This is a genomic window from Bacillus sp. WC2503, assembly GCF_052682895.1.
Window position 1 is genome coordinate 4,313,187 of sequence record NZ_JBQYMD010000001.1, and the last position, 57,671, is coordinate 4,370,857.

51 protein-coding genes and 1 riboswitch (2 of these 52 cut by a window edge) are annotated in these 57,671 nt (G+C 36.9%); of the genes, 21 read left to right on the top strand and 30 right to left on the bottom strand.

From position 1 onward, the window contains the following. The 11 genes from ftsE to ACUN26_RS22425 form a co-directional block, all read right to left on the bottom strand. Nucleotides 1-121: the start of a cell division ATP-binding protein FtsE gene (gene ftsE / locus ACUN26_RS22375; protein WP_000594334.1), read on the bottom strand. Its footprint begins 566 nt before the window's first position; only the first 121 of its 687 coding nucleotides appear in the window; the start codon lies at nucleotides 119-121; its stop codon lies beyond the left edge, outside the window. A 321-nt stretch (nucleotides 122-442) separates the two neighbouring features. Beyond that, nucleotides 443-766: a cytochrome c551 gene (cccB, locus tag ACUN26_RS22380; protein ID WP_000727967.1), complete on the bottom strand. Its 324-nt coding sequence runs from the start codon at nucleotides 764-766 to the stop codon at nucleotides 443-445. Between the two features lie 564 nt (nucleotides 767-1,330). Next, nucleotides 1,331-2,429 (bottom strand): peptide chain release factor 2 gene (gene prfB, locus ACUN26_RS22385; protein WP_096001583.1). Its coding sequence is split into 2 segments (ribosomal slippage): nucleotides 1,331-2,356 and nucleotides 2,358-2,429, totalling 1,098 coding nucleotides; the frame shifts between segments, so codons are not numbered across the junction. A 134-nt stretch (nucleotides 2,430-2,563) separates the two neighbouring features. Then, the gene (secA, locus tag ACUN26_RS22390; protein ID WP_000579396.1) at nucleotides 2,564-5,071 is read right to left on the bottom strand and encodes a preprotein translocase subunit SecA; all 2,508 of its coding nucleotides are present in this window, start codon (nucleotides 5,069-5,071) and stop codon (nucleotides 2,564-2,566) included. Between the two features lie 274 nt (nucleotides 5,072-5,345). After that, nucleotides 5,346-5,888: a ribosome hibernation-promoting factor, HPF/YfiA family gene (gene hpf / locus ACUN26_RS22395; protein WP_000671188.1), complete on the bottom strand. Its 543-nt coding sequence runs from the start codon at nucleotides 5,886-5,888 to the stop codon at nucleotides 5,346-5,348. Nucleotides 5,889-6,206: 318 nt separating this feature from the next. Beyond that, nucleotides 6,207-6,404, bottom strand: coding sequence for a cold shock protein CspC (gene cspC / locus ACUN26_RS22400; RefSeq protein ID WP_002039935.1), 198 nt, complete (start codon nucleotides 6,402-6,404; stop codon nucleotides 6,207-6,209). A gap of 126 nt (nucleotides 6,405-6,530) precedes the next feature. Then, nucleotides 6,531-7,235, bottom strand: coding sequence for a ComF family protein (locus ACUN26_RS22405; RefSeq protein ID WP_002093044.1), 705 nt, complete (start codon nucleotides 7,233-7,235; stop codon nucleotides 6,531-6,533). Next, the gene (gene comFA / locus ACUN26_RS22410) at nucleotides 7,235-8,584 is read right to left on the bottom strand and encodes an ATP-dependent helicase ComFA (protein ID WP_000948465.1); all 1,350 of its coding nucleotides are present in this window, start codon (nucleotides 8,582-8,584) and stop codon (nucleotides 7,235-7,237) included. Before comFA ends, ACUN26_RS22405 begins: the two co-directional genes overlap by 1 nt. 126 nt (nucleotides 8,585-8,710) lie before the next feature. Beyond that, nucleotides 8,711-10,108, bottom strand: coding sequence for a C40 family peptidase (locus ACUN26_RS22415; RefSeq protein WP_002093042.1), 1,398 nt, complete (start codon nucleotides 10,106-10,108; stop codon nucleotides 8,711-8,713). 159 nt (nucleotides 10,109-10,267) lie between these two features. Further along, the gene (locus tag ACUN26_RS22420; protein WP_000400852.1) at nucleotides 10,268-10,582 is read right to left on the bottom strand and encodes a winged helix-turn-helix transcriptional regulator; all 315 of its coding nucleotides are present in this window, start codon (nucleotides 10,580-10,582) and stop codon (nucleotides 10,268-10,270) included. A gap of 171 nt (nucleotides 10,583-10,753) precedes the next feature. Further along, nucleotides 10,754-11,596 (bottom strand): DegV family protein, encoded by an 843-nt coding sequence (locus tag ACUN26_RS22425; protein WP_000844774.1) that lies wholly within the window; start codon nucleotides 11,594-11,596, stop codon nucleotides 10,754-10,756. 238 nt (nucleotides 11,597-11,834) lie between these two features. Here ACUN26_RS22425 and ACUN26_RS22430 point away from each other — a divergent pair, with 238 nt between their 5' ends. Beyond that, nucleotides 11,835-12,470: a YigZ family protein gene (locus tag ACUN26_RS22430; RefSeq protein WP_000926676.1), complete on the top strand. Its 636-nt coding sequence runs from the start codon at nucleotides 11,835-11,837 to the stop codon at nucleotides 12,468-12,470. A gap of 73 nt (nucleotides 12,471-12,543) precedes the next feature. Then, complete coding sequence (locus tag ACUN26_RS22435) at nucleotides 12,544-13,674, top strand: LCP family protein (protein WP_000392747.1); 1,131 nt, start codon at nucleotides 12,544-12,546, stop codon at nucleotides 13,672-13,674. A 40-nt stretch (nucleotides 13,675-13,714) separates the two neighbouring features. On the opposite strand, the gene wecB is transcribed toward ACUN26_RS22435, so the two are convergent. Next, entirely contained in the window at nucleotides 13,715-14,830 is a 1,116-nt protein-coding gene (gene wecB / locus ACUN26_RS22440) for a non-hydrolyzing UDP-N-acetylglucosamine 2-epimerase (protein ID WP_000140137.1), read from the bottom strand. 74 nt (nucleotides 14,831-14,904) lie between these two features. Further along, nucleotides 14,905-16,275 (bottom strand): UDP-glucose dehydrogenase family protein, encoded by a 1,371-nt coding sequence (locus tag ACUN26_RS22445; protein ID WP_000287625.1) that lies wholly within the window; start codon nucleotides 16,273-16,275, stop codon nucleotides 14,905-14,907. Between the two features lie 435 nt (nucleotides 16,276-16,710). Here ACUN26_RS22445 and ACUN26_RS22450 point away from each other — a divergent pair, with 435 nt between their 5' ends. From ACUN26_RS22450 to ACUN26_RS22460, 3 genes are all read left to right on the top strand, one after another. After that, a complete protein-coding gene (locus ACUN26_RS22450; RefSeq protein ID WP_000378305.1) occupies nucleotides 16,711-17,784 on the top strand; it encodes a glycosyltransferase family 4 protein in 1,074 nt (357 codons plus the stop codon). A gap of 207 nt (nucleotides 17,785-17,991) precedes the next feature. Continuing rightward, nucleotides 17,992-18,729: a polysaccharide deacetylase family protein gene (locus tag ACUN26_RS22455; protein ID WP_000597144.1), complete on the top strand. Its 738-nt coding sequence runs from the start codon at nucleotides 17,992-17,994 to the stop codon at nucleotides 18,727-18,729. Nucleotides 18,730-18,833: 104 nt separating this feature from the next. Continuing rightward, nucleotides 18,834-21,509, top strand: coding sequence for a PRD domain-containing protein (locus ACUN26_RS22460; RefSeq protein WP_000820944.1), 2,676 nt, complete (start codon nucleotides 18,834-18,836; stop codon nucleotides 21,507-21,509). Between the two features lie 170 nt (nucleotides 21,510-21,679). Here ACUN26_RS22460 and exsM read toward each other — a convergent pair whose 3' ends face one another. Continuing rightward, nucleotides 21,680-22,093, bottom strand: coding sequence for an exosporium regulatory protein ExsM (gene exsM, locus ACUN26_RS22465; protein WP_000207040.1), 414 nt, complete (start codon nucleotides 22,091-22,093; stop codon nucleotides 21,680-21,682). Between the two features lie 189 nt (nucleotides 22,094-22,282). Here exsM and ACUN26_RS22470 point away from each other — a divergent pair, with 189 nt between their 5' ends. Next, on the top strand, nucleotides 22,283-23,464 hold the full coding sequence (locus ACUN26_RS22470; RefSeq protein WP_000794692.1) for a chromate transporter: 1,182 nt from the start codon (nucleotides 22,283-22,285) through the stop codon (nucleotides 23,462-23,464). 38 nt (nucleotides 23,465-23,502) lie between these two features. Here the strand turns inward: ACUN26_RS22470 and chbG are convergent, their stop codons facing one another. The 5 genes from chbG to ACUN26_RS22495 all read right to left on the bottom strand — a co-directional run bounded on the left by chbG (nucleotide 23,503) and on the right by ACUN26_RS22495 (nucleotide 27,719). After that, a complete protein-coding gene (chbG, locus tag ACUN26_RS22475) occupies nucleotides 23,503-24,207 on the bottom strand; it encodes a chitin disaccharide deacetylase (protein ID WP_000593458.1) in 705 nt (234 codons plus the stop codon). A gap of 50 nt (nucleotides 24,208-24,257) precedes the next feature. Continuing rightward, nucleotides 24,258-25,583, bottom strand: coding sequence for a 6-phospho-beta-glucosidase (gene celF, locus ACUN26_RS22480; protein ID WP_000145755.1), 1,326 nt, complete (start codon nucleotides 25,581-25,583; stop codon nucleotides 24,258-24,260). A gap of 3 nt (nucleotides 25,584-25,586) precedes the next feature. Beyond that, nucleotides 25,587-25,910: a PTS lactose/cellobiose transporter subunit IIA gene (locus ACUN26_RS22485; RefSeq protein WP_000989050.1), complete on the bottom strand. Its 324-nt coding sequence runs from the start codon at nucleotides 25,908-25,910 to the stop codon at nucleotides 25,587-25,589. Nucleotides 25,911-26,092: 182 nt separating this feature from the next. Then, on the bottom strand, nucleotides 26,093-27,400 hold the full coding sequence (gene celB, locus ACUN26_RS22490; RefSeq protein ID WP_001168852.1) for a PTS cellobiose transporter subunit IIC: 1,308 nt from the start codon (nucleotides 27,398-27,400) through the stop codon (nucleotides 26,093-26,095). 16 nt (nucleotides 27,401-27,416) lie between these two features. After that, nucleotides 27,417-27,719, bottom strand: a complete 303-nt coding sequence (locus ACUN26_RS22495; RefSeq protein WP_001023563.1) for a PTS sugar transporter subunit IIB — start codon at nucleotides 27,717-27,719, stop codon at nucleotides 27,417-27,419. Nucleotides 27,720-28,118: 399 nt separating this feature from the next. Here ACUN26_RS22495 and ACUN26_RS22500 point away from each other — a divergent pair, with 399 nt between their 5' ends. Together ACUN26_RS22500 and speD are read left to right on the top strand one after the other, a co-directional pair. Then, nucleotides 28,119-29,750 (top strand): polyamine aminopropyltransferase, encoded by a 1,632-nt coding sequence (locus ACUN26_RS22500; RefSeq protein WP_445540887.1) that lies wholly within the window; start codon nucleotides 28,119-28,121, stop codon nucleotides 29,748-29,750. A gap of 27 nt (nucleotides 29,751-29,777) precedes the next feature. Then, complete coding sequence (speD, locus tag ACUN26_RS22505; RefSeq protein WP_000456812.1) at nucleotides 29,778-30,149, top strand: adenosylmethionine decarboxylase; 372 nt, start codon at nucleotides 29,778-29,780, stop codon at nucleotides 30,147-30,149. Between the two features lie 109 nt (nucleotides 30,150-30,258). Here the strand turns inward: speD and ACUN26_RS22510 are convergent, their stop codons facing one another. Genes ACUN26_RS22510 through ACUN26_RS22520 form a run of 3 tightly spaced genes read right to left on the bottom strand, consistent with a single transcriptional unit; the run spans nucleotide 30,259 to nucleotide 32,204 of the window. Next, on the bottom strand, nucleotides 30,259-30,576 hold the full coding sequence (locus ACUN26_RS22510) for a PTS lactose/cellobiose transporter subunit IIA (protein ID WP_000379629.1): 318 nt from the start codon (nucleotides 30,574-30,576) through the stop codon (nucleotides 30,259-30,261). A gap of 9 nt (nucleotides 30,577-30,585) precedes the next feature. Continuing rightward, complete coding sequence (gene celB / locus ACUN26_RS22515) at nucleotides 30,586-31,887, bottom strand: PTS cellobiose transporter subunit IIC (protein WP_000617765.1); 1,302 nt, start codon at nucleotides 31,885-31,887, stop codon at nucleotides 30,586-30,588. Between the two features lie 14 nt (nucleotides 31,888-31,901). Continuing rightward, nucleotides 31,902-32,204, bottom strand: coding sequence for a PTS sugar transporter subunit IIB (locus tag ACUN26_RS22520; RefSeq protein ID WP_001023559.1), 303 nt, complete (start codon nucleotides 32,202-32,204; stop codon nucleotides 31,902-31,904). 223 nt (nucleotides 32,205-32,427) lie between these two features. Between ACUN26_RS22520 and ACUN26_RS22525 the strand changes: the two genes are divergently transcribed. The 3 genes from ACUN26_RS22525 to ACUN26_RS22535 all read left to right on the top strand — a co-directional run bounded on the left by ACUN26_RS22525 (nucleotide 32,428) and on the right by ACUN26_RS22535 (nucleotide 35,513). Next, on the top strand, nucleotides 32,428-33,645 hold the full coding sequence (locus tag ACUN26_RS22525) for a dicarboxylate/amino acid:cation symporter (RefSeq protein WP_000649369.1): 1,218 nt from the start codon (nucleotides 32,428-32,430) through the stop codon (nucleotides 33,643-33,645). Nucleotides 33,646-33,932: 287 nt separating this feature from the next. Further along, nucleotides 33,933-35,090: an acyltransferase gene (locus ACUN26_RS22530; protein ID WP_000194346.1), complete on the top strand. Its 1,158-nt coding sequence runs from the start codon at nucleotides 33,933-33,935 to the stop codon at nucleotides 35,088-35,090. A gap of 42 nt (nucleotides 35,091-35,132) precedes the next feature. Further along, on the top strand, nucleotides 35,133-35,513 hold the full coding sequence (locus ACUN26_RS22535; RefSeq protein WP_000609842.1) for a VOC family protein: 381 nt from the start codon (nucleotides 35,133-35,135) through the stop codon (nucleotides 35,511-35,513). A 40-nt stretch (nucleotides 35,514-35,553) separates the two neighbouring features. On the opposite strand, the gene ACUN26_RS22540 is transcribed toward ACUN26_RS22535, so the two are convergent. Next, nucleotides 35,554-37,554 (bottom strand): YhgE/Pip domain-containing protein, encoded by a 2,001-nt coding sequence (locus ACUN26_RS22540; RefSeq protein WP_000676370.1) that lies wholly within the window; start codon nucleotides 37,552-37,554, stop codon nucleotides 35,554-35,556. Between the two features lie 135 nt (nucleotides 37,555-37,689). On the opposite strand from ACUN26_RS22540, the gene ACUN26_RS22545 reads away from it, so the two are divergent. Further along, nucleotides 37,690-38,574, top strand: coding sequence for a LysR family transcriptional regulator (locus ACUN26_RS22545; RefSeq protein ID WP_000421931.1), 885 nt, complete (start codon nucleotides 37,690-37,692; stop codon nucleotides 38,572-38,574). Between the two features lie 109 nt (nucleotides 38,575-38,683). Here ACUN26_RS22545 and ACUN26_RS22550 read toward each other — a convergent pair whose 3' ends face one another. Next, the gene (locus ACUN26_RS22550; protein ID WP_001231685.1) at nucleotides 38,684-39,769 is read right to left on the bottom strand and encodes a hypothetical protein; all 1,086 of its coding nucleotides are present in this window, start codon (nucleotides 39,767-39,769) and stop codon (nucleotides 38,684-38,686) included. 90 nt (nucleotides 39,770-39,859) lie between these two features. Beyond that, nucleotides 39,860-40,030: an adhesin gene (locus tag ACUN26_RS22555; RefSeq protein WP_131710459.1), complete on the bottom strand. Its 171-nt coding sequence runs from the start codon at nucleotides 40,028-40,030 to the stop codon at nucleotides 39,860-39,862. A 232-nt stretch (nucleotides 40,031-40,262) separates the two neighbouring features. Between ACUN26_RS22555 and cydA the strand changes: the two genes are divergently transcribed. Further along, nucleotides 40,263-41,618 carry a cytochrome ubiquinol oxidase subunit I gene (cydA, locus tag ACUN26_RS22560; protein ID WP_000381963.1) on the top strand — a complete coding sequence of 452 codons (1,356 nt, stop codon included), beginning with the start codon at nucleotides 40,263-40,265 and terminating at the stop codon, nucleotides 41,616-41,618. Continuing rightward, nucleotides 41,611-42,636, top strand: coding sequence for a cytochrome d ubiquinol oxidase subunit II (locus ACUN26_RS22565; RefSeq protein ID WP_000544171.1), 1,026 nt, complete (start codon nucleotides 41,611-41,613; stop codon nucleotides 42,634-42,636). The genes cydA and ACUN26_RS22565 overlap by 8 nt, the downstream gene beginning before the upstream one ends. A 48-nt stretch (nucleotides 42,637-42,684) precedes the next feature. On the opposite strand, the gene ACUN26_RS22570 is transcribed toward ACUN26_RS22565, so the two are convergent. Further along, nucleotides 42,685-42,825 carry a hypothetical protein gene (locus ACUN26_RS22570; RefSeq protein WP_001214071.1) on the bottom strand — a complete coding sequence of 47 codons (141 nt, stop codon included), beginning with the start codon at nucleotides 42,823-42,825 and terminating at the stop codon, nucleotides 42,685-42,687. A 185-nt stretch (nucleotides 42,826-43,010) separates the two neighbouring features. Between ACUN26_RS22570 and ACUN26_RS22575 the strand changes: the two genes are divergently transcribed. Continuing rightward, nucleotides 43,011-44,369: an arsenic transporter gene (locus tag ACUN26_RS22575; RefSeq protein ID WP_000021138.1), complete on the top strand. Its 1,359-nt coding sequence runs from the start codon at nucleotides 43,011-43,013 to the stop codon at nucleotides 44,367-44,369. A 103-nt stretch (nucleotides 44,370-44,472) separates the two neighbouring features. On the opposite strand, the gene thiC is transcribed toward ACUN26_RS22575, so the two are convergent. Then, nucleotides 44,473-46,233 carry a phosphomethylpyrimidine synthase ThiC gene (gene thiC, locus ACUN26_RS22580; RefSeq protein ID WP_000814456.1) on the bottom strand — a complete coding sequence of 587 codons (1,761 nt, stop codon included), beginning with the start codon at nucleotides 46,231-46,233 and terminating at the stop codon, nucleotides 44,473-44,475. A 113-nt stretch (nucleotides 46,234-46,346) separates the two neighbouring features. Beyond that, a riboswitch (TPP riboswitch) is annotated at nucleotides 46,347-46,462 on the bottom strand. Between the two features lie 71 nt (nucleotides 46,463-46,533). Then, complete coding sequence (lldP, locus tag ACUN26_RS22585; protein WP_001099311.1) at nucleotides 46,534-48,192, bottom strand: L-lactate permease; 1,659 nt, start codon at nucleotides 48,190-48,192, stop codon at nucleotides 46,534-46,536. Nucleotides 48,193-48,488: 296 nt separating this feature from the next. Here lldP and ACUN26_RS22590 point away from each other — a divergent pair, with 296 nt between their 5' ends. After that, nucleotides 48,489-48,806 (top strand): DUF4870 domain-containing protein, encoded by a 318-nt coding sequence (locus tag ACUN26_RS22590; protein ID WP_001014094.1) that lies wholly within the window; start codon nucleotides 48,489-48,491, stop codon nucleotides 48,804-48,806. A gap of 114 nt (nucleotides 48,807-48,920) precedes the next feature. Here ACUN26_RS22590 and ACUN26_RS22595 read toward each other — a convergent pair whose 3' ends face one another. Both ACUN26_RS22595 and ACUN26_RS22600 read right to left on the bottom strand, forming a co-directional pair. After that, nucleotides 48,921-49,412, bottom strand: a complete 492-nt coding sequence (locus ACUN26_RS22595) for a metal-binding protein (RefSeq protein WP_001139015.1) — start codon at nucleotides 49,410-49,412, stop codon at nucleotides 48,921-48,923. A 50-nt stretch (nucleotides 49,413-49,462) separates the two neighbouring features. Then, nucleotides 49,463-49,828 (bottom strand): YkvA family protein, encoded by a 366-nt coding sequence (locus ACUN26_RS22600; RefSeq protein ID WP_000810376.1) that lies wholly within the window; start codon nucleotides 49,826-49,828, stop codon nucleotides 49,463-49,465. A gap of 548 nt (nucleotides 49,829-50,376) precedes the next feature. Between ACUN26_RS22600 and ACUN26_RS22605 the strand changes: the two genes are divergently transcribed. The 5 genes from ACUN26_RS22605 to ACUN26_RS22625 all read left to right on the top strand — a co-directional run. Beyond that, a complete protein-coding gene (locus ACUN26_RS22605) occupies nucleotides 50,377-52,305 on the top strand; it encodes an LTA synthase family protein (RefSeq protein ID WP_000665340.1) in 1,929 nt (642 codons plus the stop codon). Between the two features lie 588 nt (nucleotides 52,306-52,893). Then, nucleotides 52,894-53,778 (top strand): D-amino-acid transaminase, encoded by an 885-nt coding sequence (locus ACUN26_RS22610; RefSeq protein ID WP_002040014.1) that lies wholly within the window; start codon nucleotides 52,894-52,896, stop codon nucleotides 53,776-53,778. 210 nt (nucleotides 53,779-53,988) lie between these two features. Beyond that, nucleotides 53,989-55,719, top strand: coding sequence for a C40 family peptidase (locus ACUN26_RS22615; protein WP_000760247.1), 1,731 nt, complete (start codon nucleotides 53,989-53,991; stop codon nucleotides 55,717-55,719). A 365-nt stretch (nucleotides 55,720-56,084) separates the two neighbouring features. Continuing rightward, on the top strand, nucleotides 56,085-57,296 hold the full coding sequence (locus tag ACUN26_RS22620) for a NupC/NupG family nucleoside CNT transporter (RefSeq protein WP_001051031.1): 1,212 nt from the start codon (nucleotides 56,085-56,087) through the stop codon (nucleotides 57,294-57,296). A gap of 263 nt (nucleotides 57,297-57,559) precedes the next feature. Then, on the top strand, nucleotides 57,560-57,671 hold the 5' end (the start) of the coding sequence (locus ACUN26_RS22625) for a diguanylate cyclase domain-containing protein (protein WP_000794326.1). Its footprint extends 644 nt past the window's final position; only the first 112 of its 756 coding nucleotides appear in the window; it begins with the start codon at nucleotides 57,560-57,562; its stop codon lies beyond the right edge, outside the window.

Here is a 57,671-nt window from a genome sequence, read left to right on the forward strand (position 1 = left end):
TTCCGGCTCCACTCGGTCCAACTACGTATACGAATTCACCTTGTTTAATGTTAACTGTGAGACCAGCAACGGCTTTCATACCATTCGGGTACTCCTTATAAACATTCGTCATTTTTATCATTATTTATCACCCAATGCTTAATGATTTTTTTTTCGAAATACTTTTCTGTACATGTGAAAATAAAAAGGAATCCTTTATTTTCATTTAACCATTCTTGTTGAAGGCAGCTTACTTACATGCTTTTTATTCGCACCGCTACTCTATGTAATATATTTCAGCAAAATTCTACAAACCTCATTGTAACATCAAACGGTTTCCAGTTCGGATACATTTTTGTTACAGTTATGTTACATCACAGAAAAAGGAGACGAGTTGTTATAACTCTTATCCAAAGTCATTTTTAGATAAGATTATATAATCAAATCGCCCATTTTTCTCTTTTTATTTATGTTCAGCTAACCACTCAGCTACTTTTTTCGCATCTTCACCTTGAATAATTCCCGGTGACATTGAACCGCGACCTTTTTCAATAATCTTTTCAATCTCTGCTGCATCATATTTCTGTCCTACTTTTCGTAAATCCGGTCCAGTTGCTCCTGATAAATCTTTCGCATGGCAGCCTATACAACTTTTTTGATAAATTTGCTCTGGGCTATCTGTGCTTGCAGATTGTTTCGAAGGCTTACTCTCTTCTTTATTTCCACATGCTCCTAAAGCAAAAACGACTGATGTACCTAGTGCAATAGCCAACAATTTCTTTTTCAATTCTATCGCTCCCCATTGTTGATATTCTTTTCATTCCTAACACACTCATTTTTATTATAAGCATTATCTTTATATAGAAAAACTAAGGTATATTTCATATTCTTGAAAAATACAGTGAGAACCCTGATAAAATAAAGCTTCCATAATTTGTTTCAATTCTGTGAACAACGTAAAAACTTCTATAAAGAATCTTTTTAAAAGGCAAATCAAAAAAGTTCTTTATAAAATCTTACTCTATTGCCGCTCTGTTTTACTATTCTCTACTTTTTACAAAACAATATACAACATTGTATTCTGCATATAACCCCATCAAAAAGAGAAGTTGTCGTTTCCAACTTCTCTTCCCCTGTACTTCATCCATATAAACAAAACGTTGTATATCCTCTATTTTCTCAGCATGGGCCAACAATTTTGTTGGCTTTTTCTCTTATCCCACTATTTACTGGGTAGTAAGACCCCTACCTCAAAATTCAACAAAAGCAAAGAAGTTAGGTGAGGGTCGGGCTGCCCGTAAAAGTCAGATTTGTTAAAGCTAATAATCAGTGGGGATTCCCCCACTGGTTATTAGATGCGAGAACGTAAGTAAGCATCAATAAATGGATCAATTTCTCCATCCATAACTGCTTGTACGTTACCAACTTCTGTATTTGTACGATGGTCTTTTACAAGAGAATACGGGTGGAATACGTAAGAACGAATTTGGCTGCCCCATCCAATTTCTTTTTGTTCCCCGCGGATTTCATCTAATTGTGCTTGTTGCTCTTCTAATTTCTTTTGATATAATTTTGCTTTTAACATTTTCATCGCATGCTCACGGTTTTTAATTTGAGAACGCTCTGACTGACACGTTACAACCGTATTTGTCGGTGTATGCGTAATACGAACTGCTGAATCTGTCGTATTAATGTGCTGTCCACCAGCTCCACTTGCACGGTACGTATCAATTTTTAAGTCTTCTGTACGCACTTCAATTTCAACTTCATCATTGAACTCAGGTACAACTTCACAAGATACGAATGATGTATGACGACGGCCTGAAGAATCGAACGGTGAAATACGTACAAGACGATGTACACCTTTCTCTGCTTTTAAATAACCGTAAGCGTTATGACCTTTAATTAATAAAGTAACACTCTTAATACCGGCTTCATCACCTGGTAAGTAGTCAACTGTTTCTACTTTAAATCCACGTTTTTCAGCCCAGCGTGTATACATACGTAATAACATAGAACCCCAGTCTTGTGACTCTGTTCCACCTGCACCTGGGTGTAATTCTAAAATCGCATTATTTTTATCATAAGGATCACTTAATAGTAATTGAAGCTCATACTCATTCATTTCTTGAATTAAGCCTTTTACTTCCGATTCTAATTCCTCATGTAAATCTTCATCATATTCTTCTTTTAAGAGTTCATGCGTTACTTCTAAGTTTTCGAACGTCTCGTCTAACTGACGGAACTTTCCAACCATATCTTTTAACGCATTTGCTTCGTTAATTACAGTTTGAGCGCCTTGTTGGTCATCCCAAAATCCTGCGCCCATCATTTTTTCTTCTAATTCTGCAATTTGTTTCTCCTTAGTAGGGAGGTCAAAGAGACCCCCTAAAAGCCGCTAATCTCTTAGCCATTTTCTCTAATTCCTGTCTAATTTCTACTAATTCCATTTCCTTCACCTCTATGTAATTGCTATTACTTTCGTATGAAAACAAGGGAAACTCTCTCCACTTATTAGGGAGAGAGTTTAATCCTTTTTATTATAATTTGCAAAACAAGCTGAATTCAACAGCCGCAGTTTTTATTAGCTTACAATGCCACAGCAGTTTTTATATTTCTTGCCACTACCACATTTGCATAAATCGTTACGGCCCACTTGATCACCTTTTACAACAGGCTTTTTCTTCGCTTCTTCGCCATCGCTAGATGGATGAACAGCTTCACCTTGAACAACTTCTTGACGCTCTAAGTTTTGTTCAATTTCAGCTTTCATAATGTAACGAGAGATTTCCTCTTCAATAGAAGCAATCATTGACTCGAACATTGCGAATCCTTCCATTTGATACTCACGAAGTGGATCGATTTGACCGTAAGCACGTAAATGAATACCTTCACGAAGGTGGTCCATCGCATCAATATGCTCTGTCCATTTCGTATCTACTACACGGAATACAACAACTTTTTCGAACTCACGCATTTGCTCTTCTGGCATAAGCTTTTCTTTGTCGTTGTAACGCTCTATTAATTTCGCGATAATCGGCTCGCTCATTTCTTCTGGAGCAAGACGACGTAATTCTTCTTCTTTTATATCGCCTTCTTGCAGAAGGTTTGTATTTAAGTAGTCAACAAGACCTTTAATATTCCAATCTTCTTCAATTTCCTCTTGTGTATGAAGCGCAACAGCACGTTCTACTGTAGATTTCATCATACCTTCAATAATACTACGTAAGTTCTCAGAATCCATTACTTCTTGACGCTGTTTGTAAATAACTTCACGTTGCTGACGAAGCACATCATCGTATTGTAATAACTGCTTACGTGCATCATAGTTATTTCCTTCTACACGTTTTTGCGCAGATTCTACTGCACGAGAAACCATTTTACTTTCAATCGGCTGTGAATCATCCATACCAAGACGATCCATCATCGCTTTCATATTGTCAGAGCCGAAGCGGCGCATTAGTTCATCTTCCATTGATAAATAGAACTGCGTTACACCAGGGTCCCCTTGACGACCAGCACGACCACGTAACTGATTATCAATACGACGGCTTTCGTGACGCTCTGTACCGATAACCGCTAGACCGATATTTTTAATATCATCGCCTAATTTAATATCCGTACCACGACCAGCCATATTCGTCGCAATTGTTACAGCACCTTTAATACCAGCTTCTGCAATGATATCTGCTTCACGCGCATGGTTTTTCGCGTTTAAAATATTATGGCGTACACCTTTACGTGTTAACATTTTTGAAATAAGCTCTGACGTTTCAATTGCAACTGTACCAACAAGTACAGGTTGTCCTTGTTTATGACGATTTACAATATCCTCAACAACTGCATTGAATTTACCTTCCATTGATTTGAAGATTAAATCAGCACGGTCATCACGAATAATATCTTTGTTCGTTGGAATTACGATAACATTCATATTATAAATATTACGGAATTCTTCTTCTTCCGTTTTCGCTGTACCAGTCATACCAGATAACTTTTCGTACATACGGAAGTAGTTCTGGAACGTAATTGTCGCAAGCGTCATGCTTTCATTTTGAATTTCTACGCCTTCTTTTGCTTCAATCGCTTGGTGTAAACCTTCGCTATAACGACGCCCTTTCATAAGACGACCAGTGAATTGGTCTACAATTACGATTTCACCTTCTTGTACAACATAGTCTGTATCACGGTGCATAACAACATGCGCACGAAGTGCCTGATTAATATGATGAAGAAGTGCAACATGTTTTAAATCAAATAAGTTTTCAATATGGAAAGCTTTCTCTGCTTTCGTAATACCATCTTCAGTTAACATTACATTTTTCGTTTTCACATCGAATGAATACTCTTTTTCATTTTCTAATGTACGAACGAATGCATTTGCAAACATGTATAGCTCTGTTGATTTTTGAGCTTGTCCCGAAATAATAAGCGGCGTACGTGCTTCATCGACTAAAATAGAATCGACTTCATCGATAATAGCAAAATGAAGTGGACGCTGAACGCACTGCTCTCTATATAAAACCATATTGTCACGTAAGTAATCGAATCCAAGCTCATTATTTGTGCTATACGTAATATCAGCAGCATAAGCCTCTTGCTTCTCTTCGCGTGACATACTATTTAAGTTAATTCCTACTGTTAAGCCAAGGAACTCATGAAGTTGTCCCATTTCGCTCGCATCACGTTGTGCTAAGTATTCATTGACTGTAACAACGTGAACACCTTTTCCTGTTAAAGCATTTAAATATACAGGTAATGTAGATGTTAACGTTTTACCTTCACCCGTTTTCATCTCAGAGATATTCCCTTCATGTAAAGCAATACCACCCATTAACTGCACGCCATACGGACGCATTCCAAGAACACGAGTCGCAGCTTCGCGAACAACCGCAAAAGCTTCAGGAAGTAGATCATCTACTGTCTCACCTTTTGTTAGACGTTCTTTAAACTCAAGCGTCTTTCCTTTTAATTGTTCATCTGTTAGTGGCTTAATAGATGATTCTAATGCATCAATTTGCTCAACTGTCTTCTGCATACGTTTAATTTGGCGTTGATTTACATCAAATACCTTTTTTAAAATACCGATCATAGGAAATACGCTCCTCTTTTTTATTAAAATAAAACTTCCGATTGTTTTTTCTTTTTCTATTACAATCAGTCGTTATAAAAATCAAATGTATGTTATGCCAATTTTTCTCCTAATTAAAAAAACTAAAATGTATATACCTAATGATAATTGTAACACTTGTCTTATAACTATGACAACAATCGGCCGAATGTCTCGTTCTAAATTAGGAAAAGTTTTTTAAAAATCTATTTTCAGCAAAAAAAGCGCAGCCTCTTTCGGCTGCGCTTTCGAATTATTATTTAGTTTCGATTAAACCATATTTTCCGTCTTTACGGCCATATACAACATTAGTTTCATTTGTATCAGCATTTGTGAAGACGAAGAAATTATGCCCTAGCATATCCATTTGCAAGATCGCTTCTTCAACGTCCATCGGTTTTAAATCGAATCGTTTTGTACGTACAAGTTCTAATTCATCCTCTTCTACCTCATCCAGAACAGCTACTGCTTCTGGAAGAATAAAGTTAGTTTTCACAGAACCTTTCTCACGTAACTTACGATTTACTTTTGTTTTATGTTTACGAATTTGTCGCTCAATTTTATCAACTACTAAATCGATAGCAGCGTACATATCGCTATTAGTTTCTTCTGCACGAAGTAATAAATCAGTAAACGGAATTGTTACCTCGACACGTTGCTTGTCAGAGTATACTTTTAAATTAACTTTAATCTCTGGGAATGTATCAAAATAACGTTCTAACTTACTTAGTTTTTTCTCTACATATTCCTTTAATGCTGGAGTTACTTCAATATTTTCACCACGAATGTTGAATTTCATAGATGAATTCCTCCTTTCAAGCCTATGTACTATAATTTCGACATCGGCTTAAAAACTCCTTCTAACTTTTTTAAAAAAATTAGTGGAATTGCGATTTTTTTATCGTTTTTTGTTGAAATGAAAAGATGCATCGTTTCTACCTTTATTTTATCCTATTAACATCGTGAGTAACGAATATAACTGTGGACAATTCGTTACAGAAAAGAAACAACTTTTTGACAATTCGCCCCATAACAAAAACCTCTTGCGAAAAACAAGAGGTTCTACTATATATAACGTTGCCACAAACGCAGCTTTCTCTTCCCAAAAACAATATCCCTACAGTTTCACAACATTAGCTGCTTGTGGTCCACGTGCTCCATCTACAATATCAAACTTCACTTGTTGCCCTTCTTCTAATGACTTATACCCATCTTGTTGAATAGCAGAAAAATGAACAAACACATCCTCACCATCTTCACGCTCAATAAACCCAAATCCCTTTTCTGCATTGAACCATTTCACTTTTCCTTGCATGTTCATTCCATTCCCTTCACTCTAAAAATCAGGGCATTCGCCCCATATTCTGACTATAACGAATGACAACTTACGAAGTCAAAGAAGACTTATCGTCTTTTTATTATCTCTTTCGACAGTTACAGATTAACTTCTACAGAGCGTCAAACTAGAAACTTCATTTGCCCCTCTATCGTATAAAATACTGCCAATTTGTCTAACTGTAATACCTGTCGTATACACATCATCAACGAGTAAAATATGTTGTCCGTGAAACATCTCTTCACCCTGAAAATAAAAAGGATTGCTTCCCAACATCCTTTCTTTGCGCGTCTTCTTACTTTGTTTTTCTGTTTCCCTTCTTCTTAATGACGGATAAGAAAGACCTACAGGCAAACAAGCTGCTAATAGCTCAGCTTGATTAAAGCCACGTTCATATTCCCTTTCCTTACTAAGCGGAACAGCGATAACGGTTGAAACGTTAGCAAAATACTGTTGAAATAAACTTCGAAAAGGGCGATGAAAAATACGAATTAACTCAGCATCACCACGAAACTTAAACTGCGCTAGTATTCCTTTCATCTCATTATCGTACATGTATAATGAACGATTTTTTAAAGGTCGATAACTCTCCAAATTCATCCATCGTACACAATCCTTGCAAATGTCACCTTCTTTATATTCAGCTGGCAATGAATCTAAAGACCGTCCGCACTCTCTACAAATCTCTCCTATAATATAGGAAATCTTTTGCTCACATCTATCACATATATACTTTTTGTGAGCCTTAACAAAAAAATTGTACCAACTAATCGCGTATGAAATATCCTCATGACAAAGTAAGCAATGCATTAATCGATCAACCCTTGTTCTTTCGCATTTTTGTTCATACTTCGAATGTGTTTTTTCGCGCGCACCATCGCCTCTGTCTTACCATAATGAAAATAAATGACCTCTCCATACGGCTCTTCAAAACTACGACCTACCCGGCCTGCAATTTGTACGAGTGCACTTTCTGAAAATATTTCTTCTTCTGTCCCTAAAACCGCAACTTGCAAATTTTTCACCGTTACTCCTCTCTCCAAAATCGTCGTTGTAACTAATAAAGGAATTTCTCCCTTTCTGAAAGCTGCAACTTTTTCTTTTCTCATTGGATCTTCTGCATGCACACCGGCAACTCTATCGTCTAACAGCTTCAATAACCGACTCATTTTTTCTATATATCGCACATGGGGAACAAATAAAAAAATGGGGTGCTTTTTATTTAAGTATACTTTTAACCATTGTAGTAAAACTTGAGGAATTCTTTTATTAATGAGGCTTTTCTTCCAGTTTCCGCACCAGCAAAATTTGGGGACTGGCAACGGATGACGGTGATACCGTCCAGAAACAACGATACCTTTTTGTTTCCCCTTTCTAAGGTTACGCTTCCACTCTTCATCTGGAGTTGCAGTTAAATAAATACATGCCGCCTTCTCTTTCATCGCTTGTTTTACCGCATACTGCAACATTTGATCTGCATGGTATGGAAAGGCATCTATTTCATCTACAATCATGACATGAAACGCTCTATAATAACGCAATAGCTGATGGGTGGTCGCAACGACTAACGCTGCATCTTTTTCCCGATCTAAACTCCCACCGTATAAAGCAGCTACATTTATATTCGGAAATACTTCTTTCAATCTCGGTGCTAATTCAAGTACAACATCCGTTCTCGGCGTTGCGATACAAACTCTTTCTCCTTTTTGAAGTGCCTCTGCAATACCATAAAACAACATTTCTGTTTTTCCAGCGCCGCACACAGCCCAAATAAAAAACGATTCTTTCTGTTTAACAGCCTCCATAACACCTTGCACAGCCAACTCCTGGCCAGTAGATAAATTTCCTTTCCACTGTAACGGGTTTACATCCATTTCTCCCTTTTTTTCAGCAATTCCACGAACAAGTACAGCACATTCACTAACTCTCCCCATCGTTATGCACTTCCGGCAATATGTGCAGAATTTACTACACCTTTTACACAAAAATGATGAAAAGAGTCTTTGTGCTATATTTCCGCAACGCTGACACATATATGTAGAAGCCTTATTTTTTACACCTTGTACACATACGACCTCTCCCTTCTTCTTCAAATCATCTAAATTATCCCGTACGTCTGTAGAGAGTTCTTCTAATAATAACTGTTTCCCAGATAACATGGACCATCACCTCCAGCACACTATAAACCTTTCCCGTAATTTCGTAAAAACGCAAAAAAGCCGATAACCTACTTATAAAATAGTAAGCTATCGACTTTATACACGTGTTTTATTCGTTTATAAATCCTAGAATCGACCGTATCCTAAGAAATGTTTTTGGTTGTATGAACTGTTAATATCACCGTACGCAATTCCTTTATCACTAGCATGAATCATTTTGCCATTACCAACGTAAATACCGATGTGAGATGGACCTGCTTTATAAGTACCTTGGAAGAATACTAAATCTCCAGGTTGTGGGCTACTTACTTTAGAAACTGAGTTCCAGTAACCGTTAACGTCTTGACGACCTACACCAAAGATGTAAGAAATGAATCCACTACAATCAAAACCACCTTTTGATGGAGATGCACTTCCCCAAACATATGGCATACCTAAGTATTGTTGCGCTTTACCAATTACGCCAGGAGCCGGAGCTGGGCCTGGTGTCGGTTCTGGTTTTTTCTCTTCTTTTTTAGGTGTTTCTTGTTTAGGTGCTTCTTGTTTAGGCTCTTCTTTTTGAGCTTGTCCACCGTTGTTCGCTGGTGCAACTTGTTGAGCAGGCGCTTGCACTTCTTTAGCAGCTTGTTCTGCTTGTTTTTGAGCAGCAGCTTCTTGTGCAGCTTTTGCTTGTGCTTCCTCTTCAGCCATACGTTGTAATTGTAGTGCTTGTTTTTCAAGCTCTTTCAATTGGCTTTCCGTACTTGTCATCGTAGTTACAACTGTATCCATTTTACCACTTAAATCATTTACTGCTGTTTCTTTTTTCGCTTTTTCAGCGTCAAGTTCTTTCTTAGCAGTTTCAATTTGAGCTTGTGCTTCTTTTAATTCTTTTTGTTTTTCTTTTACTGTTGCAACATCCTTTTTCACGTTCGCTTGATCTTCTTGTTGTGTTTTCATGATATCTTCGTCAGACTCAAGAATTTTAGAAACAGAAGTTAAACGATCAACTAAATCTGCAACGTTTTTAGAGTTTACAAGAACTTCTGTTACAACGTTCGTATTCGGCTGTTCTTGAAGCGCAACTAAACGTTTTCTTAATAAGTCTTCACGTTTTGCGATTTTCGTTTGTAGTTCCGCAATGTCTTTATTTTTCTTTTCGATTAATTGCTCAGTATCAGCAACTTTTTTCGTTGTTTCATCAAGCTTTGAAGAATTTTCTTGAACAGACTTATCTAAACCTTGAATTGTTTTATTTAATTCGTTCATTTGTTTTTGTAATTCATCACGTTCTTGTTGTTGTTTATGTAAAGTGTCATTTTGTGTATTAATTTGTGATTTCACGTCAGAAATATTATCTTCTGCAAATGCATTTGGTGTTAATCCTGAAAACATTAACCCTGCAACTAATGCGCAAGACGCCATTTTTAGCTTTTTCATTTTATTTTTTACACCGCTTTCTTTTTCTTTTTTCCGTATATAACCTATAAAATTTATACCATAATTCGGGATTTTTTTTGCCAATGTTACGTTTTTGTAAAACAAATGTAATATTATATGTGCATCTAGCGCAAAATACGTATATTTTTGTATGTATGTGTAGAATTTTTTAATTTTTCCTCAATGTTATAAACAAAGAAAAAACGCAAGGTGTCCCTTACGTTTTATAAATATGCAAATGCAAATATAAATGAAATTGAAACGCTATTTCATCCATTTCTCAGCCCAATTTTGGACTTCATCCATAACACTTTCTAACGCTTTTCCTTTGTCAGTTAAGCCATACTCGATTCGAACTGGTACTTCTGGATAAACATTACGAACTACAATGCCTTCGCTTTCCAATTCCTTTAAACGCTCTGACAACATACGATCGCTCATATTCGGTATAATATCTGCGATTTCTCTAAAGCGTTTCGGCTCTTCTAGCAAAGATTTAATGATTAAGCCAGTCCATTTTTTACTAAGCAAAGTAAAAGCTGACTCAAACTTTGGACATAAACAAGAATTATGCTCCATATGTTTCACCTCTCTTCTATTATAATATAGTTTCTTGTAAAAAGTAAGTTATAAAACTTTCCTCATATTTTATTTTACGTACATTTTATCATTTCCAAATATTAACTTGTCAACTATACGTAACATTTCCGTAAAAAAACCCTCTTCAAAAAGAGAGCCTTTTCTATCTTATTACTTCGTATACCATCCAAGACCAAGTGCACCTTCACCTAAATGCGTACCAATTACAGCACCAAAATAACCCGTGCGAATTGCGACATGAGGATATTTTGCTTCTAATTCTTGCTTCCATTCATTCGCTTCCTCTTCACGTTGCGCATGAATGATAACTGCTTCCATAGGTACACCTTTACTTGCTTGTTCATCAAAAATTTCAACGATACGTTTTAGCGCTTTTTTACGTGTACGAATCTTTTCAAATGGAATAATGACTTTCTCTCTAAAATATAAAACTGGCTTCACTTGTAGCAAGCTACCGATGAAAGCTTGCGCACTATTTAATCTTCCACCACGTTGTAAATGATGTAAATCATCCACTACAAAATATGCGTCCATCGTTTGCTTCATTTCATCAAAACGAGCGGTAATTTCTTCTGGTGTTTTTCCTTCACTTGCTAATTTCGCGCCTTCACGTACATAAAATCCTTGTACTTCACAACTAATTTCAGAGTCATACGTATATACTTCAATACCCTCTACCATCTGTCCAGCTGTCGTCGCTGTTTGGTATGTACCACTAATTCCACTTGAAAGATGAATACTAATAACTGCATCATATTCTTTAGATAATTCTTCGTATAACTCTAAAAACTTTCCAATCGCTGGCTGCGAAGTTTTCGGAAGTTCTTCCTGCTCACGTACTTTTACATAAAAATCATCTACTGAAATTTCAGCTTCTTCTTGATAAGATTCTGTTCCAAATACAACGTTTAATGGAATCATATATATATTTAGTTCGTCACGAATATGCTTCGGTATATATGCTGTACTATCAGTAACAATAGCTGTTTTCATTCTCGTACCTGCCTTATAAAAAATTTTTATCCCCTAATTTTACACGAAAACTAAAAAAGGTGCATCCATACATAAAAATACCGGTTGAAAATTATACTCAGCATCTCGACAAATTACAACAAAAAGATAAAATACTCATCAAAAATTTCAGCTTATTTATAAAAAATGTTTGAATATAAAAACGCCCGCTTTTAAAATGTAAAGTACTAGTCATTTTGACAGATAGGGGCGTATACCATTGTTATTACAATATTTAACAATAAAAGACTATGGCGAACACGAAATTGTCATTCAAAAATCAAGATTTATTTGTTATGTAAATAGAGCTACAACTGAAGAAGAAGCGCAAGCGTTTATACAAAAAATAAAAAAACAGCATTGGAATGCAACACATAACTGTTCAGCGTATTTAATTGGCGAACAAGATCAAATTCAAAAAGCGAACGATGACGGTGAACCGAGCGGCACAGCTGGTGTACCTATGTTAGAGGTATTAAAAAAACGAGGTTTAAAAGATACTGTTGTTGTCGTTACACGCTATTTTGGTGGCATTAAACTCGGTGCAGGTGGATTAATTCGCGCATACGGAAAATGTACAAGCGAAGGTATTAATCACGTCGGCATTGTCGAACGAAAACTAGTGCGGGTTATACAAACCGGGATTGATTACACTTTACTTGGCAAGTTAGAAAATGAATTACGCCATTCAAAATATGTCATTAAAGATATACATTATTTAGAAAATGTCACATTTGATACGTTTGTAGAAGAAGATGGGAAACAAGCATTCACAGATTGGATGATTGAATTAACAAATGGGAAATGTACAATTACAGAAGGAGATATGTTGTACTTAGAGCAAGATCTTATCTAAGAATAATGAAATTATCACCTTTAAAGATTAATGTAGTGAAGAACTTCTCTACAATGAACTAAGGAGATTATATATGGAAGAACGTTATCATCATCTCCAAAATCGCAGAATAAAAAAGAAGCGAAGAAGAAAACTTTTCTACTTCTTTATTTTCGCATTTTTATTTGGCAGTGTAGGAATCTATATATTAAATTCCTACACTTCTCTTATGGGGATGTATAGTGGATTTAGTCGTGAAAAATCAGATTTAAGAACTAAAGATGTAGAAATTACAAAGGAACCTTTTACAATCCTCATTATGGGTATAGAAGATTATGCAACAGATGGTCAAAATGGGCGTACAGACTCATTAATGTTTGCGACAGTCAATCCGAAAACTCAAAGGATTTCACTTATGAGTATTCCTCGGGATAGTCGCGTTCCAATTGTCGGAAAGGACAAAGAAGATAAGATTAACGCTGCGCATGCTTATGGTGGAGAACAAATGGCAATCAAAACTGTCGAAGGTTTTCTAAAAGTTCCTGTAGACCATTATATTAAAATTGATTTCCAAGGCTTTAAAGGTATCGTTGATGCTGTTGGCGGTGTTACCGTTGATGTCCCTTTCGATTTTTGGGAGCGCTCTGACGTGGATTACTACAAAAAAATCCAATTTAAGCAAGGGCAACAAAACTTAAACGGTGAAGAGGCACTCGCTTACGTCCGTATGCGAAAGCAGGATCCAAACGGCGATTATGGCCGAGCCGCTAGACAAAGGCAATTGCTAGCCGCTGTTGCTCAAAAACTGAATTCTGCCTCTACTGTATTTAAAATTAAAGATTTAACGACTGTCGTTGGAAAATATATAAAAACCGACATTCCTATTTCAGACGGACTTGCTCTTTACAATAAACTTTCTGGTTTTGATCCTTCTACAATACAAACGTTAAAACTTGAAGGAGAAGACAAAAAAATAGGCGGTATTTATTACTTCCTTCCGGATCCAATCGGTGTAGAGACGGTACGTAATGAAATAGAAAAAGAACTAGGGGAAAAAGCAAAAACTCCAACAAATCCAAATACAAAAACCGATTCATCAAATCCTGACTCAAATTCTAACTCTAACGAAAAAGCAAAGAAAGAAACAAACCCGAACAAAACACCAACTGAGCCGCCCCCTTCCACAAATGCTCATGCAGAGTGGATTATGAGAAATCAGGAATAACAAAAAGAGCCAACTCTTATACGATTTGGCTCTTTTTTATTTACTTATTAAAGTGTTGTAAAATTGATTCAACAATACGCTCTGATGCACGACCATCACCGTAAGGGTTAGATGCTTGCGCCATCTTATCATGAGCTTCTTTATCAGATAGTAACTCATCAGCAAGATTAAAGATTGTCTCTTCATCTGTTCCTGCTAATTTTAACGTACCTGCTTCAATACCTTCTGGGCGCTCTGTTGTATCACGTAGAACAAGAACTGGCACGCCAAGTGATGGTGCTTCTTCTTGAACACCGCCAGAATCAGTTAACATTAAGTATGAACGAGCTGCAACATTATGGAAATCAATCACATCTAGCGGCTCGATTAAATGAATACGGCTATGTTCTCCTAAAATATCATTTGCTGTTTCACGAACAACAGGGTTCATGTGAACAGGGTACACAACTTGCACATCTTCATGTTTATCAACAAGGCGCTTAATTGCACGGAACATATTACGCATTGGTTCACCTAAGTTTTCACGGCGATGCGCTGTCATCAGTACAAGGCGATTATTTCCAAGCTTCTCTAGTACCGGATGACTATATGTTTCTTTTACAGTCGTTTTCAGTGCGTCAATCGCTGTATTTCCTGTTATGAAAATGCGTGACTCATCTTTATTTTCTCTCTGTAAGTTCGTTGCTGATTTCGCTGTCGGTGAGAAATGAAGGTCTGCCATTACACCTGTTAATTGACGATTCATCTCTTCTGGATATGGAGAATACTTATCCCATGTACGAAGTCCAGCTTCAACATGACCTACTGGAATTTGATTATAAAAAGCAGCTAAGCTAGCAATAAATGTTGTTGTTGTATCACCATGTACAAGGACGATATCAGGCTTTGCTTCTTTCATTACTTTGTCTAAACCTTCTAAACCGCGCGTTGTAATATCAATTAAAGTTTGACGATCTTTCATAATATTCAAATCGAAATCTGGCGTAATTCCAAAGATGCTTAATACTTGATCTAACATTTGACGATGTTGTGCTGTTACAGTCACAATTGATTCGATTTTTTCTGGATGCTTTTGCAACTCTAATACAAGAGGTGCCATTTTAATTGCTTCTGGACGTGTCCCGAAAATTGTCATTACTTTTAAACGTTCAGTCATTTTATTGCCTCTTTTCTCTCACTAGTTACAGTTTCTATTATGACGTATAAGAATAAACAAGGAACTTGCTCTTTTTATCGAATAGTAGCAACATGATTATTACAAACATTCTTTCGTCCCACTGAGTAGTAATCTATCCCTTGCTTTCTAGCATCCTCATTAGTATAACAATTTCTCCCATCAAATAGAATAGCCTCCCCCATAAGTTGTACATACTTTTCTAATGGATATGTTCGAATAGATTCCCATTCCGTTACGATAAAAACTGCACTCGCGCCTCTAATCGATTCATCTATACATTCAGCATATTGTATCGTCTTTCCAAATGTTTGTTGTACATGCTGAATTGCTTTCGGATCGTATACAACTACATCCGCACCTATATTAATCAATTCTTGTATGATAATAAGAGATGGTGCTTCTCTAATATCGTCTGTATTCGGTTTAAATGCTGCTCCAAGAACTGCAACCCGTTTCTTATTCATATTTATTACTTTTTTCGCTTTTTCAACTAATAACAACTGCTGCTTATTATTCACTTCAATGACCGCTTTTAACAAACGAAAATCATGAGAAACATTTCCTGCCATTTGTACAAGTGCTTTCGTATCTTTCGGAAAACACGATCCCCCATATCCAATGCCCGCCTGTAAAAAATGGGTACCAATTCTCTTATCCATCCCCATTCCTTTTGCTACATCTAATACATTTGCTCCTACCTTCTCACATATATTTGAAATTTCATTAATAAAGCTAATTTTTGTAGCCAAGAATGCATTAGACGCGTATTTAATCATCTCTGCACTCTTAATATCTGTAATATACGTTTGCAAGCATAATGCACTGTACAAATCCTCTACTTTCCGTGCAACTTTCTCATCATCCGCTCCAATTACAATACGATCACCATGGAAGAAATCATAAATACCGGAACCTTCTCGTAAAAACTCTGGATTCGATACGACATGTAATTTGTGCCTCCCTTGTAACTTCGCCTCAATCCATCCCTGCATCGCTTCATTTGTACCTACAGGAACTGTACTTTTCGTAACAACAATAATATCGTTATTCACGTACGTCCCAATATCCTCACACGCACGCTTAATATACGTTAAATCAGCTCTCCCATTTGCTAATGATGGTGTTCCAACCGCAATAAATATAAATTCAGCATTTTTAAAAGCTTTTAATTTACTTGTTGTAAAAGTTAACTTTGCACACTTATACGCATCATGTATTAATTCATGTAAGCCATATTCATAAATAGGTAAATCCCCTTGTTTTATCCGTTCAATTTTTTCATAATCTATATCAAAACATGTGACCGAATGTCCCAGTTTTGCCAAACCTACTCCTGTAATTAATCCAACATATCCAGTACCAATTATCGTAATTTTCATTTCCCCTTCGCACAGGAATATACAATAGAAAATATACGAATACATAGAATTCCCCTGTGCTTCCTCCTCTCATATTAAAAATGAGAAAACATTTTACTTCTCTATTATATGAATTACCTTTTCCATACTTTTTTAAGTTTTTGTAAAATTACATAAGAGAATATAAATTACCATATTTTAACACGAGACTTACTCATTTCTACGTGTAACACTTATAATACTGAAATAAAAATACTCACTATAGGAGAGGCGCGAAAATGGTCTATTATAAATACCAACAAACGCAACCTTCTTAAATGAGCTAACATTCCATATACAATTGTCATATCTTCTATTCACTTCCACTTACTACAAAAAGAAAAAAAGATTGAATTCTAATCTTTTTGTGATACCATATGTTATGAGCCTGCAAATAAACATCATAATTTTCAGATAAATAAACTAAAAAATTATGTTAGACTATAAAAAGGTGGGGTATTAATGGACTCACAAGTGATTTATGCCATTTTGGCATCTTTCATCACTGTACTCGTCGTTACTCCTTTAGTTATTAAATTAGCTTTTAAAATAGGAGCAACAGATAAGCCAAATGCGCGTAAAGTACACCAAAAGATTATGCCTCGTCTTGGCGGATTAGCAATATTTATCGGTGTAGCTGTAGGATTTGTTGTTGGCGGGTTATATGAACAAAGAATGTTATCGATAACATTAGGTGCGATTATCATTGTAATCATCGGGATTTTAGATGATATGTACGAACTATCTGCGAAGGTAAAATTCGGTGGACAACTATTAGTTGCAGCTATGATTGTAAAAAGTGGATTATTAGTGCAAGTATTATATATTCCAATCCTCGGGGATACTGAACTTGGATGGCTTGCTTATCCAATTACAGTGTTTTGGATTGTAGGTATTACAAATGCAATCAACTTAATTGACGGATTAGATGGATTGTCCGCTGGAATTTCATCTATCGTACTTGCAACGCTGGCATATATGGCCTTCACTAGCCCATGGGGTACTGGAACAGCTATCATTTTGCCTCTAGCACTAATTGCACTTGCAAGTACACTTGGATTTTTATTCTATAACTTCCATCCAGCAAAAATTTTCATGGGAGATACAGGAGCACTATTTTTAGGATACTGTATTTCTGTCATATCGTTACTTGGATTATACAAAAGTGTAACGTTATTCAGCTTCATCGTTCCAGTTATCATTTTAGGTGTACCTGTATTTGATACGGCATTCGCAATTATCCGCCGTATCGTAAATAAAAAACCTATTTCAGCACCAGATAAATCGCATTTACATCACCGTTTGCTTGCAATGGGATTCTCTCATCGTAAAACGGTACTAATTATATACGCATTCGGTATCTTCTTTAGTGTAAATGCCATTATTTTCACTAGTGCAACATTATGGTTATCCATTATTCTTCTTTTCATTTTAATCTTCTTCACAGAAATCATTGCTGAAATAATCGGCCTTGTACACGAACGTTACAAACCAATTATTTCCTTCTATAAAAAAATGAAAAAACGCGAAGACTAATTGTAGTATAGCCTTTACAATTATGAAATATTCAAATAGCATCCTCTTTCTTTGAAGAGGATGCTATTTTTTATTTTTTACTCCTTATTTGACATTTCCAAAATATAGATTGTTTGAGAGTCCCTTTATTGGAGAAAGATATACATAATAAAAAAAGTATCAAATTTTATTTTTTACATCTTGATTGTCAAACTGAGGGTGAATGTTATGATCAAGCGAGTATTTCAATGTATCATTTTATTTTTCACAATTACTATATACACGTCATCTAATCCTGAAGCAACTACAATTATTCCTGCTGAACATCATCCAAATGCTGAAACGACCTCTCCTACACAAAAGATTGCGTATTTAACATTTGATGACGGACCAAACAAATATACGATGCAAATTTTAAACATTTTAAAAGAAAAGAATGGAAAAGCAACCTTCTTTGTTATTGGCGGAAAAGTACCGCATTACCAAAAGACGATGCAGCGATTAATTAAAGACGGACATTATATTGGACTTCATAGTATGTCACACGATGTAAAACGCCTTTATACTGGCGATCCTTCCACTTTAATTACAGAAATGGAACAAACTCAAAACATTGTCCAGCAAGTTACAAAATTAAATACACACCTCGTCCGCGTTCCATACGGTAGCATGCCTTACTTAAAAAAGAATTATCGTGATGCTCTTGTATCAGCTCGATATAAAATGTGGGATTGGACAATTGATACATATGATTGGAAAAGCTATGACAATCCTTCTGCCATACTAGAAAGAGTACGTAATCAAAGTGATGAACAAGTCGAAGTTATTTTAATGCATGATTCAAGTGTCACTGTACAAATACTGCCAAAAGTAATCGATTATTTACAGTCACAAGGATACAAACTTCTTCCTTATAATCCCTCTTCCCATCTCGAAGTTAATTTTTGGAAAGACACAAGATTGTAACAGCTTTAGTGCCTATATGCTAAAGCTGTTTTATTTTTCTCTTCCCACCCTTCTCATTTTTGTGTAAAATTTTAAATAGTGATGAAGTTTCGAGGTGAATAGAAATGAAACGAATAGATCTCATTTTTAACGCAATACAAGAAGGAAATTATACAGAAGGTATAACCGCATTAGAACTCGCTACCCTGTTGCAACTAGATCGTGCCAATGTAAGTAGCGACTTAAACAAACTTGTAAAAGATAAACGTTTATTAAAAACAAATACGCGCCCTGTTCGTTTTTATATAGAAACGAACACTTCGTTGGAAACGCATTCAAAAGACGTGACTTCACTAGATACATTTGCAATTGAAAATACGAGCCTTAAAATCGCAATTGAAAAGGCGAAAGCTTCTATTCTCTATCCTCCAAACGGTATGCATACTTTACTGCTAGGAGAAACAGGAGTCGGGAAATCTATGTTTGCTTCTTTAATGCACGAATATGCAATTGAAGTTGAACAGCTTCCAAAAAAGGCACCATTTATCGTCTTTAACTGTGCTGATTATGCAAACAATCCACAGCTACTACTAGGACAGTTATTTGGGATCAAAAAAGGAGCTTACACAGGTGCGAATGATCAAAAAGGGTTAATTGAAAAAGCACATGAAGGAATTCTTTTCTTAGATGAAGTACACCGCCTTCCTCCAGAAGGACAGGAAATGCTCTTTACTTTTATTGATCGCGGAGTATATCGCCGCCTAGGAGAAACAGAAAACGAGCGTAAAGCACAAGTATTAATCATTACTGCAACAACAGAAGAACCAAATTCATTTTTATTAAAAACATTTACAAGACGTATACCGATGACTGTCAAGCTTCCACCACTTCGTGAGCGTACACATAAAGAACGCTTTGCTTTACTGCAACTATTTTTCACAAATGAAGCAATTCGGCTAAGGAAAGAAATTCACGTTAGCCCGAACGCAATGCGTGCTTTCGTCTTTTACAATTGTCCCAATAACATCGGTCAATTAAAAACAGATGTACAAATCGCCTGTGCGAAAGCTTATTCTGATTTTGTAACAAAGAAACGTGATTCTGTCTATGTTTCAAGTACAGATTTACCTTGGTATATGAAAGAAGGGCTATTTATTGAAAGAAAGAGCCGTCACCTATACCAAATACCAAATGAAACATTTGTATTTACGGGAGATGAAGGTTGGAGTCAACATAAAGCAGAAGATGAAAAACGGTCTTCTATTTACGACTATATTGATTATAAATATGAAGAACTTCAAGCACGCGGTATTGAAGAGGAAGAATTAGAATTACTAATAGAAAATGATATTCAAAGCTTTTTCGTACAATATTTTAACCAAATGTCCAAAAAGACAAGTCATGAAAATGTTTTTAAAATTGTTGATCGTAACATCGTTTCCGTATGTGAAAAAATTGCGGAGCTCGCTGAAAAACATTTATCTAAGACGTTTGATGAAAAAGTCTTTCTCGCATTAAGTTTACATGTACAGACAACTCTACAACGTTTACAAAGCGGGAAGCAAATTCATCACCCACAATTGAATCAAATTCGTACGAAATATAAAGAAGCTTTTTCCGTAGCTATGCAATGCATTCAACTACTGGAAGAAGAATTACAAATAACCATGCCCATGGATGAAGCTGGCTTCTTAACAATGTTCTTCGTTGTTGATCCAATTCCTGCTTCCCAAACAGAAGTAAAAGTATTAATATTAGCGCACGGTAATGGCATCGCAACAGAAATGGCAAACGTTGCAAATGAACTCCTCGGTATTGATGAAGTGACCGGTATTGATATGCCGCTACATGAATCACCGAAAGATTTTTTAGAACGGGTTAAAGTGTATATGAAAACACTTCAAAATGTAAACGGGCTTCTCTTACTTGTTGATATGGGGTCTCTTGCCTATATCGGTGATATATTAGAAACTGAATTCAAAATTCCTGTACGTGTCCTTTCCATGACAAGTACTCCACACGCACTAGAAGCAGCTCGAAAAGCTCAGCTCGGCTATTCATTAGATGCACTATATGAAACAGTAAAGAACTTAACGCCGTTCTATTTAAACGTACAAGAAGAAAAGAAAAAGCCACTATCACCAATGAAGTCTGTTATTTTAACAGCTTGTTTAACTGGTGAAGGAAGTGCCTTAGCTATTCAAAAAATGTTAGAGAACTATTTACGATTTGATAAAGACTTAATTGAAATTATTCCAATTAGTATCGTCCATGAAAAAGATTTAACGAAAATGATTGAGAACATAAAAAAAGAGCGTAATATCATTTGTATCGTCACAAATTTCGATGTGCAAGTTCCATGTTTAACATATCATTTCCAAGATATTGTGAACTACACAGCGATTCAGCCAATTCAAGAATTAATTACGTATGAAGAGACATATGCGAAAATGGCCGATATTCTTGAACAACAAATGCAGCGTAACGACGGGGCATTACTAATTAAAACAATTCGTTACGCACTAAATACAATTCAAGAATTAATTTCCTTGCAGCTAACTCCTGATAGCTTAATGGGTGTTATTTTGCATATGAGCTGTATGGTTGATCGTCTTCAAAAAGGAGAAAAACTTCTTCCTCATCCTGATAAAGAAAAAAGAAGACAAGATGAGTACTGGATGTATATGAAAGTGAAAAAAGCATTACAACCAATTGAAAATACATTTGAAATACAAATACCAGATGATGAAGTATTTTATATCATGGACTTCTTTATTAAAAATCAGCCTGTTAAAAGTTAAACAAGTAACCTTTAGCGACACTCCTTCGAATAAAGTGAAGGCTTTTACGGGCAGTTAATGCAGGATAAATTTATATCGACGATTTTCAAAATATATGAATGTATCGTCAATACACATCATCCTATCTAATTCGAAAAGGCTGTTCCAATTTTTTGGAGCAGCCTTTTCATTTACTTCTTTACCTTTCTAATCCGCCCTCTTATTTCTCCTTTTTTATGTGATTTCGTATGAATATTTACATATACATTAGCTTGAATAATTTCTTGGAGAAAATGAACAAGGGATTTTCCTTGTAAAGGCCCTTCGAATTCCTCCACATTTACGGCACCAGTAATGCTTCCCTCATTCAAACTAATCCCTTGCTCTAGCGGACCGTATAAATAGAAAACAACGGGACCAATTTGACTGGACTTCCCTAAATGAATTTGACACGATGTGACCTTTTCTATATTTTTTAATATTACCCTGTAATGCAACTTCGTTAAATCATCACTAAAAATAAACTCTGCTACCCCAAAAGCTTCTGTATTTACAGGAGGCAATTCCCTCTTCCCTGTTAACCTAGCAAAAAAGTGTGTTGTCATAGGGCATTCTCCTTATATCAATTTCCCAGCACTTCTTTTACTACTTTATGGTTTACACATAATCATTTATGACTTTTTCAACTTTTAATTACGAAGAAAAGATTCACAAAATCTTTACATAAGAATCATTTCTTTTGCTTTACCGCCTCTTGTATAATGCACATAGAAAAAACTTTCTAGGAGGTTACTTTGAAAAATAACAACTATTCTTTTCGATTATTAGTCGAGATTTTTCTCGTCTCATTTAAATTAGGACTTACTTCATTCGGCGGTCCTGTCGCTCATCTTGGTTATTTTCATCATGAATACGTGCAAAAAAGAAAATGGATGGATGAAAAAAGTTACGGAGACTTAGTAGCACTGTGTCAATTCCTTCCTGGTCCCGCTAGTAGTCAAGTCGGTATGGGCGTTGGATTATTAAGGGGCGGGCTATTAGGAGCAATTATCTCTTGGATTGGTTTCACCCTTCCCTCTGTTCTCGTTTTAGTCTTTTTTGCTTCATTCCTTAATCAATTCGAAATTGGAAGTACAGGATGGATTCATGGACTCAAACTTGTAGCAGTCGCAATTGTCGCTCATGCAATATGGGGAATGGCTCAAAAGCTAACTCCGGACCGAAACCGTGCAACAATCGCCATTGTAACTGCCGCGATTGCCTTGTTATGGCCAAGTAGCTGGACACAAATCATTCTCATTTTACTTTCAGGGCTGATCGGCTGGCTTTTATATAAAACTCCTCAAAACGCCCAAGTCTATAAAATACAAATTTCTATTTCAAAAACGATGGCTAGTTCTTGTCTCATTTTATTTTTCGGACTATTACTATTGCTACCAATACTGCGACCGCTCTCTCCTCATATCGCATTATTTGATAGCTTTTACCGTTCTGGTTCTCTCGTATTTGGCGGAGGGCACGTCGTACTCCCTCTTCTTGAAAGTGAGTTTGTACAGAACGGGCTGATGACAAAAGAACAATTTTTAGCTGGATACGGATTAACACAAGCGGTGCCAGGGCCTCTCTTTACATTTGCTTCTTATATAGGGGCAGTGCTAAACGGAACCACTGGAGCAGTAATCGCAACAATCGCTATCTTCCTTCCTGCCTTTTTGCTCGTTATTGGTGTTTTACCATTTTGGGACAGTGTAAGAAAGGTACCCGCTATACAAGGCACATTACTCGGTGTTAACGCCGCAGTTGTCGGTATTTTAATTGCCGCTTTTTACGATCCAATTTGGACGAGTACAATTATGAATGCTTCAGATTTTGTCTTTGCATCTCTTCTTTTTGGCTTACTAACTTTTTGGAAAACACCGCCTTGGATTATCGTTATACTCGGGGCTTTTGGTGGATATGTTATATCTATTTTATAAATATAAAAAACGACGGCCACTTAGCCGTCGTTTTCCTATTAAAACTTCACAAGCTCTATTCCTTCAGGTAACTCACTCTCCGTTAAAATACGCAATTCTTTCACACGATCCATTACGTAAGAAGAACGTTTCACAAGCTCTGGATCAATATACGCTGGATGTACCATAATTTCTATCGTTTGTTCATCCTTCACTCTTCCTTTTAACTTGGAAAAGTAATCTTCCGTCACACCATCCGCGTAAAAATCGCTATAAAACACATCAGAAAATGGGCGCACTGCTCTATCTTCCTCACAACGACGAATCGGAACGTTATATTTACTTGCTAACATCTCAAGAACATCGTGTAAAACCTTTAATCCATGCACATGATGATGACTATCTAAATGAGTTGGTGTTAATCCGTAAGATAAAAATTTCTCAATTTGAGCAGTCCATTCTCTCTCAACTTCTTCAGGATTTATATTCCCTTCCCTTACAACACGTTGTTTATGGAACGCCCCATCTTTCCCTACAAGGGATGGTACATCCTTTAAAAGTGGTTCTCCTGCCGTTAATACGAGATGCACACCTACTCCTAACGTTTTATAATCTTTCGCTAAGCGTACGGCATGTTCTGTTCCTGGCATATTCATCATCATTGTCGTTGAATTTACAAGTCCATTTATATGTCCATCAATAATACCATAATTTGTACCTTCTGTAAGACCGAAATCATCTGCATTTACAATCAACTTAATCATCATAATACCTCCTAATAGAATAAAAAAAGCGGGCTAAATAGCGCCGCTTTTTACTTCTCTACCTTTTTAAAGAACTGTGGAAGATATTCTTTATGTGCTTCCAACATTTCATCTAAAATTTGTTTTGCAACTTTATCTGACGGTACAAGTGGATTAATTGTCATAGCAAGCAGCGCCTTATGATAATCCCCTGTAACAGCAGCTTCAATTGTTGTGCGCTCGAATGATTTAATTTGTTGTACTAAACCGCGAACTGGTACTGGAAGATCTCCCACTGCAATTGGTTTTGGACCTTCTTTCGTAATAATACAGTTCACTTCAACAGCAGAATCATGTGGTAAACTTGCAATTGTTCCGTTGTTTCTTGTATTAACAGGCTGGATATCGCCTTTATTATTGTAAATAGATGTAATTAAGCTACATGCTGCATCACTGTAATAAGCTCCGCCACGTTTTTCTAATTGTGGTGGCTTAATATCTAAATTCGGGTCTTTATATAACTCGAATAAATCATTTTCTAATTGTTTTACTACTTCTGCACGTGTACCTTTTTCAATTGAAGCTTCTTTCTCTTCTTCTAACATTTCACGTGTTTTGTAGTAATAACGATGATATGGACATGGAATTGCGCGAAGACCGCGAATAAAGTCTGGCTCCCAATTAAGAGCAGCGATATTTTCCATCGTAATTTGCTTTTCTGGATCTGTTACAAGCTCTAACACTCGATCCATTACACTTACGCCATCTAAATATACGTCTAATCCGTATACCATATGGTTTAAACCTGCGAAATCAACATGTACACGACTTGCATCTACTTCAAGTAATCTCGCAAGACCCATGCGAATTCCGATTGGAACGTTACATAGACCAACTACTCTTTGAATATTTGTATAGCGAAGGACAGCTTCTGTTACCATACCTGCTGGGTTAGCAAAGTTAATTAGCCATGCATTTGGACAAAGTTCCTCCATATCTTTACAAATATCTAAAATAACAGGAATCGTTCTCAGCGCTTTAAATAAACCACCAGGACCATTCGTTTCCTGACCGATTACATCATATTTTAACGGAATTGCTTCATCTTTTGCACGTGCTTCTAATAAACCAACGCGAAGTTGTGTTGTTACGAAGTCAGCATCTTTTAATGCCTCACGGCGATCAAGTGTTAAATGCACTTCGATTGGTAAACCTGATTTTTTCACCATACGTTTCGCTAAATTACCAACGATTTCTAACTTTTCTTTTCCTGCCTCAATATCTACTAACCAAATTTCACGAACAGGAAGCTCATCATAACGTTTAATAAATCCTTCAATTAACTCTGGTGTATAACTAGATCCACCGCCGATTGTAGCAATTTTAATTCCAGTCATGCTTTATTCCCCTTTCGCTTCAAGCTTTTTATAAAGATCGATAAACTCTGCTGCTAATTCTTTTACTGTAATCGCATTCATTAAATGATCTTGTGCATGGATTAAAAGAACACTAATCTCTGTTTTTTCTCCTCTTGCTTCTGATTGTATGAGCTCTGTTTGGAAATGATGCGCTTCATTAATCGCTTCTTTCGCCTTTACCATCGCTTCATCTGCTTCTGCCATTTTCCCCTGTTTGGCAAATTGAAGTGCCTCCATTGCAAAGCTTCTTGCATTACCACTATTTAAAATCAATTGGAATGGAATTTGTTCTGCTGTAGTCATCATAATTACCGCCCTCTCTATTATGGTTCAACCGATTTAAATACCCCTTCAGTTTGAACATGTCTATTAAATTATTATTTTATGAATGATAGTTTGGTGTTCTTATAGATGTTTTTCATCTTTTTGAACATGATATAAAGGTAATTGTTCTGACGAGCTATACAAACTCGTCAGAACAACACTTTTTAAAGTGATACTGAATTGTCGTTTCCTTTTGTTTCAGCTTTCGCAGCCTGTACATACGTACGGTCACACATTAATACGAATGGATAGTAAATAACTACCGCAATTGCAAAGTTTACAAGCTGTAGTACAGCACCAGCAATACTTCCGCCCGCTACAAGATAACCACTAAAGATTGGTGGCATTGTCCATGGAACTAAAGCAACTGTTTTTGGTACCCATCCTAAAGAAATTGCTGTATAAGAAGTAATTACTAATACAACTGGTGTAAGTACGAATGGAATGATTAACGCTGGGTTTAATACAATTGGTGTACCGAAAATAACTGGTTCGTTAATATTGAAGAAACCAGGACCGATAGATACGCGACCTACACCACGAAGTTGCGCACTTTTTGCAACAAGCATTACCGCTACTAAGAATGCTAATGTTGCACCTGATCCACCGATGTATACGTATACATCAAAGAATGGCTTTGTGAAAATGTGCGGTACATCATATGCAGACATACCATCGTTAAATAATTTAATGTTCTTTTCTAGTGCTGGTAAATAGATTGGGTCGATAATACCACCGATAATATTAGGACCATGTAATCCGAAGAACCATAATACGTGAATAAGTAATGCGATAATAATTGCACTTGGTAACGTACCTGCTAAACCTTGTAATGGTAATTGAATTGTTTCAAATACGATTTTATGAATACTTGTTCCCGCTAATTTCACAGCTAATTGAATACTTGCTGTTGCGATTAAAATAACGAATGCTGGAACTAATGCTGCGAAGGATTTCATTACTGCTGGTGGAACACCATCTGGCATCTTAATTGTAATATCTCTTTGAACAAAGAACCTGAATACCTCGGTTACAAGAAGAGCTACAATGATAGAAACGAATAAACCTTGTGATCCTGTCCAAGCTAAATCAATACCGCCTTCTTTTGGCGTTGTCGGAGATATAATAATTAATGCACCGAATGTAATAATTGCTGCTGACAACGCGTCTACACCGTAAGATTTCGCTAAATTATAACTTATTCCAACTGCGGCTATGAGAGCTAATATTGCAAAGGACCCTGTCCACATACCACCGCCGATATCTTTCCAAACATCCCCAAATGCACCCTTCATAAGTTTTTGGAATGCATCAACTGGTAGATTATTTATAAGTACTGCAAACGATCCAACTAAAATAAGAGGCATAACTGCGATAAAACCATCACGGATTGCAACTAAATGACGCTGCGATCCGATTCTTCCTGCGACTGGAACTAAATATTTCTCCATAAATGCAATAAATTTTTGCATTTCGCTTCCCCCCTAATTATTTTTTAAGTGTTAGTGCGTGATCTAAAACTGCTTCTCCATTCATCATGCCGTAGTGCATTGGATTAATAACATCAATTCCAACGTTTTTCTCATCAGCAAGCGTTTTCATTGAAGAGAGCATGTAACGAACTTGTGGTCCTAATAATAGTACATCTGCTTGATCGATATTGTTTTTTACTGCATCCCCAGATACAGCCCAAATCTTTCCTTCTAAACCGCGAGCTTTTGCAGCCGCTTCCATTTTTGTAACTAGTAAACTTGTAGACATCCCTGCTGAGCAACATAATAAAATATTCATTTGAAAATCCCCCTTGTGTAGTATAAAAAGTTTATGTTATTTATTTTTCTTTACGCTATTTATTAATGCAATTAGCGTGCCAACTTTTTAAAATCACTAAAATCAGCGCTTTTTCGAGCATTTTCTTTGTGTGTTAACGCTTTCAATTAGTGTGTCCCCCAAAATAACACACAGTGTGTTATAAAACAACACACTTTTAACACATAACTGTATGAAAATAGATTAGTGTTTAGTTGTCTAGTTGTATTTAAAATAAAAAACACTAAAAAATTTTTTCAGCTTGAAAATCCAGTAAAAAAATAAACCTCTCTTGAACACACTCTTCTATCTATTGTCCAAGCAAACTCTACTAAATTACATAGAATAAAATAAAATAACACAATTCGAAAGGGGATTCCTATGCCAAAACATAGAAAACAAAGCAAAATAAAGATTTATAGAATAACAAGCTATAAAAAAGACGAGCGCTCTGAATTAGACTCTGACAAATTTGAACTAGAACAGCAGGAAATAGAAAATAAGCAGGACAAGCACGACAAACAAGACAAACAGGACAAACAGGACAAACAGGACAAACAGGACAAACAAGATAAACCAGGTAAACCAGATAAGCACGACAAGCAGGATAAACAAGACAAACAGGACAAGCACGACAAACAGGACAAACAGGACAAACAAGACAAACAGGACAAACAAGACAAACAGGACAAACAAGACAAACAAGACAAACAGGACAAACAAGACAAACAAGACAAGCAGGACAAACAAGACAAACAAGACAAACAGGACAAACAAGATAAACCAGGTAAACCAGGTAAACCAGGTAAACCAGATAAGCACGACAAACAGGACAAACAGGACAAACAGGACAAACAGGACAAACAGGACAAACAGGACAAACAGGACAAACAGGACAAACAGGACAAACAGGACAAACAGGACAAACAGGACAAACAGGACAAACAGGACAAACAGGACAAACAGGACAAACAGGACAAACAGGACAAACAGGACAAACAGGACAAACAAGATAAACAAGATAAACAAGATAAACAAGATAAACAAGATAAACAAGATAAACAAGATAAGCACGACAAGCACGTACAATCGGAAAATGTAGTCATAGTACCCACAGATTCACACAGCTTAGATATATGGGATGAAATTTCTCTAAAAGAAATACAAGCTGGGGAACACACAAATTTATTTGAAGAAAAAAGTAATTATCAAAATATTAATTTAGTACAAGTCAGCGATGTTCGCCTCTATTTGGACAAACAACTACAATTTAGTTCCGTTGATGAGCAAATTTATCATGAAGCACTTGTGCATCCGATTATGTCAAAGGTAATTGATCCAAAACGTGTTCTCATATTAGGCGGTGGCGATGGTCTTGCCTTACGAGAGGTATTGAAATATGAAACAGTACTACATGTAGACCTTGTTGATCTAGACGAGGCAATGATTAATATGGCGCGTAACGTTCCTGAATTAGTTTCTTTGAACAAAAGCGCATTTTTTGATAATCGTGTGAATGCACACGTATGCGATGCAAAAGAGTTTTTGAATTCTCCTTCCTCTTTATACGATGTAATCATCATTGATTTCCCTGATCCAGCGACAGAGTTATTAAGTACTTTATATACAAGCGAACTTTTTGCTCGTATAGCTACATTCTTAACAGAAGATGGTGCTTTCGTCTGCCAATCTAATTCACCTGCTGATGCACCTCTTGTATATTGGAGTATCGGTAATACAATTGAAAATGCCGGCTTAATTGTAAAAAGCTATCATATAATTGTTCCTTCTTTCGGAACTGACTGGGGATTTCATATTGCAGCTAATTCTGCCTATGTACTCGATCAAATTGAGCAATTATACGTAGTACCAACTCCTCGAACATTACCTTCTCTTCTTTTTCCTTTATTTCAATTTAAAGAAGAACATTTAGATCACCGTAATCTCGTTCTTCTAAACTCAGAATCCAATCTTATCCTACATCAATGTTACAAAAAGGAAATGGAGTTTTGACGATATTATAGTAAGGAGTGCTAACCTATGGAATATTCTACTTTCGGTAAACATATAATAGTAGATTTGTGGGGAGTGGATTTTTCCCTCTTAGATGATATTCACTTTTTAGAACGCCATTTAGTTGTCGCTGCCGACCATTCTGGCGCACATGTTTTAAATGTAAGTACAAAAGAATTCCATCCTTATGGCGTTACAGTATTAGTGTTACTATCAGAGAGCCATCTTTCTATTCACACTTATCCAGAAAAAAACTTTGCAGCAATTGATTGCTATACATGCGGTACAACTGTTGAACCACAAATGGCGATTGATTATATCGTAAATATATTAAAACCGGAGCAGATACAAATAAAAAAATTGATTCGTGGTATAGGAGAAATTGTTACTATCGATTAACTATTTCTCTTACTCATCCGTAAAAAGGAGGATTGCAACTACCATCAGTGGGATGAACACCCACTGATGGTGCGGGCAAATACATAAAAAAACCTTGCATACGCAAGGTTCATTCATTCACTGACATCTTCCTATATAACTCTACAAATTCACTCGCTAATTCCTTTACTGTAATCGCATTCATTAAATGATCTTGCGCGTGCACCATCAGTAAGGTAACCTCTGTCTTTTCGCCACCAGCCTCTTTTTGTATAAGCTCCGTTTGTACACGATGCGCCTCTTTTAATTCTTCTAGTGCTTCTTGTAATTTGGCTTCCGCTTCTGTAAACGCCCCACGCTTCGCGCAATCAATTGCTTCCATTGAACAACTTCTTGCATTTCCCCCATGCAAGATTAGATGAAAAGCTTTCGTCTCTATCGTATCCATTTTAGTTCTTTACTCCCCCTTTTCTTCTGCTAATTTTTGTTTATCCCATATTTTTAAGAATGGTAAGTAAATAAAGAATGCTAGTGCAAAGTTAACAAGTTGCAAAATAACCCCTGAAATTTTCCCACCCGATCCTAAATATCCACTAAAAAGAATAGGTGTCGTCCAAGGTACAGCCGCTCCGCTCGGACGAGCAACTAATCCCCATTCCATCGCAAAGTAAGAAACAAGCGTTAACACAACTGGAACTAATATAAATGGAATAAGTAAAAGTGGATTCATTACAATCGGCATGCCGAACGTCACCATTTCATTAATATTAAAAATACCAGGTGCAATGGACAATCGACCAATACTTTTTAATTGCTGACTTCGTGCAAACAATAACATTCCTACAACTAAAGCAAGTGTTGCACCGGAACCGCCCATATAAATCCATAAATCAAAAAACTGTGCGGTAATCGTATTTGGTACATCTTGCCCTGCTTGAAAAGCAACTCGGTTTTGATCCATTAACGATAACCAAATCGGGCTCATTACACCACCAACAATTGCAGCACCATGAATTCCGCACGCCCAAAGAACATGGACAATAATAACTGCAATTACAGCGCCCCAAAGACTAGCACCAAGTACACTAAGTGGCTCTTGTAGCAGCTTCCCTACAACATTATGAATACTTCCGAAAGTTGTGTGTTCAAAAATCAATCTAATGATCCAAACAACTGTCACAACAATAAATCCTGGAATAAGAGCAGCAAATGAACGTGTTACTGCAGGTGGAACTGTCTCAGGCATCTTTATAATCATTTTTTTCTGTACAATAAATCGGTATATTTCAGTAGATATAATTGCAATAATCATCGCTACAAATAAACCTTGGCTTCCCATTAACGCCGCTGGGATTGCTCCATCTACAATCACACTTTCCTTCGTGCTTGGTATAATATATGCAACTTGAAATGGAGTCGCAAGTAAAAATGTCACAAGCGACAATGCCCCGGATGCTAAAGCATCCACTTTATAATACTCTCCAAGTCTGTAAGCGATTCCAAAAACAGCTATTAAAGCCATTATATTAAAAGTTGCACTAACTGGATACCCCAAAGCTTTCTGCCAACTCTCACCAAACAACCCTGCCATAAAATCATTATAACCTGGTATTGGTAATGCACTAATAATAAGAAAAAATGATCCAATAATTAAGAAAGGCATCGTTAAAATAATTCCATCACGTATAGCTTGCAAATGCCTCTGCTCTGCTACCTTTCCTGCTATTGGCATTACATATTTTTCTAAAAACCGTATCATCTATCCCACTCTCCTCATGGTTTCATTGACAAAGCTGCTTGCAAGATAGCCTCCCCATTACAAAGTCCGTAATGGACGGATTGAATGACATCAACAGGTATCCCTTTCCCCTTACATAGTTCTTTCATTTTCGGTAATAAATAACGTACTTGCGGTCCAAGTAAAAGTACATCTGCTTCATCGATGTGACTATTCACTTCAGAACCTGATACAGCCCAAATCTTTACCTCTATCCCTTTTGCCTGTGCTGCTTTCTCCATTTTTGTAACAATCAAACTGGAAGACATTCCCGCTGCACAGCAAAGCAAAATATTCATCCCGCATCCCTCCCCTTTTTTCTAAACCTAAGTTATGGTACATCCCTTGCTACCACTAGGTTACAAATATATATGTCTAGATTTCTAACTGTATGCCGAGCTTAAAAACAAAAATTTCTCGGTTTTCACGCTATTCCATCTATCGGTATTTTCCTAGTAAAGGGGACTCTAACTCGCTATAATAATTCAGTATGATTTTTTTAATTGATAGGAGGATATATTTATGAAGGCATATCGCTTTCCACTTATTTTATTATCTTCTATCCTAATTGGTGGTTTCATTGGTTATTTCATGGGTGCCGATGCAGTTGCTTTAAAGCCGCTTGGTGACATTTTCTTAAACTTAATGTTTACGATTGTTGTACCGTTAGTGTTCTTTAGCATCGCGTCATCTATTGCTAATATGGATGGATTAAAACGTTTCGGTAAAATTATGTCTAGTATGGCTGGGACTTTCTTATTTACGAGTATTTTAGCTGCTATTTTTATGATTATTGTCGTGAAAGTATTCCCGCCAGCACAAGGTGTTGTATTAGAATTAACACAACCTGACAAAGCTGAAAAAGCAGTTAGTGTTGCAGATCAAATCGTTGGTATTCTAACAGTATCTGACTTCTCGAAGTTACTATCTCGTGAAAATATGTTAGCTCTTATTTTCTTCTCTATTTTAATGGGGATTGCAACTTCAGCAGTTGGTGAAAAAGGAAAACCATTCGCTACATTCTTACAAGCTGGTGCAGAAATTTCAATGAAAGTCGTATCTTTCATTATGTACTACGCTCCAATCGGACTTGCTGCTTACTTCGCAGCATTAGTTGGCGAATTCGGACCACAACTTCTTGGAACTTACTTCCGAGCAGCAATGGTATACTATCCAGCATCTCTAATTTATTTCTTTGTATTCTTCACTTTCTATGCATACCTTGCAGGTCGCAAACAAGGTGTTCAAATATTTTGGAAGAACATGGTCTCTCCTACAGTTACATCTCTTGCAACTTGTAGTAGTGCCGCAAGTATTCCAGCGAACTTAGAAGCAACGAAGAAAATGGGTATTTCTTCAGACGTTCGTGAAACAGTTGTCCTTCTCGGATCTACACTTCATAAAGACGGCTCTGTTTTAGGCGGGGTATTAAAGATTGCTTTCTTATTCGGTATTTTCAACATGGAATTTGAGGGACCAAAAACATTAGCAATCGCACTTGTCGTTTCTCTATTAGTAGGAACAGTAATGGGTGCTATTCCAGGCGGAGGTATGATTGGGGAAATGTTAATCGTTTCTCTATATGGATTCCCGCCAGAAGCACTGCCAATTATCGCAGCAATTAGTACAATTATTGATCCTCCTGCAACGATGTTAAACGTAACAGCAGATAATGCTTGTGCCGTAATGACAGCTCGCCTTGTAGAAGGTAAAAACTGGATCAAAAATAAATTTGCTTAATAAATAAAAAGAGGATGCTCTAAACGAGCATCCTCTTTTTGTCGTTATTTGTTGATAAGTCGATATCCCTTGTCGAAACGTCGATATATTGAAAAAATCGTTGATATATTTGAAGTTATGATAGATATATTCGAAGAATCGTTGATATATTTGAAGTTATAATAGATATATCCGAAAAATCGTTGATATCTCCTCTTGCCACAAATTTGTTAAAATCTTCACAAATATTCCACACCTCTCATCCTTACTCCGTACTATAATCATGTATGGAAAAGGAGATGGAAACAATGACACAAAGCGCACCGGAATTTAAAGTTTTGCAAAGCATTGCATTTCTTGCTGTCGTTTTGCAAAGTTCCTTATTATATACAATGAATCAAGGAAATGTCTTACTTGAACAATCCCTCATTATGGGTATGCTATTTAATCTCGCAAAGTTTTCAGCACCTGCATTCATATTTATCGTTGGGTTTCACCTAATTCGTCACTATACAAAGCAATTAGTATACAAAGAATATATTTCTGAAAAAGCCACACACCTACTCATTCCCTATTTCTTTTGGTCTATTCTTTACTTATTAACAACAAACGGTATTATGACATTACAAGGCGGGATAAAAAGTTTACTACTCGGAACAGCCGCACCGCATCTTTGGTACGTTATTATGATGTTCCAAATTCATTTATTATTCCCTTTACTATGCACACTATTTTATTGGTTTCAAAAACGAACAGAAAATAAAAAAGACATATATAAATATATGACCATCTTTGCTTGTCTATATTTCCTTTTAATGTGGTACTCCTCTCACTACATTTTTAATGGAGAGAAATTGACTAGTTCAACCATTTTACATTATACAGATCGTTCCTTCTTCTTCTACTCGTTCTATTTCGTTATGGGCGGAATCGCTGCTGTATCATTAAAAACTTGGCGTATATTTGTCATGAAACATATCCCGCTTATCACAATATTATTTTTCATCTTATTTTTATTCATCAATTATGAGTTATTTAGTTTTTACGGAGCAAACTCTATTCATTTAACCGTTTCTACTTATTTAAAACCGTCTATGTTTTTATATATCGTTTGTGAAATTATGATACTGTACGTGCTATCTATTACAATCGTACAGCGACGCGGTTTCTTATATAAAGCTTTACGATTTATCGGAAATTACACGTATGGTGCTTATTTAGCTCACTTTTTCTTCTTGCAACTATGTACAAAATTCCTTTCTTTATTCACACTGCAAGAAAACACAATATTATATAGCCTATTATTATTTACAATAACGGCTACAATCTCGATTTCAGCAATGGCCATTTGCAGTACACTACCACTTCATACGTGGATTACAGGACCTTCTCCTACAACAAATATAAAGTGGGCGAAGATCATACTTCGGAAAAATCACGAAAAAGTATGCAAACCATATCTTTGATATAATAGAATTCCATACAAGAAAAGAAAGTAGGATACACCTATGATTAATCAAATTGGACAAATTATGTTATATGTAAATAATCAAGATGAAGCCGTACAATTTTGGACTGAGACAGTAGGATTCCAAATTATTGCGGAAGAAAATAACGGAAAAGGATTCCGCTGGATTGAAATTGCACCGGCGAAAGAAGCAGGAACAAGCATCGTCCTTCACGATAAAGCGTTAATCGCGAAGATGCAACCTGAACTAAATCTTAATACACCTTCACTTATGTTCTTCTCAAATAACTTAGACCGTCTATATAAAGACCTTTCTGAGAAAAATGTCACAGTTGGACAAGTTGTAAATTTACCTACTGGTAAAGCATTTAATTTTGCTGATAATGAAAATAATTACTTTGCGGTAATGGAACGAAAATAAAAAAGAAGCTATCCGAAAAAATCGGATAGCTTCTTTCATTTTAAGAAACTTGTTCTGTATTCGTTTCTCTATGCTGTATATGACTCGTAATCCAAGCAATTCCACCAGCAACAACGAGGTAACATAACAATATTAAAATTTGCATTCGTAATTGCGACCAATCCCCTAAAGAAATAACATCTTGTAATCCTCTAAGAGAATGTGACATTGGAAGAAACTGTCCGATTTTGCTAAGAACAGCTACGTTTAATTCTCCTGGGAAAGTCCCCCCACTCGTCGCTAATTGCAAGACGAGAAGTGTTACTGCCGCGAATTTCCCAACAAGACCAAATACCGTTACTAACATAAGAATAAACGTCATGAACGTAAAGGAAATAACAATACTTGATAAAACAAAGAGCGGTACACTTGCAACTTCTAATTTCATGGCTCCTAGCACAACAACATCTACAAGTAGCGCTTGAATGAGCCCAATTAAATATACTAATCCTAGTTTATTAATAAAGTGTACCGTTCCACTTACCTTCATATTTTGTCTACGGCCAAGCGGTAAAATATTTGATGCCATAATTCCGCCGACATAAAATGCAAGTGATAAGAAATATGGTGCAATACCTGAACCGTAGTTAGGTACGTCAGAAACTGTTGACTTCACTAATTGAACTGGCTCCGAGAACATCGTATTGCGTGCATCATCATTGCGAACATCCGCTATCTTCTCTGCGCCCTCTCCTAATTTCATAGCAAGTTCTTTCGCACCGTCGTCAAGTTTAACAAGGCCATTCACTAACTTGCCAGCGCCATTATTCAGCTCTGTTCCACCACTCGCAAGCTGATTTACACCTTCTTGTAATGATGTAAATCCATTGCCCCACTTCGTAAATCCATCAGCTAGATTTGCCGCACCATCTGCTATCTTTTTCGTTCCAGCAGTAGCTTCATTTAACTTAACTCCGAATGTATTCATGCCTTCTTCAACTTTACGCTGACCGTCAGCAAGCTTCTTCGCGCCTTGTGTCAATTGTTGTTGGCCATTATTTAAAGTATTTGTTGCTTTAGCTAACCCATTAGAAGTAGCAACGATTTTTTGAAAAGCAGGATCTTGCTGTGCTTCTGGATGACTTTTCATGTACTCCTCTAATTGCTTCTTCACACTACTTGCCGCATCATCCGCTTTCACTTGTCCCTCAGCAAGTTTCTCGCTTCCGTTCACCCATTCATTTGTACCAACACTTAATTCACTAACTCCTGATTGTAAAGTTCCTTCACCTTGCGCTAGTAATTCCAAACCACTATGAAGTGATGTCGCTCCTTGACTTAGCTCATTTGCTCCCCCGGTTAAAGCAGATTGACTGGATGCAAGCTTGTCACTTCCCTCTTTCAATTTCGATGTCCCGTCACTTAAACGATCAATACCATCCGCAAGCCGATTTGCTCCATTTTTTGCATCGGTCGTTCCTTCATGTAACTTCTCAGCCCCATTACTTGCATCACTCAATCCTTGTGCCAAATCTTGAAACTTTGAAAAGACACCTTCTGTATAAGATTTCGTAATACTGTTTGAGATTTTTGTTTTCATATTTTCCACAGCTGTCGTTCCAATTTGAGCTGCTACAAAGTTTTTACCTGGATTTACTTTGTAATGCAATTGTGCCGGTTCTGGTTTCTCATCCATAAGTGTACTTACTTTTTTAGAGAAATCTTCCGGAATCGTAACAACCATATAATACTTATCTTCTTTTAACCCTTCATCAGCATTTTTTTCTGATACGAAATGAAAAGCCAGTTCCTTATTCTCTTTTAAATTTTTAACAAAGTCGTCTCCTGCATGAATTGTTTTTTCATCCATTGCAGCACCTTTATCTAAATTCACAACTGCAACAGGTAATTTATCTAATCGTCCGTATGGATCCCAATATCCAGCTAAAAAGAATCCCGAATAAATTAAAGGAACGATTAACAAAAAAATTAAAGCGATACGTCCATGTTTATGGTGCCACATCGCTTTCCAATCTTTAAATACAAGTTGAATTCCCTTCATGAAACATACTCCTTCTCCGAATTTAACACCATTAGAATGGTTTAACAGATTTACTATACACGTCCATTTTCATACTGTATAATACATCTTTAATTATCAATCCATTCCTTTTGGTCTATAGAAAGGAGAGTCAAAATGGAACTTCTTCAACTAAAATACTTTCAAACAGTTGCACGATTAGAACATATGACAAAAGCCGCTGAAGAATTGCATATCGCACAGCCTTCGCTCAGCAAAACAATTGCTAGACTAGAAAAAGACTTAGGCGTCCCGTTATTTGATCGCCAAGGTCGACAAATTACATTAAACTCTTTCGGGAAAGTATTCTTAAAACGAGTAGAGCGCATTTTTCATGAATTAAGTGAAGGCGAACGAGAAATTAAAGATTTAGCTAACTTACAACAAAGCTCTATTACGCTGGCCGTTTCTATTCCAAGAATATTACCAGAACTACTCGGTTCTTTTTTACTAGAACATCCTAACGTTCGGTTCCAACAATTTCTCGCATCTACTCCTTCTATGAAACGACAACTAGATAATATAGAAATTGACTTTTGCATTTCTTCTGTGCCAATTGAAGGCGAGGAGATTATTTGGGAACCACTTATTACAGAAGAAATTTTCTTAGTCGTCCCTTCAGGCCACCGTTTATCAGGACGTGAAAATATCTATCTTCATGAAGTAAAGAACGAACCGTTTATTAGTATGAACACTGGTTATGGATTTCGACACTTAACAGATGAATTTTGTAAAGAAGCTGGCTTCACTCCACATATCGCTTTTGAAGTAGATGAACCAACCGTGATTAGCGACCTTATTAAGCAAGGTCTCGGCATCGCTTTTGTACCAAGTTTAACTTTATTAAAAAACTCTACTTTAGCATTAAATAAATTACGTATTATTGAACCGAATTGCGAGCGAACCATCGGCTTAAGTTGGTCGAAGAAACGCTATCTATCAAAAACTGCCCAGCAATTCCGTGAATTCGTGATTGACTACTTCTCCAATATTAGGTCATAAAATTATATCGATCATAACTTCAAATATATCGACGTTTCGCCAAGAAATATTGATTTATCAACAAATAACGACACAAATAGAAGGTGCCACCCCCATAGGGTGGCACCTTCTATTTCTTACTCTTCTCTAATTCCATTTCAGCTAAAAGTGGTAGTACATTATCAAAAATATGCGTATTATTATTTTCGCCTGTTACGTACCCACCGTAATATCTACTAAATACATTATCATTTCGGAATGTGGCCATATGTTCATACAATTCCGTCGCAAACTTTGTATCACCTGTTTGTAGTACGTACAAAATCGTTAATCCGTAAGCAGCTGGTGATTCATAATCCACAGTTTGTTTTCCCGTTTCTAAATTATAACGGCCGTATAACTTTCCGTCCTTCTGGAACTTCTTCTTTATGAATTCCAAATAAGCATCTGATGAAAGCCCCCCTAAACTACGATGATATGCAACGTATGATTGGTCAATAAGATTCACTTCTTTATCGTACGTAAATGTACCATCTTCCTTATACTCTTTCGGGAATACCCAGCCATGCCTTGGATAATTCGCTAGAAATTGAACCACTTCTTGATACTGCTCAGCAGAAACTTTTCCATACTTTTTCATGTACGAGAATGCATGCGGATTTATGTATGATGTTGTTGCAAAACCACTTTGCTTCCCTGCATCCGCGTCATAATAATCAACGTAATAATTATCTTTCTTATTGTAACGAAGTACAGCATCACTCAATTGATCTGCAAGGTTTTTATAACGATCTTCCTTATACATTTCATAAGCACGATATAATTGTTCTATAATACGAAGATCATCTATAAGTGCATTTGTAGCTGACTGCATTTCTCCCTTTTCAGAGACTTTCCATAAAACGATACGATCCTTATGTACAAAGTTATTTTGAACGACCTTTACTTGTTCATCAAATAACGCTTGATCATCTTTATCCAATGTATATTGTAGCCATAGCCCTGCCGATTCTGATAAAGCTTCACGGCCTTTCGCTTCCCCAGTACCTGCCTTTGTATCTTCTAAACGGTAGGTGGCAAGTGTCCCATTTTCATTCACCATATGTCTTAAAATAAAATGTTCCGTACGGTTTCCTTGTAAGGCTGACCAAAATACAATTCCACCTAAGGCGATTAAGAGAATAACTCCAATCCCTATATATAAACGTTTCCGCAATCTTTTCACCTCCCTAATAAGGCTAACCTTAATTTTACCAGAACATACGTAAATTAAAAAAGACAATCTATTAGATTGTCTCCCGCATTTCTACCCCTCACAAACCTCTTTAGAAGGTCTATATAGTGATTCCACAAGTCGGTCATATTCACGACGTGTAATTTCTTTATTATACAACTTCAATAATAAATCTCTATGCTCTTTTGAAAACGCCATCTTTTTAATGACTTCAGGATACATAAAACACCCTCTCCATTTCACATAAACTTCTCCAACCACAAAATGGAACTTATGTTCGCATAAAAGATTATAAAATATTCCTAGATAAAAAACAAACAAAATATTATTAAACGTTAATTTCTTTCTATTTATAATATTCGAACATCACATTACCATATTCACTTTTTAAATACATATATATTTTTGGCAGTTTATTGAATAAATCTTCCAATTCAATCAGAAAATAATGGCAAAAAAGAAGAGGAGTATATATATGGATACCGTAACATTAGCAAGAGCGTTTTTTGGTTCTTCATTAGCATTCCACATTATCTTTGCAACACTTGGAGTCGGGCTATCTTTGATGATTTTTATAAGTGAGATACTCTATCACTGGAAGAAAGATTCCGACTATGCCATTATGGCAAAAAGATGGACAAAGGCTTTTGCTATTCTTCTCGGTGTAGCAATTCCAACTGGAACAATTGTTGGTGTACAAATCTCACTTCTTTGGCCTGGTTTCGCCAAAATTGTTGGGCAAGTTATTTCTGTTCCCTTTCAAATTGAAATTTTCGCCTTCTTTTTAGAAGCTTTATTCATGTCTATTTATGTATATGCGGCTGATAAATTACCTCCATTCATGAGATTAATCTCACTCTTTTTCGTCATGATTGGTGCCACGGCATCCGCCGTGCTTATTACATCAGCAAATACATGGATGAATACACCCGCAGGCTTTTCCATGGGGCCAGATGGATCGGTTTTTAACGTTGATCCGTGGAAAGCTTTCTTTAATCCGAGCTTTGGCACAAGCGCATTCCACGTCGTTATTACAGCCTATGCGACTGGAGCAGCCGTCATTGCCTCTATCGCTGGATTTAAATTATTAAAGAAGAATGTAAGTGAGCGTGAAGTGGCTTATCATAAAAAGGGACTACTGTTAGGACTCGTCGTGACATTTATTACAGGTGCTACGATGTGGCTTTCGGGGCACGAATCAGCAATCGCCTTACATAAGCATTCACCTGAAAAACTTGCATCTGCTGAAGCTTTATTTGAAACGACATCACATGCTCCCTTATCAATTGGCGGGGTTGTGGATCCTAACACACTTGAACTAAACTATGCGCTGGAAATTCCGAACATGCTTAGCCTTTTAGTGGGACTAGACCCTAGCACCGTCGTAAAAGGTTTAAAGGAATTCCCACAAGAAACATGGCCACCATTTTACACACATACGCTGTTCAACTTAATGGTCGGCACCGCTGCCTTTACCTTTGCAGTTGCAGCAATCGCTCTCTTATATTGGTACTTCGTTTACCGAAAAAAAGGAACCGAGTTACCGAAGTGGCTTCTTTTGGGAGCTGCCGCATGTGGACCAGTTATGATGCTCGGTATTGAATTCGGATGGATTTTCAGCTGTAGCGGTCGTCAGCCGTGGACAATTTATGGTATGCAGCGTACAGTCGATGCTTCTACACGCGCTGATTTCGTCGGTCCTTTATTTATTCTATTCATTATTTTATATATCGGACTCGGTATTTTAACAGTCTTTGTACTACGGACATTCTTTAAGAGACATCCGCTAAAGAATGATTTACATCACCAAGGAGGCGATTCTCGTGCATGAGGAAAGCATTGCAATCATCATCTTATGGGCTCTTATTTTCGTATACAGTATATTAGGGTCCATTGATTTTGGAGCGGGTTTTTGGGGCATGGTATATGCGAAACATCCAACACTTGCTGCCAAGCTTGCCAATCGATACTTATCACCAACTTGGGAAGTAACAAATACGTTTCTTGTCTTTGTCGTTGTCGCTTTCCTTGGTTTCTTTCCGAAAGCAGCCTTTACCCTTGCAACCGTTATGTTCGTACCAGTCATGCTAATTCTAGTACTCGTTGCAATTCGTAGTACATTTATGGTATTTGCTTACTCTCTGCCGAAGTACCAACATCTTCTTCGGATTATTTCAGGTATTACAGGGCTCTTAATTCCAGCCCTATTAATTACCGTTTTACCTGTTACAGAGGGTGCCTACATTACAATGGCTGAAGGAAAAGAAGTACTCCTTTACGGAAAACTTCTTTCTAGTCCTGTTATTTATTGTTATATGCTATTCGGACTAACTTCGGAACTGTTTCTATCTTCTCTCTTTCTCGCGGATTTTGCGAGAGAGCAAGGTTCAGAAGATGCATATAGAATTTATAGAAGAAATGCCATCATACTTGGTCCTGCAACGCTCGTTACGGCAATTATAGCTCTCGTTGTAATGGACCCACAAACACACTGGCTAATGCAAGGATTAATAAAGCAATTCCCATGGTTTACAGTCTCTATCATTTTATTTGTTATCGGCTATTCCTCCCTTTGGTGGACAAATAAGAAATATAGCACACTAGGGTTTCCTCGCATTGCAGTTTTAGCTGTCGTCGCTCAATATGCATTTGCAAGCTACGCTTACGGCGTCGCTCATTTACCGTATATCATTTACCCGGACGTAACTGTATTTACAAGCTTTACAACGGTCGAAACATTCTATGCGCTTCTTATCCTCTACGCAATCGGGATTGCAATTTTACTACCCGGATTCATTTTCTTCTGGAATTTATTCTTGAAGGATCGAACTTTTTTGAAGGAAAAATAACAAAGTGAAACTTTAATCAGTAAGGGTTTTGTTCATCCCCACTGATTATTAACCTTCACCAATCAGGCGTTTACGGGCAGCAGGACTTCCACCTAACTTCTTTGCTCCAGCCGAATTTTGAGGTAGGAGTCTTACTGCCCACAAATAGCGGAATAAATGAGGGGCATTCGTACATAGAATGCCCCTCATTTATTAGACTCCTCTCCTAATAGTTATTTCACTAGTATGTATACTTGTCCTATAGCTTGAAAAACACATATTCACTTTCTTCTATTATACGTCTAGTTCCTCTTATTCTTTTTCGAATATACTACCAATACAGACCTTGAGACAAGCTACATTGATTCAAGGAAAAATAGAAAGGTAGGTAAAATATGAGCATTGAGATATGGATTACTATTATTGTATTCTTCTTAACGATGATTGTTATCTTTTGGCGACCTCGTGGCTTAAATGAGGCATGGCCAGCAGCAATTGGCGCTGGTATTATCCTCATTACTGGACTTGTCTCAAGGCCAGATGTCATAGACATTATAAGTAAAATCGGAGGCGCTTCCATAACGATATTGGCGACCATCGTTATGGCAGTTATATTAGAAAGCTTCGGCTTCTTCCATTGGGCTGCAGCAAAACTCGCAAATTTAGCGAAAGGTTCTGGACGCCGCCTATACTGGTATATTCAATTACTATGCTTTCTTATGACTCTTTTATTTAATAATGACGGTAGTATTTTGATTACAACCCCAATTCTAATCCTTCTTCTGAAAAATCTTCAATTAAAGCCTCATCAACAAATTCCTTATTTATTAAGCGGTGCTTTAATCGCCACTGCTTCTAGTGCACCAATCGGTGTAAGTAATATCGTAAACTTAATCGCATTAAATATCGTTAATATGACTCTTTATATGCATACTGCTATGATGTTTGTACCTGCAACATTAGGATTATTGTTTATGTCATGGCTCATGTACACTGTTTTAAAGAAAAAATTACCAGAGAAATTACCGGTTTCTTCATATGATATTGAAGAAATTTTCTTCACGAAAAACTTCCATCCGTTAAAAGGAAACAATTCTGTTGATACGAAACAAAAACGTACAAAATTCATGTTAAAAGTATTAGGTTTTGTCTTCCTTATGCGCTGTCTTCTGTTCGTTGCATCCTTCTTATCTATCCCAATCGAAATCGTTGCAGTGCTAGGTTCCCTCGTTCTTCTTATCTGGAGATGGTACTACTTACGAACAAACCCTGTCGATATTTTAAAAAAGACACCGTGGCACATTTTAATCTTCGCCTTCTCTATGTACGTCATTATTTACGGGCTTCACAACGCAGGATTAACAGCCGCACTTGTGCAATGGCTCGAGCCACTTGTAAGTCAGCATTTACTCTATGCTAGCTTTGCAATGGGCGGACTTGTATCCATCCTCTCTAACGTCTTCAATAACCACCCTGCCCTTATGATTGGTACAATCACATTAACAGAAATGGGGCTAGATCCAGTCACATTAAAAACAATCTACCTCGCAAACATTATTGGTAGTGACATCGGTTCACTATTATTACCAATCGGTACACTAGCTTCCCTCATCTGGATGTATATTCTGAAACAAAACAAAATTAAAGTAAAATGGAAAGATTATTTAAGCGTATCTCTCATCGTTATTCCTCTCACAACAGTCGTCACATTATTCCTCTTATACTACTGGGTACACCTCTTCTTTGCCTTATAAAGAAAACAGAAGCCCCCTTTGCTACCGTCTTAGCAAAGGGGGCTTTTTCTATAATTAAGTTAGGTACTACAGTGTGATCAATCAAGTAAAGAGGTGTAACGTGTTATTGGTATAAATGACTACCAGTATCTTTAAATTCTTTCGCCTTCTCTTTCATTCCTTTTTCAATTGCTTCTGTCGTTTCTAAGTCATTTTCTTTCGCATATTCACGAATATCATGTGAAATTCTCATACTACAAAACTTCGGTCCACACATTGAACAAAAATGAGCTGTTTTCGCTCCTTCTGCTGGTAACGTTTCATCGTGATACTCCATCGCACGTTCAGGATCTAAAGACAAATTAAATTGATCGCGCCAACGAAATTCGAAACGTGCTTTTGAAAGTGCGTCATCACGCTGATGAGCCGTTTTATGCCCTTTCGCAAGATCAGCCGCATGTGCTGCAATTTTATACGTAATAACCCCTTCTCGAACATCATCTTTATTTGGTAAACCTAAATGTTCTTTCGGCGTTACATAACAAAGCATCGCCGTTCCAAACCAGCCGATCATTGCTGCTCCAATTGCGGATGTAATATGGTCATATCCTGGTGCAATATCTGTCGTTAGCGGCCCAAGTGTATAAAATGGCGCGCCCTGACAAATATCAAGTTCTTTCTCCATATTTTCTTTAATTAAGTGCATCGGTACATGTCCAGGTCCTTCAATCATAACTTGCACATCATGTTTCCAAGCGATTTTCGTCAATTCACCAAGCGTTTCAAGCTCCGAGAACTGCGCTTCGTCATTTGCATCTGCAATCGAACCTGGACGTAATCCATCTCCAAGCGAGAATGAAACATCGTACTGCTTCATAATTTCACAAATCTCTTCAAAATGAGTATATAGGAAGTTTTCTTTATGATGGAATAAACACCACTGCGCCATAATCGAACCACCGCGTGAAACGATACCTGTCGTACGTTTTGCAGTAATTGGAATGTAACGAAGTAATACACCAGCGTGAATCGTAAAGTAATCAACGCCTTGCTCCGCTTGCTCAATTAACGTATCACGGTACACTTCCCACGTTAAATCTTCTGCAATTCCGTTTACTTTCTCAAGCGCTTGATAAATGGGCACAGTTCCAACCGGTACAGGAGCATTACGAATAATCCATTCGCGCGTCGTATGAATATTTTTACCTGTAGATAAATCCATAATCGTATCTGCACCCCAGCGCGTTGCCCATGTCATCTTCTCTACTTCTTCTGCAATAGAAGAAGATACAGCAGAGTTTCCGATATTTGCATTTACCTTCACATGAAAGTTACGTCCGATAATCATCGGTTCTGCTTCCGGATGGTTAATATTCGCTGGTAAAATCGCACGACCTTCTGCAATTTCCTTACGAACAAACTCAGGCTCCACTCCTTCACGAATCGCAACATACTCCATCTCAGACGTAATAATGCCATTACGCGCATAGTGCATTTGCGTAACATTTGCACCTTCCTTCGCTCTAAGCGGCTTACGATCCATTTGCGGGAAAACAGGTGTATGTTTCGAAGCCACTTTCACACCGTCATCCTCTGGTTTTACTTCACGCCCTTCGTATGCCTCTACATCCCCGCGCTCCATGACCCAAGAATGACGCGGCGTTGGAATCCCCTTTTCCAGCTCCACTTTATAGGCCGGATCCGTATAAGGACCACTCGTATCATACACACGGATGGGCGGATTTTGGACACCATTCGTATCGCTTTGTGCAATCTCACGCATCGGTACTTTCATACCTTCCCGTGGTCCATCTACATACACTTTCTTACTTCCTGGTAAACTCGATTTCAATTCAATTTGTTCAGCTGAAACAGATTGTTTCATAACCTTTGTTGCCCCCCTGTACGTGACAAGGACGAGATATGGCCAGCGTATGCCAAAACAAAAAGAGCCAGGTCCATAAAAAAATAAGGACCTGGCTCATAAAAGACATCATTATGTAAAGCCGCTAACTTCCCTACGCTGGTACGAGCCAGATCAGGTCCAAAGGGTTAAGAAGTTCACGCGCTTCTCTCTCAGCCTACGCATACGTTAGGCACCCCTAGTTTATCACTGATTTAATTTTCAATACTTTCTCATCATACACGATAATCTGAAAAATGAAAAGTTTATTTCTTTTATTGTTTATGGAATCATCCACGTTAAATAATATGCCTGTACATACGTCATAATACCAACGATAATAACGAAGAACAAACTATGCTTCACTGTAAAACGGAACAAATCCGACTCTTTTCCGGCAAGTCCAACTGCAGCACAAGCAATTGCAATCGATTGCGGAGAAATCATCTTACCTGTTACACCACCTGTTGTATTTGCCGCAACGAGAAGTACTTCAGATACGCCAACTTGCTGCGCCGTAATTGCTTGTAAATTCGAGAACAGTGCGTTCGCAGACGTATCGGATCCTGTTAAGAATACACCAATCCAACCTAGGAATGGTGAGAAGAAAGGGAATAGTCCGCCAGTTCCTGCTAGCGCTAGCGCTAATGTAGAAGATAGACCAGAATAGTTTGCGATAAATGCGAATCCTAATACGAATCCGATAGATAGAATTGGCATCTTAAGTTCGTTTAACGTTTCTTTAAATGTCGCTACTGCATCTTTTGCACTCATTTTCAAAATAAAGATAGAAATAATACAAGCAATTAAAATTGCCGTTCCAGTCGCTGATAAAACATCTAATTTCAAAATTGCTTCATAAGGCGTTGGTTTATTTACTATCGGCTCTGCTTTCATTACTAAATTGTGTAAGCCTGGAACTTCAAACTTAAATACAAGACTTTCTAAAGCGCCTCCTGGAGCAAATAAAGATTTAAAGAAGCTTTGGCTCCAAACAACTACCATAACCGTTAAAATAATGAACGGAGACCATGCTTTCACTACTTTTCCTATTGTGAGTTTTGGCATAGATGTCGTCGTTGTTGCCGCTACTTCACTATTTGCTTGTTTAGATTGATAGATTTCTTTCGGCTGCCAAACTTTTAAGAACAGCGCTAAACTCACTAAACTTACAAGTGCTGACGTAATATCCGGAAGCTCCGGCCCTAGAAACGTTGCTGTAATAAACTGTGTAATTGCAAATGAACTACCTGCTACAAGTAACGCAGGCCACGTTTGTTTTACCCCTTTAAACCCATCCATTAAAAATACGATGAAGAACGGAACAAATAATGATAGAAACGGTAACTGATGTCCAGCCATTTGTCCGATTTTATGTGGATCAATACCCGTTACTTGTCCAGCAACTGTAATCGGAATTCCCATCGCTCCGAATGCTACCGGTGCAGTATTTGCGATTAAACAAAGACCAGCCGCATATAAAGGATTTAATCCGAGACCTGCTAGAAGCGCTGCCGTGATTGCTACTGGTGCACCGAATCCCGCAGCCCCTTCTAAAAATGCTCCGAATGAAAAACCAATTAAAATAACGAGTAAACGGTGATCATTTGTAATAGATAATACAGATGCACGAATGACATCGAATTGACCTGTTTTTACGGAAATTTTATACAAAAATACCGACATAATGATAATCCAAGCAATTGGCCATAGTCCGTATAAAAAACCGTATCCGGTTGCTGCCATCGCCATCGTAAACGGCATTTTATAAGCGAATAACGCTACTAAAATTGTAAGTACAACTGTAATAAACCCTGCCACATACCCCTTCATGCGGAAAACTGCTAAAGCTAAGAAAAAAAAGATGATTGGAATAAGTGCGACTGCTGCCGAAATCCAAATGTTACCGAACGGATCATAAACTTGTGTCCATGTGTTCATTGTTCTCTCCCCCTAAAGAATCCCCTTTTAAATAGAATAACCTCATCAATAGACTATCAGGTCATCATACCTTTAAGTCTAAAAATAAAAAACGTTCAAGAAAACGTTTTCATCTAATCCCATTTATACTTTATCACAGCGTTTTCCATAAAAAAAGATTTTTTTGAAAATTTTATTATTTAAAGAAAAAATCTTACAAAATCGTCACGTTCTTGTAATGTTCATCGATAGTAAGCTTGTAAAAATTACTGCATAATAATAGTATAACAACGGAAATTATTTATGAGGTGATATATATGAATGGAAACAAAATACTAGCTGCTTTATCATACTTTAGTGTACTATTTGCCCCTATCTTATTCCCAATCATCGTTTGGATTGTGGGGGATGCTGAAACAAAGCCACATGCAAAACGTGCTCTATGGACACATATCATTCCAAGTATCGCTACATTTATCGGCGTAGCCATTTTAGGAATTATGGGTATCGGATCGGACCAACCAGATGTAACACTTGGAATTGGAGCAATGATTGTCTTAGCTATTTGCGGAATCATCAGCTTATACTACTTCATCTGGAACATTGTAAAAGGAATTAAAGTGCTGAAAGCTTAATTTTAAACAAACGTTTGTTTAAAAAAAGGACACTTGCAATTTGCAAGTGTCCTTTTCCCGATTAGTGTGAGCTAATAATTAGCGGGGGGTGCCCCTACCGATTACAGTTTCACTTTATCTTCTTCGTTTCTTCTTTTTTCTCATCATTTTCTTTCGGCGCGTATTCGTTTTATCCGCTATAATGTGAAGCGTGCTCGCCACAACAATTCCCATTAGGAACGTTTTAATTTCCACCTCATGTTTTTTCGCAATTTCTATTAAGTTCCCGTCCAGTGCTATTACATTTAATAGAAATAAAAACGGAGAAAATACGATTAACATGTACGCAATACGAATTACATCACCAAGTATAATCGTATGTGTAAGAAAGGAACGATGTGGCATTACTTTCTTATACGGATACCAAAATATACGCAGGAATCCCCATTTATTATACGCATTACTGTACGTATCTAAATCAGGTGTTAAAAATGAAGTACCTACTAAAAAGCCAATTGCAAAAGTTAATAAAAAATCAAAATTTGTTAATCCATACGAAAAGAGCAGAAACAAAACAACCGGAAGGGATATTAAGTTTATTTTCGTATGCGTTTTTCCTGATGGCATAATGCACTTCCTCGCTTACGTTCGCCCTGTCACTCTATGACAGTTCTCACCTATTGATCTAATTTCTGATCGATAAATGATGTGTCTATATCCGAACCAAACCATTCTGCCAACTTCACTCGTGCCTTATCTTTCACATCTTCATTGACATATAATGACGCCTGTATTAGTGCCGCCGTTAATGCCCCTAAATCGTCCGTATAACCAACTCCAGCAATGAAATCTGGGATGGCATCAATCGGTGCAATAAAATAAGCAAGTGCTCCAATTACAATAATTTTCACCCGCTTTGGAACATCAGGTCTTTGCAAAACGTAAAACAGTAATAAACTGGCATAAATGACCGACTGTCCGGCTTGCTTTGCAACATGTTTTACTTTTTTCCAAAACGCTTCAACTGAAAATTTTTGTTTCATGTAAAAGCCCCCCTATTTTTCAAAAGAAATAAGCTACAATATATTACCAGTAAAAGTTTATCAAAATTACACATAATCTATCAATGAATTTTTATTTTAACAAACAAACCTAAAAAGAACAAGTGTTCGTTAATTTTCATACCCTTTCCTTCATATAATAGTTTTCTAGACAAACCATTACATATTTCCATTTCTTATTTCTCAACCATGAAAATTTTCACTTTCACTTAACATTCTTCTCTATCTTTGTTATATTTTCTAGTTGACGGACATATAAACGAATGATAAAGTTTTCTCTGGTAGTGACAAAACACATACAAAAAATGTAAAATGTTATAGTGTTTCTCAGAAATGAATTTTGTTGTATAATACAGAAATGACGTTATACTTATGAGCAGCAAAAGAAACCAAAAAAGGGTATGCATAGTTAAAGTCGTATATGGGTGAATATAGAAGCTCTAATTATGGCAAAAGAAACTATGTATTTTTTATTTTAGCATTTTTCGCTCCAAAATCGACCAAGCCTGATAGAGAAAGGGTGGAAATGAATGAAAGAAACCTTGAAATCACAATTTCAAAATGTGCGTTTCACTTTATTCGTAGCTTTAGCCGTATGGCTGAAAACCTACATTATTACACGCACAAGCTTTGATTTAAAACTTGAATCTTTCATGCAAGAATTCATTTTATTCATTAGTCCATTAGCAGCATCATTACTGTTTGTGGGACTTGCATTATTTGCAAAAGGAAAAAAACGTAACTATATAGCACTTGGAATTAATTTTGTTTTAACGTTCATTCTTGTTGGTAACGTAATGTTCTACGGATTCTACAATGACTTCGTTACTTTACCAGTACTAGGGCAAACTTCTAACTTTGGAAGCTTAGGTTCTAGTGTGAAAGAATTATTTAACTACAAAATTATCCTTGCATTTGCGGATATTATCGTATTCTTCATCTTATTGAAGAAGAAGAAAAACTTTGCACCGACAGAGCGTGTAGCACGTCCGATGCGTTCTCTATACTTCGTGTCAACAGTTGCTATTTTCTTCGTAAACCTAGGGTTTGCAGAAGCTGAACGTCCAGAACTATTAACACGTTCATTCGACCGCGTTATGCTTGTTAAAAACTTAGGATTATATGTACACCAAGCATACGATCTTGGCTTACAAGCGAAGTCAAGTTCACAAAAGGCATTTGCCGACGGTAGTAAATTACAAGAAACAGAAAACTATGTGAAAACAACACAAAGTAAACCAGATCCAAATATGTTCGGTACTGCAAAAGGAAAAAACGTAATTGTTGTCTCTCTTGAGTCATTACAAACATTCTTAATTGGCGCAACAGTTAACGGACAAGAAGTTACACCATTCTTAAACCAATTTACGAAAGAAAGTTATTACTTTGATAACTTCTTCCATCAAACTGGGCAAGGTAAAACATCTGATGCTGAATTCTTAGTAGATACTTCTTTATATCCACTAGACCGTGGTGCTGTATTCTTCACACACGGTAACAACGAATACACAGCAACTCCAGAAATTTTACGCCAGCAAGGGTACCACACATCGGTATTCCACGCAAACAACGCAACATTCTGGAACCGTAACATTATGTATCCGGCACTTGGTTATGATCGTTACTACAACGAGCTTGACTACAAGATTACGCCAGAAACAAAATTAAATTGGGGATTAAAAGATATCGAATACTTTGATCAATCTATCGATATGTTAAAAGAAGTGAAGCAACCATTCTACACTCGCTTCCTTACTTTAACGAACCATTACCCATTCACTTATGATGACAACACGAAATTAATCGATGAATATAATTCTGGTGATGGCGTGTTTGACCGTTACATGGTAACTGCTCGCTATTTAGACGAAGCAATGAAACATTTTATTGAGCGTCTAAAAGCAGAAGGCATTTACGACAACTCTGTGATCGTATTCTACGGTGATCACTATGGTATTTCTGAAAACCATAACCGTGCAATGGCACAGTTCTTAGGAAAAGAAGAAATTACTGCATTTGACCATATGAACTTACAAAAAACACCGATGTTTATTCACGTTCCAGGTCAAAAAGAAGGTAAAACAATTTCAAAACCAACTGGTGAAATTGATATTAAACCAACTATTCTAAACTTACTTGGTGTAGATTCTACGAATCAAATTCAATTTGGCCATGACGTATTCTCACCTGATAATAAAGGATTCGTTGTTCTTCGTGACGGTAGCTTCATTACAGATAAGTACATGTACACGAACAGTACATTCTACGACCGTGCTACTGGCGAAGTTGTACAATTACCGAAAGAAGAATCTCAACCACTCATTGATCGTGCCCAAAATGAATTGAACATGTCAGACAAACTCATTGAAGGTGACTTACTTCGCTTCTCTGAAAGTAACAAGATTAAAACTGGTGAAGTAAAAACAGCTATTAAAGAAGAAAAGAAGAGCGCTGAGTAATCTCAGCCTCTTTTTTATTTTCCGCTATCCTTCTTCTCCTATTCATTAACTTTAAAATTACGTAACCTTTACCAAATATTCACACCACATTAATGAAACATCTCTATAATAAAATATGTAAACGAGGTTCTACATATTTCTTATCTCTCATCTTCAATAAGATCCCTTAAAGAAATATGCGAACCGTTTGTTTTCTACTTTCTTTTAATTGTCTTTTAAAGTGTTTTGTTCTCATGTACAAAACCTTCAATAAGATGATATCCCTATGAAAGATAGCTACCCTCCTTTTGCAGCATTCCATATGAATGTTGCTTTTTTTTATTTATAGGCAGGATTCTTATTTCTTATTTTCGAATTTGTATATACAAAATGCTATAAATCTCTATTACTTCCCTATTATTTACAAATACATATACGTCATATGTAGAGTATTGCTTACATAAAAATTACTATAGCGATTTTATGCCGCGTGAACTAGCAATAGGAATCCCACTTCAAAATTTGGCCGGATTCAAAAATCATATGGGTGGTCTAACCGTATAAGCTCGATTAATCAAAGTTTCACCTTACTTCAGTACTTACGAAAGGATGGGATGGAAATTGGCATATGAAAGATTTGTACTTTGGAATGATGCAGTTATTGATACAACAAAACAAAAAACATACATAGAACTAGAAGAAAGAGGCTTGCAATTTGGAGATGGTGTCTACGAGGTAATGCGGCTCTACAACGGAAACTTTCACTTATTAGATCCGCACATAACAAGACTATATCGCTCCCTAGAAGAAATAGAATTATCGCTCCCTTTCTCAAAAGCAGAGCTCATCACCTTACTGTACAAACTCATTGAAAGTAATAATTTCTACGAAGATGGAACCATTTATTTGCAAGTATCTCGCGGTGTACAAGCTCGTACTCATGCATTCTCATATGACATTCCCCCGACAATCTATGCCTATATCACAAAAAAGGAAAGACCGGCTTTATGGATTGAATATGGTGTACGTGCTATATCAGAACCAGATACTCGCTGGCTTCGCTGTGATATTAAATCATTAAATTTACTACCAAATGTATTAGCTGCTACGAAAGCTGAACGCAAAGGTTGTAAAGAAGCCCTTCTCGTACGAAATGGTATTGTAACTGAAGGTAGCCGTTCCAACTTCTTTTTAATTAAAAATGGAACACTCTACACACATCCAGCCAATCATCTTATTTTAAACGGAATTATTCGTCAGTATGTCCTTTCTTTAGCTAATACTCTTCACATTCCTGTACAAGAAGAACTTTTTAGCATTCGTGACGTTTATCAAGCCGATGAATGTTTCTTTACAGGCACGACGATTGAAATCTTACCGATGACTCACCTTGATGGAGCTGCGATTCGAGATGGTCAAGTTGGCCCCATTACAAAAACAATACAAAAATCCTTTTCTCAAAGCCTTTTAAAATCAAACACACCATCTTCTTAAATACGAATAATTACCATTTCCTATAATGTTAATATATGTATTTAAATCAAAATCAAGGTAGAAATTCATACCTTGATTTTTTCTTGTAATCTTTTTGTCACATTCAGTTTCCCGCATAAGTCTTGACAGTAATCGACATGCCTTTTAGAATTTTTAATAGTTGGTAAATTTTTCTTCACTACATTACAGACAGAAAGGAATCGACAAACTATGAAAAAATACCTTGCCGGTCTTGCCGCAGTGTCTGTAGCAGGAGGAGCAGCACCTACACTTGATAGTGTGCAAGCTGCCCCGGAACAAAATACACAAAAAGCTGCTACACAAACTGTACAAGCTTCTGCACCTAACACTTCATCTTACACGGTAAATGCTGATGTATTACATGTTCGTGCAGGATCAAGCACTTCTCAAGATATCATCTCTCGTGTTTATAACGGTCAATCATTAAACGTGATTGGCGAAGAAAATGGTTGGTTCAAAATTAACCATAATGGAAAAACTGGCTTTGTCAGTGGCGAATTTGTATCAAAAAAGGGAGCAACTAATTCCAATGTAAGTACAACAGGTGGAAAGAATAAAGTTACTGCCGATGTATTACGTGTACGTACAGCTCCTAACACTTCCAGTTCCGTTTCAGGACGTGTGTATGAAGGACAAACATTAAACGTAATTGGTCAAGAAAATGGTTGGGTGAAAATCAATCACAATGGACAAACTGGTTATGTTAGTGGTCAGTTCGTATCAGGCGTTTCTGCAAATACAGGAGCTACAAACGATACGAATCAACAAACTGTACAACCAGCAAGCGGAAACTATACAGTAAATGTATCTTCCCTTCGTGTTCGTACAGGCCCTAGCACTTCTCATACAACTGTAGCTTCTATTACAAAAGGACAAGTAGTACAAGTCGTTGGCGAAGTTCAAGATTGGTTCAAAATCAATTATGCAGGACAAGCTGCCTACATAAGTAAAGACTACCTAACAAAGGGCGGTTCTAACGAAAACGGTTCACAAGGCAACAATCAAAATAATAATCAAAACAATAACGTAACTGTTCAAACTGGTGGTACTTACGTTGTTAACGCAACGTCTCTACGTGTTCGTACAGGCCCTGCTGCTTACCATAGTGTAATTGGCGGCGTGTTAAATGGTACAACATTAAACGTAGTTGGATCTGAAGGTAGCTGGTTTAAAGTTAATTACCAAGGAAAAACTGGTTTTGTGAGTGGCGAGTTTGTAAAATTCGTTAAAGGTGGCACTGCTACTCCTGAACAACCGAAACAACCTGAAAAGCCTAACCAAGGTGCAATTGGTGACTACTACATTAATGCTTCTGCACTAAATGTACGTAGTGGCGAAGGTACAAATTATAGAATCATAGGGGCACTTTCGCAAGGACAGAAGGTGCAAGTAATCTCTGAAAACTCTGGATGGAGTAAAATTAACTACAATGGCCAAAATGGTTATATCGGAACACGTTTCCTATCTAAAACACCAGTTGGTGGTGCAGTAGATAAGCCTAACAACAATAATAATCAAAATAACAACAATCAAAACAACAATACAGGCAACAACAGCGGTGACACTTCTTCTCTACTTGCATACGCGAAATCTATGCAAGGTGTACCATACGTTTGGGGCGGTACTTCTGCTAACGGTGTTGACTGCAGTGGTTACATCTACCACGTATTTAAGAAATTTGGTCATAACATTAGCCGTCAAAGTGTTGCGGGATATTGGAGCAGCTTACCGAAAACTTCAAGTCCACAACCAGGTGACTTAATTTATTTCCAAAACACTTATAAAGCAGGTCCTTCTCATATGGGAATTTACCTTGGGGGCGGATCATTTATCCAATCTGGAGATAAAGGGGTAGCAATCGCTTCATTAAGTAACTCTTATTGGAAGAGCCACTTCTTAGGTTATACGAAAGCACCTTAAGTTATAGTTTCAGAGCCTTCTAGATTACTAGAAGGCTCTTTTTTAAAGAACTCAATATAGTAATCCCCTTTCGTTCTCTCTCCACACAAAAATTATGCGTTCATTTTCCTATTTCGTACACTATATTCTATAAAAATCACTCAAAACGTTATCACAATGAATATATTCCCACAAAAAACATAACCTATTTCATGTCTATTCATTTCATATGTGTTTTTTTGAAGAATTTTCTTTTTATTTAAACTTTTCGTTAGACGTTTGACCTCCGATGTCCATTATGATAAGTTACTTAAGATGTTATATTCGCAAAAGTATAGACAACTGGTTTATACACTTTTTTACTATGAGGAAGGAGCATACACTGCATGAATCTTTTATGGGGAATTGGCGGCGTGATTGGAGTATTAGCAATTGCTTTTTTACTATCTTCCAACCGCAAAGCTATTAATTGGCGCACAATTTTAATCGCGCTAGCATTACAAATGTCATTTTCATTTATCGTATTACGCTGGGATGCTGGTAAAGCAGGTTTAAAACACGCTGCTGATGGTGTTCAAGGATTAATTAATTTTTCTTACGAGGGAATTAGGTTCGTTGCTGGGGATTTAGTCAACGCAAAAGGCCCTTGGGGATTTGTCTTCTTTATTCAAGCACTACTTCCAATTGTATTTATTAGTTCATTAGTAGCAATCTTATATCATTTCGGTATTATGCAGAAATTTGTTAGTGTCGTTGGTGGTGCATTAAGTAAACTTCTTGGAACTTCTAAAGCAGAAAGTTTAAACTCAGTAACAACTGTATTTTTAGGACAAACTGAGGCACCAATCTTAATCAAACCTTACTTAGCACGCTTAACAAATAGTGAGTTCTTCACTATTATGGTAAGTGGTATGACGGCTGTTGCCGGGTCAGTTCTTGTCGGCTATGCAGCGATGGGAATTCCGTTAGAACACTTATTAGCAGCAGCAATTATGGCAGCTCCATCAAGTTTATTAATTGCAAAACTAATTATGCCAGAAACAGAAGAAGTAGATAATAACGTTGAGCTTTCTACAGAACGTGAAGACGCAAACGTTATTGATGCAGCTGCACGTGGTGCATCTGAAGGTATGCAACTTGTTATTAACGTAGCAGCAATGTTAATGGCTTTCATCGCATTAATCGCTTTATTAAATGGATTATTAGGATGGGTTGGTTCTTGGTTCGATATTAAACTTAGCCTAGATTTAATCTTCGGTTACTTATTATCACCATTTGCAATCTTAATCGGGGTTTCTCCAGGTGAAGCTATACAAGCAGCAAGCTTTATCGGTCAAAAACTTGCAATCAACGAATTCGTTGCATATGCAAACTTAGGACCACATATGGCAGATTTCTCTGCAAAAACAAATCTGATTTTAACATTCGCAATCTGTGGATTCGCAAACTTCTCTTCTATTGCAATTCAATTAGGTGTAACTGGAACGTTAGCTCCTACTCGCCGTAAACAAATTGCACAATTAGGGATTAAAGCAGTTATCGCTGGTACACTAGCGAACTTCTTAAACGCAGCAGTTGCAGGTATGATGTTCCTATAAATTTATATCAACCCTCCTCTTTCCATAGAGGAGGGTTTTTTGTATGTGTAAATGTATTTTTTATATATACGAAATACTTTATGCTTAAATATCAAAACATTATGCTACAATAATTAGTAAGTCTGTTTATTTTTTCTTGTGCAAGGGAGATACTACTTCATTTTGTTCTATTAAAAAAGAATTGCAGTTACATGGTCTAATTCTTATTAATTGCGCATACTACAAGTATCCTTGCCTGAATTACCTTTAAGGAGGAAAGTTTTGTGAAAAATAATTTCTATAAAGTCTTCTCTATGTGGATTTTACAAATTTTATTTTATTTTACAACTGTACATGTGACGCATTATGAGCATGCTCTCATTTTTACAATTATAT

Excerpts from the sequence above, each read along its gene's own strand:
- ACUN26_RS22520 (WP_001023559.1), bottom strand. The coding sequence starts at position 32,204 with ATGAATATTTTGCTTTGCTGTGCAGCGGGAATGTCTTCCAGTTTGATT.
- ACUN26_RS22570 (WP_001214071.1), bottom strand. The coding sequence starts at position 42,825 with ATGAGGGGCATTCTATGTACGAATGCCCCTCATTTATTCCGCTATTTG.
- chbG (WP_000593458.1), bottom strand. The coding sequence starts at position 24,207 with ATGATTAAGTTGATTGTAAATGCAGATGATTTCGGTCTTACAGAAGGT.
- ACUN26_RS22495 (WP_001023563.1), bottom strand. The coding sequence starts at position 27,719 with ATGAATATTTTATTATGTTGCTCAGCAGGGATGTCTACAAGTTTACTA.
- lldP (WP_001099311.1), bottom strand. The coding sequence starts at position 48,192 with ATGAACACATGGACACAAGTTTATGATCCGTTCGGTAACATTTGGATT.
- cydA (WP_000381963.1), top strand. The coding sequence starts at position 40,263 with ATGGATACCGTAACATTAGCAAGAGCGTTTTTTGGTTCTTCATTAGCA.
- ACUN26_RS22510 (WP_000379629.1), bottom strand. The coding sequence starts at position 30,576 with ATGGATACGATAGAGACGAAAGCTTTTCATCTAATCTTGCATGGGGGA.
- ACUN26_RS22405 (WP_002093044.1), bottom strand. The coding sequence starts at position 7,235 with ATGCATTGCTTACTTTGTCATGAGGATATTTCATACGCGATTAGTTGG.
- ACUN26_RS22620 (WP_001051031.1), top strand. The coding sequence starts at position 56,085 with ATGAATCTTTTATGGGGAATTGGCGGCGTGATTGGAGTATTAGCAATT.
- wecB (WP_000140137.1), bottom strand. The coding sequence starts at position 14,830 with ATGACTGAACGTTTAAAAGTAATGACAATTTTCGGGACACGTCCAGAA.
- exsM (WP_000207040.1), bottom strand. The coding sequence starts at position 22,093 with ATGACAACACACTTTTTTGCTAGGTTAACAGGGAAGAGGGAATTGCCT.
- cspC (WP_002039935.1), bottom strand. The coding sequence starts at position 6,404 with ATGCAAGGAAAAGTGAAATGGTTCAATGCAGAAAAGGGATTTGGGTTT.
- ACUN26_RS22485 (WP_000989050.1), bottom strand. The coding sequence starts at position 25,910 with ATGATGACTACAGCAGAACAAATTCCATTCCAATTGATTTTAAATAGT.
- ACUN26_RS22595 (WP_001139015.1), bottom strand. The coding sequence starts at position 49,412 with ATGCCATCAGGAAAAACGCATACGAAAATAAACTTAATATCCCTTCCG.
- celB (WP_000617765.1), bottom strand. The coding sequence starts at position 31,887 with ATGATACGGTTTTTAGAAAAATATGTAATGCCAATAGCAGGAAAGGTA.
- celF (WP_000145755.1), bottom strand. The coding sequence starts at position 25,583 with ATGACTGGAATTAAAATTGCTACAATCGGCGGTGGATCTAGTTATACA.
- ACUN26_RS22540 (WP_000676370.1), bottom strand. The coding sequence starts at position 37,554 with ATGAAGGGAATTCAACTTGTATTTAAAGATTGGAAAGCGATGTGGCAC.
- ACUN26_RS22460 (WP_000820944.1), top strand. The coding sequence starts at position 18,834 with ATGAAACGAATAGATCTCATTTTTAACGCAATACAAGAAGGAAATTAT.
- ACUN26_RS22455 (WP_000597144.1), top strand. The coding sequence starts at position 17,992 with ATGATCAAGCGAGTATTTCAATGTATCATTTTATTTTTCACAATTACT.
- thiC (WP_000814456.1), bottom strand. The coding sequence starts at position 46,233 with ATGAAACAATCTGTTTCAGCTGAACAAATTGAATTGAAATCGAGTTTA.
- ACUN26_RS22575 (WP_000021138.1), top strand. The coding sequence starts at position 43,011 with ATGAGCATTGAGATATGGATTACTATTATTGTATTCTTCTTAACGATG.
- ACUN26_RS22615 (WP_000760247.1), top strand. The coding sequence starts at position 53,989 with ATGAAAAAATACCTTGCCGGTCTTGCCGCAGTGTCTGTAGCAGGAGGA.
- comFA (WP_000948465.1), bottom strand. The coding sequence starts at position 8,584 with ATGTTATCTGGGAAACAGTTATTATTAGAAGAACTCTCTACAGACGTA.
- celB (WP_001168852.1), bottom strand. The coding sequence starts at position 27,400 with ATGCAAAAATTTATTGCATTTATGGAGAAATATTTAGTTCCAGTCGCA.
- secA (WP_000579396.1), bottom strand. The coding sequence starts at position 5,071 with ATGATCGGTATTTTAAAAAAGGTATTTGATGTAAATCAACGCCAAATT.
- hpf (WP_000671188.1), bottom strand. The coding sequence starts at position 5,888 with ATGAAATTCAACATTCGTGGTGAAAATATTGAAGTAACTCCAGCATTA.
- ACUN26_RS22425 (WP_000844774.1), bottom strand. The coding sequence starts at position 11,596 with ATGAAAACAGCTATTGTTACTGATAGTACAGCATATATACCGAAGCAT.
- speD (WP_000456812.1), top strand. The coding sequence starts at position 29,778 with ATGGAATATTCTACTTTCGGTAAACATATAATAGTAGATTTGTGGGGA.
- ACUN26_RS22445 (WP_000287625.1), bottom strand. The coding sequence starts at position 16,275 with ATGTATTCGTATATTTTCTATTGTATATTCCTGTGCGAAGGGGAAATG.
- ACUN26_RS22605 (WP_000665340.1), top strand. The coding sequence starts at position 50,377 with ATGAAAGAAACCTTGAAATCACAATTTCAAAATGTGCGTTTCACTTTA.
- ACUN26_RS22535 (WP_000609842.1), top strand. The coding sequence starts at position 35,133 with ATGATTAATCAAATTGGACAAATTATGTTATATGTAAATAATCAAGAT.
- ACUN26_RS22450 (WP_000378305.1), top strand. The coding sequence starts at position 16,711 with ATGGACTCACAAGTGATTTATGCCATTTTGGCATCTTTCATCACTGTA.
- ACUN26_RS22420 (WP_000400852.1), bottom strand. The coding sequence starts at position 10,582 with ATGGAGCATAATTCTTGTTTATGTCCAAAGTTTGAGTCAGCTTTTACT.
- ACUN26_RS22610 (WP_002040014.1), top strand. The coding sequence starts at position 52,894 with ATGGGATGGAAATTGGCATATGAAAGATTTGTACTTTGGAATGATGCA.
- ACUN26_RS22435 (WP_000392747.1), top strand. The coding sequence starts at position 12,544 with ATGGAAGAACGTTATCATCATCTCCAAAATCGCAGAATAAAAAAGAAG.
- ACUN26_RS22590 (WP_001014094.1), top strand. The coding sequence starts at position 48,489 with ATGAATGGAAACAAAATACTAGCTGCTTTATCATACTTTAGTGTACTA.
- ACUN26_RS22525 (WP_000649369.1), top strand. The coding sequence starts at position 32,428 with ATGAAGGCATATCGCTTTCCACTTATTTTATTATCTTCTATCCTAATT.
- ACUN26_RS22600 (WP_000810376.1), bottom strand. The coding sequence starts at position 49,828 with ATGAAACAAAAATTTTCAGTTGAAGCGTTTTGGAAAAAAGTAAAACAT.
- ACUN26_RS22530 (WP_000194346.1), top strand. The coding sequence starts at position 33,933 with ATGACACAAAGCGCACCGGAATTTAAAGTTTTGCAAAGCATTGCATTT.
- ACUN26_RS22545 (WP_000421931.1), top strand. The coding sequence starts at position 37,690 with ATGGAACTTCTTCAACTAAAATACTTTCAAACAGTTGCACGATTAGAA.
- ACUN26_RS22500 (WP_445540887.1), top strand. The coding sequence starts at position 28,119 with ATGCCAAAACATAGAAAACAAAGCAAAATAAAGATTTATAGAATAACA.